This window comes from Streptomyces sp. NPDC111516, from assembly GCF_055635345.1.
The window spans coordinates 455,151-506,769 of record NZ_JBVKBV010000003.1; the positions used below are offsets into that span (position 1 = coordinate 455,151).

Sequence of the window (51,619 nt, forward strand, 5' to 3'; positions counted from 1 at the left end):
CGGCCGCGCTCAGGGTGTGTCCGTCCGGGCCCCGACCGGCCACAGGCCCTGTACTGCCCGATCTGCCGGGCACCCTACGGGCCTCGCCCACCATTGTCAGCGGCGTCGCGGCCAATCGTGGGCGAGGTCGTTAGGCTCCTGGACCATGCCGCCGTCCCAGAAACGAGCCCGCCGCTACGACCCGGTCAGGACCCGAGCCGCGGTCCTGGCGCAGTTCGCCCATGTCCGGGAGGCCGTCCGCACGCTGACGCCCGAACAGCTTGCGTTGCCGACCCGGCTCGGCGACTGGACCGTGCGCGAACTGGCCGTACACCTGACCATGGGGCTCTTGCACGTCACCCGGAGCCTGGAGCTGCCCGAACCCGCCGCGCCGAAGCCCGAGCTGACGCTCCTCGAATGGCCGTTCTCGACCGCGGACCGGGCCGCGCGCATCGCCGACGACACCAGGGCGCTCGCCGCGGACCGGCCGGATCTGGACGCGCTGTACGGGGAAGTCGCCGCGCGGTTCGAGGAGCTGGTGCCCGGCGACCCCGGGAGCCGGCTGCTGCCGACCCGGGTCGGCACGATGCGACTGGCCGACTTCCTGGTCACCCGTACCGTCGAACTCGTCGTGCACACCGACGATCTGAACGAGGCGGCCGGCCTCGGCATCCCGTACGACCGGCAGGCCCTCGCCGTATGCACCCGGCTGCTCGCCGACGCCCTCGCGGAGAAGGCACCGGGCGGCTCGGTCGAGGTGCGCGTACCGCCGTTCGCCGTCGTCCAGTGTGTCCAGGGCCCCAAGCACACCCGGGGTACGCCGCCCAATGTCGTCGAGACCGATCCGCTGACCTGGATCCGGCTCGCCACCGGGCGTACGGAGTGGGCGTCGGCGCTCGACGCGGCGAAGGTCGGCGCCAGCGGCGAGCGCGCCGATCTCGCCACTCTGCTGCCCCTGATGGGCTGAGTACGGTCGCCCGTCCACGGCCCTCCGAGAAGCCGCATACCGGGCTCCCCGGTGTGAGGCTCACCACGAAACGGGCGTTCGGCCGGACTCCGCGTCGAGGTGCCGATCGGTTCACCGAGCGCCACCACCGGGCCCCGGCGGCCGCCGCGCCCCGAGTGGCCGGAACCAATCGGTAACCGGCCGCTGGTCAGGGCGCCGACCGCCCTGTGGCCGTTCCGCACCCCGTGCCGTACCTCGTCCCGTACCTCACCGCACCCCGGACGCGATCACTCCCAGTGATCATCCGAAGCCGCCCCCGAACCACCCCTGGGAGTGCTTCCCCGGTGCTCGGGCCCGGTATCCCGAATTCGGACCAGTGGTCGATCTCGCCTACACTCGGTGGCGTGCCCCGTGGTGATGGACGACTCAACCACGACCTGCTCCCCGGAGAGAAAGGCCCCCAGGACGCTTGCGGCGTCTTCGGTGTCTGGGCTCCGGGCGAAGAGGTCGCCAAGCTCACCTATTTCGGCCTGTATGCCCTGCAGCACCGTGGACAGGAGTCCGCGGGTATCGCAGTGAGCAACGGGTCCCAGATCCTGGTATTCAAGGACATGGGACTGGTCTCGCAGGTCTTCGACGAAACGTCTCTGGGATCTCTCCAGGGCCATATCGCGGTCGGTCATGCCCGCTACTCCACCACCGGTGCCTCGGTGTGGGAGAACGCGCAGCCGACGTTCCGTGCGACCGCGCACGGCTCGATCGCCCTGGGCCACAACGGCAACCTGGTCAATACGGCCCAGCTCGCCGGGATGGTCGCCGACCTGCCCCGCCAGGACGGACGCGCCACCCAGGTCGCCGCGACGAACGACACCGATCTGGTGACCGCGCTGCTCGCCGGCCAGACCGACGACGACGGCAAGCCGCTCACCATCGAGGAGGCCGCCGCCAAGGTGCTTCCCGATGTGAAGGGCGCCTTCTCGCTCGTCTTCATGGACGAGCACACCCTCTACGCCGCCCGTGATCCGCAGGGCATCCGCCCGCTGGTTCTCGGCCGGCTGGAGCGCGGCTGGGTGGTGGCCTCCGAGTCCGCCGCCCTCGACATCTGCGGTGCCAGCTTCGTCCGCGAGATCGAGCCGGGCGAACTCGTCGCCATCGACGAGAACGGCCTGCGCACCTCGCGCTTCGCGGAAGCGAAGCCCAAGGGATGTGTCTTCGAGTACGTCTACCTGGCCCGCCCCGACACCGACATCGCCGGGCGCAATGTCTACCTCTCCCGGGTGGAGATGGGCCGCAAGCTGGCCGCCGAGGCTCCCGTCGAGGCCGATCTGGTCATAGCGACACCGGAATCCGGCACCCCCGCTGCCATTGGATACGCGGAGGCCAGTGGCATCCCGTTCGGCGCCGGACTGGTGAAGAACGCCTACGTCGGCCGGACCTTCATCCAGCCGTCCCAAACCATCCGCCAGCTGGGCATCCGGCTGAAGCTGAACCCGCTCAAGGAAGTCATCAAGGGCAAGCGCCTGGTGGTCGTCGACGACTCGATCGTCCGCGGCAACACCCAGCGCGCGCTGGTCCGGATGCTCCGCGAGGCCGGCGCCGCCGAGATCCACATCCGGATCTCGTCCCCGCCGGTGAAGTGGCCCTGCTTCTTCGGGATCGACTTCGCGACCCGCGCCGAGCTGATCGCCAACGGCATGACGGTCGACGAGATCTGCACGTCGATGGGTGCCGACTCGCTCGCGTACATCTCGCTCGACGCGATGATCGAGGCGACGACGATCGCCAAGCCGAACCTGTGCCGCGCCTGCTTCGACGGTGAGTACCCGATGGAGCTGCCGGACCCGGAGCTGCTCGGCAAGCAGCTGCTGGAGACCGAGCTGGCGGCAGGCCCCGCGGCGACCGCGGCGGCCGACGCACTGCGTCGTCCGTGACGGTCCAGCCGTACCCCCTGGCCACCAGCCCCGTATTTCCACACGAAAGATCCCAGGCAATGTCTGAGACAACAGGTGCTTCCTACGCGGCAGCGGGCGTCGACATCGAGGCCGGCGACCGTGCCGTCGAGCTGATGAAGGAGTGGGTGAAGAAGACGCGCCGTCCCGAGGTCCTCGGCGGCCTCGGCGGTTTCGCCGGACTCTTCGACGCCTCGGCCCTCAAGCGTTACGAACGTCCGCTGCTCGCCTCCGCCACCGACGGCGTCGGCACGAAGGTCGACCTCGCCCGGAAGATGGGCGTGTACGACACGATCGGCCACGACCTCGTCGGCATGGTCGTCGACGACCTGGTCGTCTGCGGGGCCGAGCCGCTCTTCATGACCGACTACATCTGCGTCGGCAAGGTGCACCCCGAGCGTGTCGCGGCCATCGTGAAGGGCATCGCCGAAGGCTGTGTCCTCGCGGGCTGCGCCCTCGTCGGCGGCGAGACCGCCGAGCACCCGGGCCTCCTCGGTCCGGACGACTTCGATGTCGCGGGCGCCGGTACGGGCGTGGTCGAGGCCGACCACCTGCTCGGCCCGGAACGTATCCGTAAGGGTGACGCGGTGATCGCCATGGCGTCGTCCGGTCTTCACTCCAACGGGTACTCGCTCGTCCGGCACGTGGTCTTCGACCGGGCCGGCTGGGCGCTGGACCGCGAGGTCGAGGAGTTCGGTCGGACGCTCGGCGAGGAGCTCCTGGAGCCCACCAAGATCTACTCGCTGGACTGCCTGGCCCTGACCCGCACGACCGAGGTGCACGGCCTCAGCCATGTCACCGGCGGCGGCCTGGCCAACAACCTGGCCCGGGTCATCCCGGACAGGCTGCACGCCCGGGTCGACCGTTCCACCTGGACGCCCGGCGCGGTCTTCGACCTGGTCGGCAAGGCCGGTCAGGTCGAGCAGCTGGAGCTGGAGAAGACGCTCAACATGGGCGTCGGCATGATCGCGATCGTTCCGGCCGAGTCCGTGGACGTGGCATTGACGACGCTGGCCGACCGCGGGGTCGACTCCTGGGTCGCGGGCGAGATCACGGAGCGCGGGACACACACCTCGGGCGCGGAGCTCGTGGGCGGGTACGCGCGATAGGCACGGGGCCACCGGGGACGCCCGGTGGCCGCTGCGTAATCTCCGTACCCGAGAGATGTCCTCATGTCCTCAATCGCCGACCGGCCCGGGTTCAGCCGCTCGGCATGCGACGGAACCCCGTTCCGGCCCGTGGTCGGAGCGGACCGGAGCAGCCCGGATCTGCCGGATCGCAGCAGCACGGAAGAACCGGAGCGGGGTAGCACAGAACCCGGTCCGGGGCGGGCCCGGACCGGGTTGATGTGTCAGCGCGAGGTCAAGCGCCGCGGCGCTTGGACGACGGACCGGACTTGTCGTCCTCGTCCTCGTCCTCGTCGTCGTTGTACAGATCCGCGTACTGTGCGTACGGGTCATCTTCCTCGTCGTCGTCCTCGAACGGCTCTGCGTTCGGTGGCTGACTCGAAGGCGATGCGCCCAGCTCATTGGCCAGACGCGACAGGTCAGTCCCGCCGCTGCTGTACTTCAGCTGGCGGGCGACCTTGGTCTGCTTGGCCTTTGCCCGGCCGCGCCCCATGGCTCGACCCCCTCGGTGACGGGGCTCGACGGCCCCAGAGTCTTGACACGCGTTCATGTTTCAGGACGGACTCTCGGTAGAGAGACCGTGCCCGTAGGGCTTTAACGGTACCTGCTTCCGCGGCCATACGGTACGCCGCCCGCATCACGCACCCCGGAAGAGGACCGGCGAGAAGCCCTGTCCTCGCTGGTCAACTGCGATTTTAACCTCTTCTCGGCATGCGACCCGCCGACCGACGTGAGTCTTGTCTCGCCGGCCGGCGGGCGGGCGAGACGCCGACCGGCGAGGACGCCGGGTGAGGAACCGCGACCGTCGGTTACGAAGCGGTGCGGCGCGCCTCGGCCATGCGCTGCTCGGCAATCCGGTCGGCTGCGGCGGCCGGCGGAATGCCGTCTGCCTTCGCACGTGCGAATATGGCCAGCGTTGTGTCGAAGATCTTCGACGCCTTGGCCTTGCACCGGTCGAAGTCGAAGCCGTGCAGCTCGTCGGCGACCTGGATGACACCGCCCGCGTTCACCACGTAGTCGGGTGCGTACAGGATCGACCGGTCGGCGAGATCCTTCTCGACGCCGGTGTGCGCGAGCTGGTTGTTGGCCGCGCCGCACACCACCTTGGCGGTGAGTGCCGGAACGGAGTCGTCGTTCAGGGCGCCGCCGAGCGCGCACGGGGCGTAGATGTCGAGGCCCTCGGTACGGATCAGTGCGTCGGTGTCCGCGGCGACGGCGACCTCGGGGTGCAGCCCGGTGACGCGGCGCACGGACTCGTCCCGCACATCCGTGATCACGACCTCGGCACCGTCCGAGAGCAGATGCTCGACCAGGTGGTGACCGACCTTGCCGACTCCGGCGACCCCCACTTTTCGGCCACGCAGCGTCGGGTCGCCCCAGAGGTGCTGGGCGGAGGCCCGCATGCCCTGGAAGACACCGAACGCGGTGAGGACCGAGGAGTCGCCGGCGCCGCCGTTCTCGGGGGAGCGGCCGGTGGTCCAGCGGCACTCGCGGGCGATGACATCCATGTCGGCGACATAGGTGCCGACGTCGCAGGCCGTGACATAGCGGCCGCCGAGCGAGGCCACGCACCGGCCGTAGGCCAGCAGCAGTTCCGTCCGTCGGGCCCCCTCGATCTGCGCCGAGTCGCCGATGATCACTGCCTTGCCGCCGCCGTGGTCGAGACCGGCCATGGCGTTCTTGTACGACATACCGCGCGACAGGTTCAGCGCATCCGCGACGGCCTCCTCCTCGGAGGCGTACGGGTAGAAGCGGGTACCGCCGAGGGCCGGGCCCAGAGCGGTGGAGTGGATGGCGATGACGGCCTTGAGTCCGCTGGCACGGTCCTGGCAGAGCACGACTTGTTCGTGGCCCCCCTGATCCGAGTGGAACAGGGTGTGCAGTACATCGAAAGGCGCGCCGGTCACATCGGTCACTGTGGTGACTCCCAAGTACGAAGCGGCGGAGGACCCTCCTGAAGGTGGGGAGGGCCGCGGACCGGCCGGCACGGCCGGTCCGACTGGGCAAGAGCGTAAGTCCTACGCGGAGGTAGATCTGTTCCAGTGCCGAGGATCACCCCCGGCGGAGTACGGGCATGACACGATTTGCTGCATGTCGGTGGTGTCTTCGGTGCTCGTCCCTTACGCGTCCTACCTCCGGGTGTACGAGCCGCTGGCCGCCTTCCCGGAGCCCGAACGCGCCCACTGGGCCCGCTACGCCGGACGCTCGCACATACCCACGGCCCAGGACGAACTGCGCCGCTCGCTGGCCGACTTGGTGGCCACGCCGCCGGTCGGCGTGCCGGTGCACGAGAGCGGGGACGCGTTCGTCGCCGAGGTCGACGGTGTGGTGTGCGTCTGTCCGTGGCGGACCAGACTGCGCGGCTGGCTGGCGCTGGACGAGCTGATGGAGATGTTCCCGGGGCCGGTGCTGGACGCGGTGCTGCCGCCGGTGGTGCGCGGGCAGGCGGTGGCGGACCACGAGCGGTGGGCGGAGCGCAATCCGGACGCCAGGCCCTGGATCCTCACCTCCGTGTGGCAGGTCCCGGTGCGCTGGTTCGTGCTCTTCTCCGACGAGGAGCGGGAGTACACGGCGACGAGTGAGGACGGTGAGCCGCCCGTGCTGCGTTATCGGACGCCGATGGTCCAGGCCCGGCGCCGGCTGGCCAGGACGCTGAAGACGCTGCGCGAGACCGTGGACGAAGGTCCGCTGACCGAGGGGCTCGTGGACGTGGGGCGCTGGCTGGAGGAGTTCCATCCGCGCGCACTGGTCGAACTGGACTACGGCGGTCTGGTGCACGCGCTGCCGGCGGAGCAGCTCGCCGGGGACCGGTCGGCCGCCGATGTGGCCGAGGGCCTCGCGGCGCTGCGGGCCGGCGATACCGAGGGGGCGAGTGAGGCGTACGGACGGTTGGCGGAGCGCTGGCGGGCAGTGAAAGACCGTCAATTCGCGAACTGACAGGGGCTCGTCCGCGTCTGAACCTGTGACCTGAGTGACACGTGAGGCTGAAGAGGCGGAAGCCTACCTCAGTGGTCCTAGGACCTACGTCCTGAACCGGGCCTTTGCCTCAAGCGTGATGGATAGCACTAACGGGGCTCTTGCGCCCTTCCCTACTCCTCGTGCCAAAATAGGACAAGGAGTCCGGGGAGGGCTCCATCCGTCCAACTGTGGGCGGATCGCTCAGCATTGCACGCTATGGGGGGTCTGATGGCTCCTGATCGCTCTGTGACTGATCGTCACAGTGGTGTGACTGTCCGCTATGGCATGGTCCATCGGCTTCCGTCGCTGATGAACACCTGGGAGGGCAATTCCATCGGTTTGGCCGACGTGGCTGGACGGATGGTGTAGTTGTAGTGCCGAGGACAAGCCGTTCGTCCTATAACCGACTCGGCCTGCGTCCGCCATTTCGGGCAACGCGGGTCAAGGTGCAGAATTTAGAGGAAAGAACCGAGATGGTTCGGTTCTCCCGAGGAGGCCGCTCATGACCGCTCGCACCCCTGATGCCGAGCCGCTGCTGACCCCGGCTGAGGTTGCCACGATGTTCCGCGTGGACCCGAAGACGGTTACCCGCTGGGCCAAGGCGGGCAAGCTCACGTCCATCCGCACGCTCGGTGGACATCGCCGGTACCGCGAGGCAGAGGTCCGCGCACTGCTTGCGGGTATTCCGCAGCAGCGCAGCGAGGCCTGACACACCCCCTGTCGCCGCGTCACAACTGGGCTTTCGGGTCCCCCAACCCGTACATGCCCACCCATAGCTCCAAATGACGGGCGCCCGCCCCAACGGGCGCCATACCTGTGCCGTGGGTACGTCATTCGATCGCGCTGGACTCCGCCGGGTCCAGCGCGATCTTTTTTGTGCGCTCGAAGTCCTGGATCCCCGTGATCGCCCCGGGGCCTTCCGGCGGTCCTGCGGCCCTCACCGTCCGTGCCCTCCGGGGCGGTTCCGGGCGGCTCCTGCGCCGTTGAAAACCGGGCGTCCGGTTGGCTCCGGCCGGGAGTCGGTCACGATGCCGTGCGAGCTTGCGCGGGTCTGTGCGGGAGTGTTGCCGGCTGCCCGGGGAAGCCGGGCCGTGACGGTCCGGAAGGTCCCGCAGCGCTTCCGTCCGAGGGTGCAATTGCACATATTAAATTCACCAGTTGTAGGAAGGGCGTAAAGTCCCCCCTTCTCAAAACTCATTCGGTGACTCCCGTCACACTGCATGAGTCTTGCCAAGTGCGAGCCCGGCACCTCCGGGAGGCGGGTCGCCTCGCCATTGGTCGCCCGATCGAGGGGCTTTCGTCCCGGGCCGCCGAGACCGCTTCCTGGCGCCGCGCGCCGGACCGGCGACCCTCGGGACGGGGGAGTGGTCCGGGAGGCCGTCACGGGCCCCATGGCGGGCCGCAGGGGCCGATGGTGGATCGGACGGTGGCGAGTGAGGTGGCGTAAGGCCGACCGGATGGGCGCGCAGGGGCGCGCGGATCTCATGCCCGGCGGACGCCGTCATACGCCCCACCTCCCGGTGGACCGCCGCCCCGCGCGGAGGAACGCGGAGGAACAGGGGCGGTCCTGCTGTCTGAGTACTCGCCGGCAGTTGCCGGAGTCAAGACGCGCGAAAGCCCGGATCCAGAAGGATCCGGGCTTTCGATACTGCGGTCCTGACGGGATTTGAACCCGCGGCCTCCACCTTGACAGGGTGGCGAGCACTCCAAACTGCTCCACAGGACCAGGTTTTCGCGGCTGCCTTGCGGCTGGCTGCGAAGACAGACTGTACAGCAGGTCAGAGGGTCCGGTCGACCTCACCGAAGGTGGTGACTCCGTTACGGCTCCGGCCCCGGTCCGTACGCCTGCGGACCAGGCCGGTCCGTACGGCTTTCCCACCGCTGCGGTCCGGGCCGTCTCAGGGAGCCGCCGCGTCGATCGCCTTCACGATCCGCTTGTCGGAGACGGGGTAGGCCGTCCCCAGGGCGTGCGCGAAATAGCTGACCCGGAGCTCCTCGATCATCCAGCGGATGTCCAGGACCTCCTGAGGCACGGGCCTGCCCTGCGGCATCTGTTCGAGCAGCCAGGCGTACTCGTCCTGCATCTCGTGGACCTTCTCCATGCGCGTGGTGTCGCGCTGGACGGCCGTCGGCATCTGCTGGAGTCGACGGTCCGCAGCGACCAGATAGCGCATGAGGTCGGGCAGCCTGCGCAGCCCGGTCGCGGTGACGAAGCCCGGTGGCACGAGGGCCGCGAGCTGGGTTCGTACATCGGTGACGTTGTCGACCAGGACCAGGCTGTTGGTGGCCTTCAGGCGCCGCTCGCAGGACTGCCAGGCGGCCAGCACCTGCTGGACCTGCTTGACCGCGTGCTCGGTCAGGGCGACGAGGTCGGCGCGCACCTTGTCGTACAGCTTCCGGAACGACTCCTCGTCCCACGCCGGGCCGCCGTGCGCGCCGATCAGCCGGTCGGCGGCCGCCGTCGCGCAGTCCTCGAAGAGCGCCTGGATGGAGCCGTGCGGATTGCGGGACAGGGCCAGCTTCTGCTGGTTCGTCAGCTTGTCCGAGGCGAACTTCGCAGGGTTCACCGGGACGTTCAGCAGGATCAGCTTCCGGGTGCCGCGCCACATCGCCTGCTGCTGCTCGGCCTCGGTGTCGAAGAGCCGTACGGCCACGGTCCCGCCCTGGTCCACGAGCGCCGGGTACGCCTTGACCGGCTGCCCGGCCCGGCGGGTTTCGAAGATCCGGTTCAGCGTGCCGATCGTCCAGTCCGTGAGGCCCGAACGCTCGATGGACTCGCCCGAGGGCCCCGCGGTTGCCGCGGCGGCCTTGGAGAGGGCCTGACGGGCCTTGGGGCGCAGCTGGAGCCTCAGCGCCTCCAGATCCTTGTCCTCGGCCACCTTGCGGCGCCGCTCGTCGACGATCCGGAACGTGATCTTGAGGTGGTCCGGGATCCGGGAGAGGTCGAAGTCGTCGGCGGAGACCGGGACCCCGACCATCTGCTGGAGCTCACGCGCGAGGGTGACCGGCAGCGGCTCCTGCAGCGGCACCGCCCGGTCCAGGAACTTGCCCGCGTAGTTCGGCGCGGGGACGTAGTGCCGGCGGATCGGCTTGGGCAGCGAGCGGATCAGCTCGGTGACCACTTCCTCGCGCAGGCCCGGGATCTGCCAGTCGAAGCCCTCGGCGGTGACCTGGTTGAGCACCTGGAGCGGGATGTGGACGGTCACACCGTCGGCGTCCGCGCCGGGCTCGAACTGGTACGTGACGCGGAACTTGAGCTTCCCCTGCCGCCAGGAGTCCGGGTAGTCGTCCTTGGTGACGGCCCCGGCCTTCTCGTTGATGAGCATCGAGCGCTCGAAGTCCAGCGCGTCCGGCTCGTCGCGGCGCTTGTGCTTCCACCAGGAGTCGAAGTGCGCCCCGGAGACCACGTGCTCGGGGATGCGCTGGTCGTAGAAGTCGAAGAGCGTCTCGTCGTCCACGAGGATGTCGCGGCGTCGGGCGCGGTGCTCCAGCTCCTCGACCTCGCCGAGGAGTTTGCGGTTGTCGTGGAAGAACTGGTGGTGCGTCCGCCAGTCGCCCTCGACCAGGGCGTTGCGGATGAACAGATCGCGAGACGTCTCGGCGTCGATACGGCCGAAATTGATCTTGCGCTGGGCGACGATCGGCACCCCGTACAGCGTGACCCGCTCGTACGCCATCACCGCCGCCTGGTCCTTCTCCCAGTGCGGCTCGCTGTAGGTGCGCTTCAGCAGATGCTGGGCCAGCGGCTCGATCCACTCCGGCTCGACCCTGGCGTTTACCCGCGCCCACAGCCGGGACGTCTCGACCAGCTCGGCCGACATCACGAACCGTGGCTGCTTCTTGAAGAGCGCCGACCCGGGGAAGACCGCGAACTTGGCGCTGCGGGCACCCAGGTACTCGTTCTTCTCGGTGTCCTTCAGACCGATGTGCGAGAGCAGCCCGGCCAGCAGCGAGGTGTGCACCGACTGCTCGGGCGCGTCCTCCTGGTTGAGTTCGATGCCCATCTGCTTCGCGACCGTACGCAGCTGCGCGTAGATGTCCTGCCATTCGCGGATGCGCAGGAAGTTCAGGTACTCCTGCTTGCACATCCGGCGGAAGCTGGACGAGCCGCGCTCCTTCTGCTGCTCGCGGATGTACCGCCACAGATTCAGGAACGCCAGGAAGTCGGACGTCTCGTCCTTGAAGCGGGCGTGCTGCTGATCGGCCTGCGTCTGCTTCTCCGAGGGCCGCTCGCGCGGGTCCTGGATGGAGAGCGCCGCCGCGATCACCATGACCTCGCGGACACAGCCGTTGCGCTCGGCCTCGATGACCATGCGGGCCAGACGCGGGTCGACGGGCAGCTGCGAGAGCTTCCGGCCGAGCTGGGTGAGCCGCTGCCCCTTCTTCCCCTCCCGGGGGGACTTCTCCTCCGGATCCAGTGCGCCGAGCTCCTGGAGGAGCTGGATGCCGTCGCGGATGTTGCGGTGGTCCGGCGGGTCGATGAAGGGGAACTTCTCGATGTCGCCGAGGCCGGCTGCGGTCATCTGGAGGATGACGGAGGCGAGGTTCGTACGCAGGATCTCGGGGTCGGTGAACTCCGGACGGGTCAGGAAGTCGTCCTCGGAGTACAGCCGGATGCAGATGCCGTCCGACGTACGGCCGCAGCGGCCCTTGCGCTGGTTGGCGCTGGCCTGCGAGATCCGCTCGATCGGCAGCCGCTGGACCTTGGTGCGGTGGCTGTAGCGGGAGATCCGGGCGTTGCCCGGGTCGATCACGTACTTGATGCCGGGAACGGTCAGCGACGTCTCGGCGACGTTGGTCGCCAGCACGATCCTGCGGACGATGCCGTTGGGGGTCCGCTGGAAGACCCGGTGCTGCTCGGCGTGCGAGAGGCGGGCGTAGAGGGGGAGGACCTCGGTGTGGCGGAGATTCTTCTTGTTCAGCGCGTCCGCGGTGTCACGGATCTCGCGCTCGCCGGAGAGGAAGACCAGGACGTCGCCCGGACCCGCCGACTGCAGCTCGTCGACGGCGTCGCAGATCGCGGTGATCTGGTCGCGGTCGGAGTCTTCACCCTCTTCTTCGAGCAGGGGGCGATAACGGACCTCCACGGGGTACGTACGCCCGCTGACCTCGACGATCGGCGCCTCGCCGAAGTGGCGCGCGAACCGCTCCGGGTCGATTGTCGCCGACGTGATGACGACCTTCAGATCCGGGCGCTCGGGCAGCAGCCTGGCCAGATAACCGAGCAGGAAGTCGATGTTCAGCGACCGCTCGTGGGCCTCGTCGATGATGATCGTGTCGTACGCGCGGAGCTCGCGGTCCGTCTGGATCTCGGCGAGCAGGATGCCGTCCGTCATCAGCTTGACGAACGTCGCGTCGGGGTTCACCTGGTCGGTGAAGCGGACCTTCCAGCCGACCGTCTCGCCCAGCGGAGCCTTCAGCTCGTCGGCGATGCGCTCGGCGACCGTACGGGCCGCGATCCGGCGCGGCTGGGTGTGCCCGATCATGCCCCGGACACCACGCCCCAGCTCCATACAGATCTTCGGGATCTGCGTGGTCTTGCCCGAGCCGGTCTCCCCGGCGACGATCACGACCTGGTGGTCGCGTATCGCCTCCAGGATCTCGTCCTTCTTCTGACTGACCGGGAGCTGTTCCGGGTAGGACACGACGGGCATCCGCTCGGCGCGCAGCGCGAGCCGCCCGGCTGCCTTTCCGGCCTCGGTGGCGATCTCGTCCAGCACGGACTGGCGGGCCTCGGGCTTACGGATACGGCGCGCCCCTTCGAGACGGCGGCCGAGCCGGTGCGCATCGCGGAGCGAGAGCTGCCCGAGCTGTGACTGGAGATCAGCGAAGGAAGTAGACATACGGGTCCCAGGATCGCACCCGGGCCCGATGAACGGCGAACGCATTTTGTGCGGTCCTGGTCACCGGACCGGCACTGCGCGGAGGCGCGGGATCACAGCACGTACCATTTCGGGCAGCTGATCAACCGTTGCCTCTGTCCGGAAAGGCCGGTCGCCGTGTCCGTGTCCGTGTCCCGTACGCAGTGGTGCTGCCTGGTGGCGGTGCTCGCGGTCGTGCTGGGGCTGTTCTGCGGACCCGCGACAGCCGTCACGGGTGTCGCGGCCGGCGGCGGAAGGCCGGTGGCTTCGGACGGCCCCGTCGAGGATGCCGTTTCGGATGCCCCCGGGGCGGTCGTCGCGTCGGCCATGGACGGGCACCGGACTCCGGGGTGCGGCAAGAGCCGGAAGCACGAGGACGGCGAGCCGGCTCTGCCGGGCCGGGTCCGCGCGGCGCACGACCAGGCGCCCGGACTCGCCCAGTGGGGTCTGCCCGCCGCCACCGGACAGGGACCGGTGCACCCGCCCGTACGGATAGGGCTGCGCGGCCCCGTTTCCGCCGCCCCCACTCCGGTCGAGCTCTCCGTACTGAGGGTGTAGACGGCGCCTCCCGCCCGGCCGTTTCTCATCCCTCCCGCATCGCCAGCACGGAGTCCCGCATGTCCAAGCCCAAGCCCACATCCTCGTCCTCACGTACGAAGGCGTCGTCGTCCAAGAAGCCGCTGATCTACGGCGCCGGAGTCGTCCTCGCCGCTTCGCTGCTCGGCCTCGTGTCCTACTGGGCCACCGCCCCCGACCACTCCTCTCCCTCCTCCTCGTCGGTCGCCGATGCCACCACCGACCCGGACACCGGCGTCTACCCGGAGCTGGCCGGGCTCGCCCGGCGTGACGCCGGTGACAAGCTCGCGCAGGGCCGGGTGGACGCACCCGTCGTCCTCATCGAGTACGCCGACTTCAAGTGCGGCTACTGCGGCAAGTTCGCCCGCGACACCGAACCCGCCCTGGTGAAGAAGTACGTCGACAACGGCACCCTGCGCATCGAGTGGCGGAACTTCCCGATCTTCGGCGCCGAGTCCGAGGCCGCCGCCCGGGCCGCCTGGGCCGCCGGACAGCAGGACCGCTTCTGGCAGTTCCACCGTGCCGCGTACGCCGAGGGGGCCAAGGAGAAGGGATTCGGCAAGGACCGGCTGAAGGTGCTGGCCCAGCAGGCGGGCGTGCCGGACCTCGACCGGTTCGCGCGCGACACGGACAGCTCCGCCGCCTCCGCCGCGGTGGGCAAGGACCAGGAACAGGGGTACGGGATCGGAGCGACCTCCACCCCTTCGTTCCTGATCAACGGCCGCCCGATCGCCGGAGCCCAGCCGACGGAGACCTTCACCCGGGCCATCGAGGCGGCCGCCGAGAAGGCCCGCGGCACCGAGGACGCCAAGACCGGTGGCCACACCCAAGGCGCCGAGGACGGCGCGAAATGACGGCTGACATCGGCTACTTCGCGGCCTTCCTCGGCGGACTGCTCGCCCTGGTCAGCCCGTGCAGCGCTCTGCTGCTGCCCGCCTTCTTCGCGTACTCCATCGACTCCACCTCACGGCTCCTGGCCCGCACCGGCATCTTCTACGCCGGTCTGGCCACCACCCTGGTCCCGCTCGGCGCCGCGGGTTCGTACGCCGGACGGCTCTTCTACAGCCACCGCGACGCGCTCGTCCTCGGCGCCGGGTGGCTGATCATCGTGCTCGGCGTCGCGCAGATCGTGGGTCTGGGCTTCGCCTCGCGCCGGATCGCCGCGCTGAGCGGCCGGATCCGCCCGACCACGGCCGTATCCGTCTACGCGCTGGGGGCCGTATACGGACTGGCCGGTTTCTGCGCGGGACCGATCCTCGGCAGCGTCCTCACCGTCGCGGCGGTCAGCGGCAGCCCGGTCTACGGCGGACTGCTGCTCGCCGTCTACGCCCTGGGCATGGCGGTACCGCTCTTTCTGCTCGCCCTGCTCTGGGAACGCTTCGACCTGGGCCGCCGGGCCTGGCTGCGCGGCCGCACTTTCCGGATCGGCCGCTTCGAGCTGCACACCACGACGCTGCTGTCGGGGCTCTTCTTCGTCGGGCTCGGCGCGCTGTTCCTCGCGTACGACGGGACGACCGCGCTGCCCGGGCTGCTGAATGTGGACGACTCGTTCGCCGTCGAGCAGTGGGCCCAGCGCATCGGCGAGCACGTGCCGGACGTCATGGTGCTGGTGGCCGTGGTCGTGGTGGTGCTGCTGGTGCTGGCGGTACGGGCGTGGCGCGGCCGGGGCGTGAACTCGGCGGATCGGGAAGAGGCCTGACACGGCGAAGGCCCCGTCCATCGGACGGGGCCTTCGGGTGGTGGCTGGGGCCGGGATCGAACCGGCGACCTATCGCTTTTCAGGCGATCGCTCGTACCAACTGAGCTACCCAGCCACGCAGCTCAAAAGGGCTGCAGCGGTCCTGACGGGATTTGAACCCGCGGCCTCCACCTTGACAGGGTGGCGAGCACTCCAAACTGCTCCACAGGACCAAGCTGTTGTGCGACTAAGTGTCGCACAAGGTGGTGCGTGCCCCCAACGGGATTCGAACCCGTGCTACCGCCTTGAAAGGGCGGCGTCCTGGGCCACTAGACGATGAGGGCAGAACTGCTTGTACTGCTGCTTCTGTGTCTGTCGCCCCGGAGGGCGTCAGAAGCATGTGACTGCGCTTCCCCTCAAGAGGTTCCACTTTTCCTTCAACCTCTGGGGTCTCAGAACGGTCAAGCCCTGACCGGCGCCCTTGGGCACGTCGGAGACTGTACTACGGCGTTTCGACGTCAGCCAAACCGAATAGGCGAAGGGGTCGCTCCGGTCGGCTTCTCCCCCTGTGGATGGCGGCTGACCTGGGCCGCCGCCCGTGCGGGGCCGGGCGGCACGCCGGGCGGCACACGGTGTGCGGTGCGGTCCGGGGCTCGCCGATCCGGCGTACGGGACAATGGCGGGGTGCTGGAGATGACGCGCGAAGAGTTCGAAGAACTGGTCGCCGAGGCGCTGGACCGCATCCCGCCGGAGCTGACGCGGCTGATGGACAACGTCGCGGTGTTCGTCGAGGACGAACCGGACCCGGGCGATCCGCAGCTGCTCGGGCTGTACGAGGGCACGCCGCTGACCGATCGCGGCGAGTGGTACGCGGGGGTGCTGCCGGACCGGATCACCATCTACCGCGGGCCGACGCTGCGGATGTGCGAGTCGCGCGAGGACGTAGTGGTCGAGACCGAGATCACGGTCGTTCATGAGATCGCCCACCACTTCGGCATCGATGACGAGAGGCTGCACGCGCTCGGCTACGGATGAGCGCGCGGGCGCCGCGCGGGCAGGGTGTGGGTGGCGCAGGACCCGCGGGCGCCGTGCGGGTGGTACGCGGGAGGTGTGCGGGGCGTGTCCCCGGCGGGGCTACGGGAGTTGGGCACAGCGTCCCCACTCGTTCCCGTACTGCCCCGCCCCCTCTTCGTCCCCCGGAGGTGCCTCCCGTGCGTCAGTTCTCCGCCCCCGTCCGATGGGCGTCCGTCATCGCAATGACGGTCGCCGCGTCCACAGGCTGCATGAGCGTCGGCGGCGACGAAGGGAAACCGTCGCCGTCGCCGTCCTCCGAATCGAAGGGCGGCGGGGCCGAGCCGGACGGCGGCACCGTGGCGGGCACGGGCAGCGCCCGCACCGGTGGTGGCCGTGCCGAGGCGCACTCCGAGCGGGAGGCGGCCGAGTCCCCGGAGCCGAGAGGCTCTGCCGAACCGTCGGGCGCCCCCGGCGGCGTGCGCCCCGGCGCGAAGCCCGGTGAACCGGGTGATTCGGGGGCGGCGCCGGGTGGTGGGTTGCCCGCGCCCTCGGCCTCGCAGTCGGGCCCCGGCGTGCCGCCGCGGCCCGAATCCCCGCCGCCGTCCGGGCCTGCCACCCCCGAGCCGCCCGCTTCCCCGGACCCGGAGCCCTCGGAACCGTCGCCGCAGCCGTCCGCCTCGTCGGGGGCTCAGCTCCGCGACGACGTGATGAGTGCGCCGGTGGAGCCGTGGCCGCTGCGGACGCCGGACGTATCACCGCAGGTGGAGCCGGTGTAGCAGGGGACGAAGGAGGGCGGTTTGCGCGATGTGGGGGGGAGTGCGTATGGTGGTAGATCGTTTGATCCCATTGCCCGGCGCCGAAACAGAAGCGCGCCGTGTGGCGCGTACTCTCCCTTGCCGTGGCTGGACCGCATTGAGGCGGTCGAAATTGCGAATCACGGAGTTACGGGCGCGTGCCGAGACTCCGGAAGGTTTCGCATTTCGCATGTCAATTTCCAGTTCTGACCACACCGTCATGCCCGAGAACGTCGACGACATCAAGAACGACGAGCTCATCGAGGCCGCGGAGGCCGTCGTCGCCGAGGCCGTTGCCTCTGTCGAGGCCGACGCACCCCGGGCCGAGCAGGCCGGTACCGACTCCGCCGTCGACGCGGATGCCGAGCCGACCGTCACCTTCGGCGACCTGGGCCTGCCCGAGGGCATCGTCCGCAAGCTCGCGCAGAACGGTGTGACCGCGCCCTTCCCGATCCAGGCCGCGACCATCCCGGACGCCCTGGCCGGCAAGGACATCCTGGGCCGCGGCCGTACCGGCTCCGGCAAGACGCTCTCCTTCGGTCTGCCGACCCTGGCCACGCTGGCCGGCGGCCACACCGAGAAGAAGAAGCCCCGCGCGGTCATCCTCACCCCGACCCGCGAGCTCGCGATGCAGGTCGCGGACGCGCTGCAGCCGTACGGCGATGTGCTCGGCCTGAAGATGAAGGTCGTCTGCGGCGGTACGTCGATGGGCAACCAGATCTACGCGCTGGAGCGCGGTGTCGACATCCTCGTCGCCACCCCGGGCCGCCTGCGCGACATCATCAACCGGGGCGCCTGCTCCCTGGAGAACGTCCAGGTCGCCGTCCTCGACGAGGCCGACCAGATGTCCGACCTGGGCTTCCTGCCCGAGGTCACCGAGCTGCTCGACCAGGTTCCGGTCGGCGGTCAGCGCATGCTCTTCTCCGCCACGATGGAGAACGAGATCGGCACGCTGGTCAAGCGCTACCTGAACAACCCGGTGAGCCACGAGGTCGACAGCGCCCAGGGCAACGTCACGACCATGACGCACCACGTCCTCGTCGTGAAGCCGAAGGACAAGGCGCCGGTCACCTCCGCCATCGCCGCCCGCAAGGGCCGCACCATCATCTTCGTCCGCACCCAGCTGGGCGCCGACCGCATCGCCGAGCAGCTCGTCGAGGCGGGCGTCAAGGCGGACGCGCTCCACGGCGGCATGACGCAGGGCGCCCGTACCCGGGTCCTCGCCGACTTCAAGGACGGTTACGTCAACGCGCTCGTCGCGACCGACGTCGCCGCCCGCGGTATCCACGTCGACGGCATCGACCTGGTGCTGAACGTGGACCCGGCCGGTGACCACAAGGACTACCTGCACCGCTCGGGCCGTACCGCCCGGGCCGGCAAGTCCGGTGTCGTCGTCTCGCTGGCGCTGCCGCACCAGCGCCGGCAGATCTTCCGCCTCATGGAGGACGCGGGCGTCGACGCCTCGCGTCACATCGTGGGCGGCGCGGGTGCCTTCGACCCGGAGGTCGCCGAGATCACCGGCGCCCGTTCGCTGACCGAGGTCCAGGCCGACTCCGCGAACAACGCGGCGAAGCAGGCCGAGCGCGAGGTCGCCGACCTGACCAAGCAGCTGGAGCGCGTCCAGCGCCGCGCCGGTGAGCTGCGCGAGGAGGCCGACCGCCTCGTCGCCCGTGCCGCGCGCGAGCGGGGCGACGACCCGGAGACGGCGGTGGCCGAGGCCGCCGCCGAGGCGGAGGCCGCGATCGAGGCCGCCGTCTCCGTACCGGAGCAGCCCTCCGCGCGTGACGACCGTCGTGACGACCGCGGCAACTTCGACCGCCGGGACAGCCGTGGCGGCGACCGCGGCGGCTACCGCGGTGGCAACGACCGTCGGGACGACCGCGGTGGCGACCGTGGTTTCCAGCGTCGTGACGACCGTTCGTCGGGTGGCTTCCGCCGCGACAACGACCGTCCGTCGTTCAACCGCGACCGTCGTGACGACCGCGGTGGCGACCGTGGATTCCAGCGTCGTGACGACCGTTCGTCGGGTGGCTTCCGCCGCGACAACGACCGTCCGTCGTTCAACCGCGACCGTCGTGACGACCGTCCGTCGGGCGGCTTCCGCTCCAACGACCGCCGGGACGACCGTGGTGGCCGTTCCTTCGACCGCCGCGACAACGACCGCCCGTCGTTCAACCGCGACCGTCGCGACGACCGCCCCTCGGGCGGCTTCCGCTCCGGTGGCAGCGACCGTCCGTTCAACCGTGACCGTCGTGACGACCGTCCGTCGGGCGGCTTCCGCTCCGGTGGCAGCGACCGTCCGACCGGCCGCCGCGACGACCACCGTGGCACCGGCACCAACACCGGTTCCTTCGGCCGCCGCGACGACAAGCCGCGCTGGAAGCGCAACGGCTGAGCGCAGTGACCATGACCTGCTGAAAGTCTGCTGAGAGCGGGCCCGTCCTTCACGGACGGGCCCGCTCTTCTTTTTTCCATGCCTCCGGTGAGGGAATCGCTGGGGGCGGGACAACCAACCCCCCGGAACCGTCCCCGAGTTCGTACGGATCCGACGAGGCGAGGCTCGCCGAACTCGGTTACACCCAGGTCCTCGCCCGCCGGATGTTGGCAGGCGCTACCACCGCAAGCTCCTGCTGCTGGTCGTGATCGGTGCCCAGCCATCGCCCCCATAGCGGTCCTGGTGGTCCTCGGCTTCGCGACGACGTGGCGGCCGGCGTCGGCCCGGAACTGGTTCCGCGCTCCGGATCACAAACGCACAACCACCCCCGAGGCCCCCGCCCGTACCCCTTGATCCTCCGCAGATCCCACCGTGACAGGGCCCGGTAACCGATACCCGATCGGCGGCCGGTCCCCGGCGGGCTATGCTCAGGGGTGATTCGCCGGGGGCCGTTAGCTCAATTGGCAGAGCAGCGGACTTTTAATCCGTTGGTTGTGGGTTCGAGTCCCACACGGCCTACCGATGGCGGGGGAGGGGAAACTCTCTGACCTGCGGCGGAGTGCCCCGACCGGCTTCGACCGGTCGGGGCACTCCGTTGTTCAGGGTCCTGTGCGTGAGCGATGCGTGAGCGCCAGCCACCAGTCCGCCTGCTGTGGGGCGGTCGGTTGTCGGTAACGACTAACTGGGGATGGGCGGACCGATTGTCATCCATCCGCCGCGTATGCCGTCGAGCCCCCGCAGGATGAGTGCGGGGTCGTGGGTCGGCCCGCCGAGATTCCGGACAAGGATGTCGCGGCACAGGCGCTGGAGGACGCCGGTCATGTCGTGTGGATGTCGCCGCCGGCCCTGTGGGTGAGCGTCGCCGCCACGTGGCGGAGGTCCCGCAGAGTGATGGGCGGGAGATCGGTGGTGGCGAGGAGGCGGCGGAAGGTCTCCGAGACCGTTTCCGGGTGAAGCCAGGAGCCGTCCTCCTTGGTGAAGATCTTCCCGGTCTCCTGCCAGGCGGCACCCGCCTTCTTCCGCTCCCGTCCCTGGCGCTTCTTGTGCGCGCGCAGGACGGCCACGTTCACGCTGTCGAGGGGCGATCGTGCCGGCGCTGGCGTCGGTCTTCGGCTCGGACTCGTACGGGTCCCAGCCGTCGACGATGCCGCCGGCGTGGACGTGCTGGCCGGTACCGATGTCTCCATGCCCGAGACGTTCTTCGGGGGCCTGGCACATGGAGCGAGCCTGCACCACGAACTGCAGCACCTGGTGGCTGCCGGCCTCACACCCGAACGCGCCCTGCGTGCGGCCACCGCGACCACAGCCCGCCGCTTCCGCCTCAGCGACCGGGGACGGATCGCCGAAGGACTCCGCGCCGACCTCCTGCTGGTGGAAGGCGACCCGACCCGCAACATCAGCGACACCCTCACCACCCGTGCCATCTGGCGCCGCGGCACCCGCCTCGCGGCATGACCGCAGTCCTTCCCTTTGACGGAAGGACTCAACTGTCCGGTTCTTGCTCGCCGCGGTACGGCGACCTTCTACGATCCGCCGCATGCTGGATCCCGAGCTGCTACCAGCGGATCATCGTTGCCGTGCGGCAGGCCGCTGGACCGGTCATGGCCCGCGAGGTGGTGGGGGCGCCTGATCTGGATATCGGCCCCCAGCCCGGCCGTACCCACGACAACACCGCCGCCCGTCACGACCACATCCTGGCTCACTGGCAGGGCGGTGGCAGGGACTTCTCCCGTGGAGCCGGCGCGGATCCATCACCTTCGGAACCCTCGTTGACCTGTGTCGACGAGGCTTCTGCCGGTTCCGGCGCCTGCTCGATGGTGGAATCATGAGCGCCGACGCGCGGTCGGCTGCGTCCGCGTTCGGACATGACAACCACGGCGTCGGGCTCGGCTGGGTTCTATGAGCGACTCGCCTCGTAGTCGGGGAGTGCGGCCGGGGTGGTCCGGGTCGCCGGGCGCATGGTCAGGATCAGTACGGCCATCCCGGCGAAGACGACCGCGGCGACGACACCGGTGACGTGCAGGCCGGCGGTGAATGCCTCCCGCGCGGTGTGCAGCAGTTCTGCGCCCTGGCCGGCGGGAAGGTGCCGGCTGGCGGCGACCGCGCCGGCCAGCGAGTCGGACGTGCCGTCCATCCGGCTGCGGTAGACCACTGCGGCCAACACGCCGAGCAGTGCGAAGCCGAGCGAACCGCCGAAGTAGTTGCCGGTCTCCGACATTGACGCCGCCGAGCCGGTGCGCTCCGGCGGTACGGACCCGACGACCAGCCCGGTGCCCAGCGCGAACAGCGGGCCGGTGCCCAGCGCCAGTACGGCGATGCCGGTCATCACCAGCGGCAGGGCGCTCGCACCGTCGGCGCCGACCAGCAGCAGGCTGCCCAGTGCCGACCCCACCAGCCCGCCTGCGATCGCGGTCGTCTGCTTCATCCGCCGGGCCAGCGCCGGCGCGGTCATGGTGCCGACCGCCACGCCCAGGCCCATGGGTGCGAACAGCACTGCCGACGCGACCGGCGAGAAGCCCAGCACGCTCTGCAGGTACTGGGTCACCAGCAGGCCCGTACCAGCCATGGCGATGCCGGCGAAGGCCAGCGCGACGAGTACGGCCGTGAACGGGCGGTTGCGCAGCAGCCGCAGGTCCAGCAGCGGCGTCTGCAGCCGCAGTTGCCGACGTACGAACAGGAATCCGATGGCTGCGCCGACGACGAGGGCCGCCGTCGGCACGACCGGTACGCTCTCGACGGTCAGCTGCTTGATGCCGTAGACCATCAGAAGCACCGCCACGAGCGACAGCGCGACGCTGGCCGGGTCCAGCCGGCCGGCCTGCTCGCTGCGGAACTCCGGCAGCAGGACCGGCCCGGCCAGCAGCAGCAGCGCCATCGCCGGCACGGCGACCAGGAACACCGATCCCCACCAGAAGTGCTGGAGCAGGAACCCGGCGAGTACGGGTCCGAGCGCGCCGCCGGTGAACTGGCAGGTCGCCCAGATCGCGATGGCCTTCCCGCGCTGCCGTTCGTCGCGGAACATGTTGGTGATCAAGGCAAGTGTGGACGGCGCCAGGGTCGCGCCGGCGACGCCCAGCAGCGCACGCGCGACGATCAGCATCAGCGGGCCGGCCGCGAAGGCGGCCACGACCGACAGCACCGCGAACGCCGCTCCGCCGATCATCAGCAGCCGTCGGCGTCCGATCCGGTCGCCGAGCGTACCCATCGTGATGACCAGGCCGGCCACCATGAATCCGTAGCTGTCGCTGATCCACAGCTGTTCGACGTTGGTGGCACCCAGGTCGGCGCTCAGCTGTGGGAGCGCGAGGAGCAACGCCGTCGCGTCCATCGCGACGAGCAATGTCGGCAGCATGAGGACGACCAGTCCCAGCCACGCCCGGTTGGCTCGCATATCCGAAACTCCCTGTTCTTTCGACGATTCGCCGGTTGGTCGGAGCGGCGAAACGCTTCTTGACATCGGTACGGACGGACATCTCTCGCATCTGCCACGGTGGGGTGTCACCAGAAATGACGACCTCGTGGTCCGGGCGATTCGACGGCGAAAATCTCATGCGAAAGTTCTGGCGGGGATGTCAAGACGGCGGCGGCGGCTCCGACCAACTGGTCGAAGGGCCCGACGGGGGCTCGCGAACCACGAGGAGTACGAGATGCAGTTCCTGATCAGCATGCATATCAACCCGGCAGTGCTGGACGCGCTGACCGACGAGGAGAAGGCGGCGATCGGCGAAGGCCACGGCAGGTTCATCGAGGCGCTGAAGGCGTCCGGCGAGCTGATCACCACGCAGGCGCTGGTCGACCCGTCACAGGCCGCTGTGGTGTCCGTACGCAACGGCCAGCCGGTGGTGACCGACGGACCCTTCCTGGAGGCCAAGGAGTACCTGGGCGGCTTCTACCTGATCGACTGCGAGAACAAGGAGCGGGCGATCGAGCTGGCAGCGCAGATCCCGGACACCGCGATCGAGGGCCTGGGTGTCGAGGTGCGGCAGGTGATGTTCGCTGACGGACAATTGGAGGCATGACAGCACCGGCCATCGAGGACCTGCTGCGTGAGCTCACGCCGCAGGTCCTCGGCGCGTTGGTACGCCGACACGGCCGGTTCGAAGGGTGTGAGGACGCCGTGCAGGAGGCCGTCCTAGCCGCCACCGTGCAGTGGCCGGCCGAGGGGGTACCGAACAACCCGCGCGGTTGGCTGGTGACTGTCGCGTCCCGGCGGCTCATCGACCAGATGCGCAGCGACCACGCGCGCCGCGAGCGGGAGTCGGCGACGGCCGCCGAGGTGGTGCCCGAGGACGTACCGGACACCGACGACACGCTCGTCCTGCTGTTCCTGTGCTGCCATCCGACGCTGACCGCGGCCTCCCAGACCGCCCTGACGCTGCGGGCGGTCGGCGGCCTGACCACTGCCGAGATCGCCCGCGCGTTCCTGGTGCCGGAGGCCACGATGGCGGCCAGGATCAGCCGGGCCAAGCAGCACATCAAGGCCGCCGGCAGCTCGTTCACCCTGCCGGACGGCGCGGAGCGCGAGGAGCGGCTACGGGTCGTCCTGCACGTGCTCTACCTGATCTTCAACGAGGGCTACACCGCCTCCTCGGGCAGCGAGCTGCACCGCGCCGACCTTGCGCACGAGGCGATCCGGCTGGCCAGGACGGTGCACGCGCAGCTGCCCGAGGACGGCGAGGTGACCGGGCTGCTCGCACTGATGCTGCTGACCCACGCCCGCCGGGAGGCACGCACGACGGCGGTCGGCGACCTGGTGCCGCTGGACGAGCAGGACCGTACGAAGTGGGACCGCGGGCTGATCGACGAGGGCATCGAGCTGGTCAGGGCGTCGCTGGCCGGCCCGACGCTGGGGCCTTACCAGCTGCAGGCCGCCATCGCCGCCACACACGCCGACGCGGCCACGGCCGAGGAGACCAACTGGCCGCAGGTGCACGCCCTTTACCTGATCCTGGAACGGATCGCGCCCAACCCGATGGTCACCCTCAACCGGGCGATCGCGCTTGCCGAGACCGCGGGCCCGGCGGCCGGGCTGGCCCTGCTGTCCACATTGGACGGTGACGAGCGGATGGCCGGGCATCACCGGCTGCTGTCCGTACGGGCGCACCTGCTGGAGGAGACCGGCGACACAGCCGGGGCGTACGAGCACTACCGGCGCGCCGCGAGGTCCACCGCCAGCATCGCCGAGCAGCGCTACCTGGAGTCCCGGGCCGGCCGGGTGACACGCCTTGCACCACAGGCGTCGCGATCAGTACACGCGTGAAGACGCGGGGCGCGGGCTCGGGCCCAGGCGTGACCAGCGGCGGAATCGGGCAAGCGTGCGCGGTTCTGGCCCGGCCGGCCCGACGGACACGTTTGGTGACGGGCGCACACGCGACGTGGTTACGACGGCTGGGCGTCGCGCCCGTCCCGGTGGAGGGTGTTCTTGCGCTCCTGCGCGTTGGCGTAGGCCATGAGGCCGAGGAGGACGACCAGGAGTACGGCCGAAGAGCCCGGTGTGCCGAGATCGAGGCCGCCCTTGGCGGCAGGCTTCGTGAGGAAGTCACCGGCGGTGGCACCCAGGGGGCGGGTGAGGACGAAGGCGATCCAGAACAGCGCGACGTTCGGGACGGCCGGCACCCGCATCAGGGCGGCCAGCACGGCCAGCAGCGCTGTGACGAGGAGGGCGCCGCCGGCGTAGCCGAGGCCGGAGCTGTCGGAGAGGAAGTCGCCCATGGACGTGCCCAGTGTGTTCGACACCAGGATCGCGGACCAGAAGAGGGCCTCGCCGCGGAAGGTGACGATGTCGCGGATGGCGAAGGTCTGCCCGGTGAGCTTCCAGATGATGAAGATGGCGATCAGCAGGGAGATGAGAATGGCGGCGCCCGCCGGGTATCCCAGGCCCAGGCCCTGCGGGCCCCAGCCCAGCGAGGTCGTGCCCGGCGTGAGGTAATCGGTACTGGCGTCGCGGTTCATGAAGTCCGACATGGTCGTGCCGGCCATGCTCGTGGACAGGATGACCGTCCAGTAGAAGAACGGGTTGTAGCGCATGGACCGCAGCTGCACGACCAGCGTCACCACGAACACCAGGAACAGCGCGATCGTGGTGAGGAAGTAGCCCAGTTGCAGCGTCTGGGAGAACAGATCTCCGGCCGTCTCACCGAGGGTGGTAGCGGCGATCTTCATGATCCAGAAGGCCAGGGTGACTTCAGGGAGTTTCTTCATCACGTACTGGCGCTCACTGGTGACATCCGTCGCGGTGAGGAATTCCGACTGTCCCAAAGCGCACTCCTGGTTGACCGTTCGGCGCTTCACCGCGTGGGCAGCAAGCGATCCGTTGTTGTGTGACAGTGGTGAACGGCGTCAGGCGCCCGGCGCGCACCCGACCGCACCTGCGGGCGGCCTTTCGCCGCATCCCTGTGCCTTCGCAACGTAGACCGTCTACACCGACGTAGACGCGACGACACCCCCGTCCGCATCGGCGCCGTGAAGCGGAAAGCGGGCGGACCGGGGTCGTCGACGGGCTTCAGGGCGGCTTCGAGGAGGTCGGGGTCGCCCCTCCAGCACCACACGACGCCGCACATCCTCTGCCCCTGGATCTCCTCCGGGAACGGGGGACCGGGCGGCACGGTGAGCGCGGCATACGCGTCGCGGCTGGGGGCGGATGTGGAGCCGGGCGGGCTCAGACGAGGAGCTTGGTCTTCGCCCGCTGGTACTCCTCCTCGGTGATGGCACCCCGGTCCTTGAGCTCGGCGAGTTTCGCCAGGTCGTCGACGTGCTTGCCCTCGCTCGGGACGTTCGCGTCGGATCTGCCGGCGGCCTCCCGTACGTACGCCTTGAAAGCGGCGTCGCGTTCCTGCGCTTCCTTGATCTCCCGCTGTCCCATGGATTTGCCGCGCACGATCACGTACACCAGGACGCCGACGTACGGCAGCAGCAGCGCCACGATGAGCCAGCCGGCCTTGCCCCAGCCGCCGAGGTCGTCGCTGCGGAAGATGTCCCCGATGACCTTGAAGAGCAGGAACAGCCACATGATCCAGAGGAAGAACCAGAGCATGGTCCAGAAAAGGTCGAGCAGGGGGTACGGGTCCACGGTCGGCTCCCTGATCAGCGCGAGATTCATCGCGTCGACTGACTGAAGAACAAATCAGTCATATCACCACATATAGCGCCTTGCCTCCGGGGGTTCTCCGGGCTGTCCTTCGGGCCGACCTCCGTCGCTGTGCGGAGTACCGTGGAAACGTCGAGGGAGGCTTGGGGCGCTCAGGCCTCCAGGAGGCGGGGTCGCCTCGTGTTCATGAAGCGGCGTGAGAAGCGGCGTGAGCGGCGGTGTGAGCAGGCGTACGCATGGACGCTCGCGAGGGCGCATGCACACGGCTGATGAGTCCGCCCGGAGCCCGGTCGGGGCGATCGGCCGCGTCACCGTGCCGATTCCGCCCGGTGGCCCGGGCGAAGTACTGGTGGCCGTACGGGGTGGGTCGGAGGCGTACACCGCGTGGTCGGCGACGTCGATCGAGAGGGACGTGCGCGTCGTTGTCGTCGACTCGGTCTCGGCGCGCGGCGTGATCGTGGAACCCCTGCCGCCCTGAGCCGAAGCAGCGGTGCACCTACGTCGAGCAGAGACGCATGACAGGAGTCTTCCGATGTTCTTCTGGCACGTTCCCGCCCCCAACGAGGCGATGCTCATATCCGGTTCCAAGGGGCAGACGCTGGACACCCAGTTCCGGATCGTCACCGGCCACGGCAGTTTCGTGCTCCCGGTGAAACAGAAGGCGCGCATGCTCTCCCTGGCGCTGCGCGAGGCGGAGATCACCGAGGACTGCGTGACGCAGCAGGGCATCCGCCTCAACGTCCGGGCCGTCGCCGTCTTCAAGGTCGGCGACGATGCCATATCCATCGCCAACGCGGCGCGTCGCTTCCTGACCGAACAGGAGCAGATGGAGGAGCTCGTCGGCCGGATCTTCGCGGGCCACCTGCGTTCCATCGTCGGCGGCCTGACCGTGGAGCAGATCATCCGCGAGCGCAACCGGGTCTCCCAGGAGGTCATCGCGGGCAGCCACGGCGAGATGGAGAAGCTCGGCATCGTGGTGGACGCCCTCCAGATCCAGGAGATCGAGGACGCCACCGGCTACATCAACAACCTCGCCGCCCCGCATGCCGCCGCGGTCGCCAGCCAGGCCCGGATCGCCGAGGCCAAGGCCGACCAGGAGGCCAGCCAGCGTGAACAGCAGGCCGCCGCGCTCAAGGCGGAGTACGAACGTGACACCGCGATCAAGCGGGCCGGCTTCCGCGCCGAGACCGAGCAGTACAACGCCCGTGCCGCGCAGGCCGGACCGCTCGCCCAGGCCAGGGCTTCACACGAGGTCATCGAGGAGCAGACCGCGCTGGCCGAGCGGCAGGCCGCGCTCGCCGCGCAACGGCTCGAAGGGGAGGTACGGCGCCCGGCGGACGCCGAGGCCTACCGGCAGCGCACCCTCGCGGAGGCGGCCCGGGACCGGGTGAGGTTCGAGGCCGACGGCAACGCGTACGCCGAGCGGACCATCGCCCAGGCGCAGGCGGACGCCAACAGCGCGCGCGCCGCTTCGCTGCGCGACGGCAACCAGGAGCTCATCGCGGCCAACCGCATCATCGAGAACCTGCCCGCCCTGGCCGACGCGGCCGCCCGAGGCATGTCGGGGGCGGACCTGACCGTTCTGAACGGCACCGACGGCGTCAACGAGATGGCGGCGGGCGTGGTCGGTCAGGGGCTGGCGATTCTCCGCTCCCTGCAGCGCGGTGCGAATCCCATGAAGCCCCCGGCGGTCAACGGGAAGAACGCTCCCCGTATCACCGAGACGAATTGAGGCGGCGAGGCGGCGGGGGCGCATGGCCGGAGTACCGAGCGAGCGCAAAGCGGTCGGTGATTCGCTCAGTGATTCGCTCAGTGGTCATGAGCCCGCCGCGGATGCCGTACAGTTGTGTTCACCGACGCGGGGTGGAGCAGCTCGGTAGCTCGCTGGGCTCATAACCCAGAGGTCGCAGGTTCAAATCCTGTCCCCGCTACTGAAGACCCGGGCCCGGCACGCATGCAGCGTGCCGGGCCCGGGTCGTTCCAGCTGTGGGCCCCCGAGGGAGCAGGTCGGGCCGGTGTGTGAGCTACGCCACGTACATACCCCCATTGGCCGACGAGGAGTCGCCGCGCGACTCCGCTCCGGCGAGCCTGGGGGTGGGGCGCGGTACCGTCCGCAGCCGCGCGCGTACCGGGCAGGAGACCACAGGTGTGGAAGCGGCTGAAGGGGCGCGGCAGACATGCCGGGGACGGCACGCGTACCCGGCGGTTCGTCCGCGCGCTGCCCGCCCTGATGATCCTCGGCGGGCTGGCGTTCGATTTGTTCACCCCGCCGACGTTCACCGCCATTCCGCTGTTCGTGGCGGCGCCGCTGATCGCCGCGCCGTTCTTCTCGCTGTACAGGACCGTCTGCACCGCCATCGCCTCGATGCTGGCCGTGGTCGCGCTGCGGCTGTACAGCCACACGCTGCCGGACATCGTGCCGCTGATCGAGCTGCTCACCCTGGCCACCGTCTCGGTCCTCGCGGTCGTGATCAACGGCGTCGTGCGGCGCAGCAATGAGCAGCTGGCGTCCGCGCGGGTCATCGCGGAGACCGCCATGCGGGCGGTGCTGCCGAAGCCGTCCGACCGGATCGGCGGGCTGCATGTGGCGGCGCGGTACGAGGCGGCGCAGGCCGAGGAGTTCGTCGGCGGTGACCTGTTCGCCGTGACGGATTCCCCGTACGGGGTGCGGTTGGTGGTCGGGGACGTACGGGGGAAGGGGCTCGACGCCGTGGAGTCGGTGGCGGTGATCATCGGGGCGTTCCGGGAGGCAGCCGAGCAGGAGCGTTCGCTGGAGGGCGTGGCGCATCGGCTGGAGCGGGCGCTGGCGCGGGAGGGGACGCGGCGGGGCGGGCTCGACGCGGTCGAGGGCTTCGTCACCGCCGTGCTGGCCGAGATCCCGGCCGGGCTGCCCCGGGTGCGGATCGTCAACCGCGGCCACCCCGAGCCGATCCTGCTGCATCCGGACGGGGCGCTGGAGGTGCTGGGGCCCACGGTGCCTGCGCTGCCGCTCGGGATGGACCTGGGGGCGTGGCCCGACCGGTCGGACGAGTGGGATCTGCCGGCGGGGACGACCCTGCTCCTGTACACGGACGGCCTCTCCGAGGCGCGGAACGCCGACGGGGTCTTCTACGACCCGGCGGCCCGGCTGCGGGGGCGGATCTTCCCGGGGCCCGAGGAGCTGCTGTCCGCGCTGACCGATGACGTGCGGCTGTACACGGAGGGTGAGACGACCGACGACATGGCGCTGCTCGCGGTCCTACGTCCCGGGGAGGGGCAGCCGGGCCGGCGCAGGACTGTGAAGATCGTGGGTCTGAAAGGGGCGTGACGGATGAGGCGGGGGCTTCGTGCGAGCCGGGCGCGGACTTGAGCGAGGGATGCCACCGTACGTAACCGAAGCGCGCCGCTCCGCATAACATTTGACGCAACGTCAGAAACCGGGTGGTGGCTGAAGGTCGATCAACTCGTCCCATTCCACCCGGTTGTGCACCGTAAAGTCCAGGCCAAAGACGTGAACGATCACTGGGAACAGCTTGGAATCAGGCCCCGGTGTCTATTAACGTTCGATAACGCAGCGCGGTCGTCCCAGCCGCCGTCAGTGGCGGCACCGTGCGCGAGCGCCGAATTCCGCAAGGGAACCGGGGAACCACCTACATGGGGTGAATCGGACACCTGTGTCTCGTGAGAGGCGAAGGGGCCCGTAGGAGACCTTCCTGCTCCGAACCCGTCAGCTAACCCGGTAGGCGAGAAGGAAGGAAAGGAGTGCGCCCCCGTGGCGTCCAACAAGCCTGCCCCCGAGGCCCCCTCTCGGTTCAACCCCGACTTCGGTTCCGGTTACGGCGCTGACTTCGGATCCGGTTCCAATTCCGGCTTCGCTTCCGACTCCGGCTTCAACGCCGACTTCGGTTCCGGCTCCGACTACGGGACCGGTGGGACGGGAACGGCGTACGGCACCGAGCCGGGCGGCGACTTCGCCGGTGACTTCGGTGGCGAATTCCGCGCCGACGGCAACGGTGAGCCCGAACGCGGCTGGGACGAGTGGAACCCCACCGAGGAGTCCGTCCGCCCCGTACGCGGCAAGCACCGCGTCGCCAAGCAGCGCAACGGCCTTGCCCGTAGCTCCACGGTGCTCGGGGTCGGCGTCATCGCGGCGGTCGGCGCGGGCGGCATGGCCTCCGCGCAGAGCAAGCCGCCGGTGTCCATCTCCCTTCCCGATTCCATCGCGAACAACCTTCCCGACGCCAAGTCCCTTCCGGGCGTGGGTTCTCTGTTCTCCGGAGAGTCCGAAGCCGACAAGGCCGCTGTCGCCGCCGCTGCCGCACCGCTCACCACCGCCGGCCTCACCACCGCCGAGGCCGAGCAGGGCACCGCGGACGCGGGCGAGGCGCTCCGCGCGCGCATCCTCCAGCAGGCGGAGCAGCAGCAGGACGCCGCCGCCGCCGAGGCCAAGGCCGCCCAGGAGAAGGAGGCCGCGGAGAAGGCCGCTGCCGAGGCCAAGAAGCAGCAGGACGCGGCCAAGAAGCAGCAGGAAGCGGCCGAGGCCAAGGCCGCCGCCGAAAAGAAGAAGGCGGAGGAAGAGGCCAAGAAGAAGGCCGAGGCCCTGCGGCTCGCCAAGCTCGCCGCCAGCTACGCCATCCCGACCTCCTCGTACACGATCACCTCGACCTTCGGCCAAGCCGGCACGATGTGGTCCTCCGGCTACCACACCGGCCTCGACTTCGCGGCGCCGACGGGTACGCCGATCAAGGCCATACACGGCGGCACCATCAAGTCGGCCGGCTGGTCCGGTTCGTACGGCTACCGCACGGTGCTGGAGCTCGACGACGGTACGGAGCTGTGGTTCTGCCACCAGTCCTCGATCGGCGTGAGCGTCGGGCAGAAGGTCACCACAGGTGAGACCATCGGCCGGGTCGGCGCGACCGGCAACGTGACGGGCCCGCACCTCCACCTGGAGGTCCACACCCCCTCCGGTACGGGCATCGACCCGATGGCCTGGCTGCACGGCAAGGGCCTCAACCCCTGATCCGCAGACCGCCCTCCCGGTTCTCCAGGCCCGGGTGATCCGAGCGGTCCGCGTGATCCGGCGATCCCCGCGATCCGAGCCGGTTCGCCGGCCAGAACCCAGAACTCCGACAGCCCTGACGCTCACCCCCCGACGTCAGGGCTGCCGGTCTGTCGGAATAGCGGGCGTGCTGGAATCCGTTGATCCATTTATGACTTCTCTTCGTAAGCTGGGCCCTTCCGACCTCCAGGTCTTCCCGCTCGCCCTCGGCGGCAACGTCTTCGGCTGGACCGCCGACGAGGAGCATTCGTTCGCCGTGCTGGACGCCTACGCTGCGGCGGGCGGCAACTTCATCGACACCGCCGACGCCTACTCCGCCTGGATCCCGGGCAACGAGGGCGGCGAGTCGGAGACCGTCATCGGAAAGTGGCTCGCGGCCCGCTCCAACCGCTCCGACATGGTCGTCGCCACCAAGGTCGGCGCCCACCCCTCGTACAAGGGGCTCTCCGCCACGAACATCAAGGCCGCGGCCGAGGAGTCGCTGCGCCGGCTCGGCACCGACCACATCGATCTGTACTACACGCACTTCGATGACGAGACCGTCCCGGTCGAGGAGATCATCACTGCCCTCGACGAACTCGTGAAGGAGGGCAAGGTCCGGGAGATCGCCGCCTCCAACATCGGCCCCGAGCGGCTCCAGGCGTCCCTGGACTTCTCGGAGCGCGAGGGGCTGGCCCGGTACGTCGCCCTTCAGCCGCACTACAACCTGGTCTCGCGGGACACGTACGAGGGCGAGCTCCAGGACACGGCCGCCCGGGCCGGGCTCGCCGCCGTCCCGTACTTCGCTCTGGCCTCCGGCTTCCTCACCGGCAAGTACCGTCCGGGGGCTTCGGTGGAGAGCGCCCGCGCCGAGAAGGCCGGCGGGTACCTGGAGTCGGAGCGGGGGCAGAAGGTCCTGGACGCACTCGACAAGGTCGCCAAGGAGCACGACGCCGAGGTCGCGACCGTCGCACTGGCCTGGCTCGCGTCCCGACCGACGGTCGCCGCGCCGATCGCCTCGGCCCGTACGGTCGAGCAGCTGCCCGCGCTGGTGGCCGTCGCCGACCTCCGGCTGACCGAGCAGGAACTGGCGGAACTCACCGAGGCATCCGCCTGATCCAAGGACGCGGTGCGCCGGAGCCCTGACTGCTGAACCAGCCCGTCCGGGGACCGGCTACTGCGGCGGTAGCAGGTACGGATTGTGGCCCCTGTCGTACGGCTGGTACAGCGGTGGAATCCCCGGGACCGGGGACATGTACGGGGCGCGCAGGCGGCCCGTCGCCTGCGCGGCGTACGTCAGGGCGGGGGCGGCCACGTCCCTGCGTTGCCAGAGGTGGTGCAGCAGCTCCAGCTCGCGTTCGGCGAAGTCCGGGCCCGCGGCACCGCGGCGGGCCTGCCGGCGCAGCGAGGCCAGTGAGGTCGCGAACGATTCGTACTCGGCGACGGTGCGGGCGGCAGCCCTGCCGTGGGCCTTGGCCTGTGCTGTGGCATGGGCTCTGACCTGTGCCGACGGCCCGCGCCTCGGGGTATGCGCCGACGTGTATCCGGGCGCGTATCCCGGCCCGGGGCCTGGCCCGGGCCGGTATCCGGGGCCGTACGTCGGCCCGTATCCCGGCCCGTATGGCGGTGGCCAGGGTGCCGGTCCGTACGGGCTGCTCCAGCTTCCCCCGGCCGCGGCGGTGTGTCGTTGGCGTGCGGCGTCGCGGGCCATGCCGCGGGCCCGCATCGAGGAGAGGGCCAGCGGTTCGGCGGGGGTCAGCCAGCCGGCCGCCGCATAGGCGGGCAGCTCGGCGGAGAGCGTACGCAGCTCCCGCTGGCGCGACCAGATCGCCAGCCAGGTGACCAGGCCGAAGACCGGGACCATGAACACCCCGTACACGGCGTAGAAGCTGTACGGGCCGAAGGACGCCGACCCGTTCCACAGGGCGTGCATGCCCATGGCGAGGACGAGACCGAGCAACGGCAGCACGACGCGGCGGAACCGGCGGCGCCGCGCACTGACCGCGGCGAGCCCGAAGCCTATTCCGGTCAGCACCGTGAAGAGCGGATGCGCGAACGGCGACATCACCGCCCGCACGAAGAACGTCGCGGCGGTCACCGAGACGACGCCCGAAGTACCGATCTGCTGGTCCTCACCGAAGGCGTTGCCCAGGTACAGGATGTTCTCGGTGAACGCGAAGCCGCTCGCGGTGAAGCCGGCCACGACGATGCCGTCGACGATCCCGTTGAACTCCCGTTTTCGGAACAGGAAGATGAGCAGGACGGCCGCGGCCTTGGCGCTCTCCTCGATGACCGGTGCTATGACCGTGGCTCCGAGCGTGTCGGCGTTCGACGGGTCGGCGGTGGCCGTGGCTATCCAGCGGGTCGCGAACGAATTCGCCAGGATCGCGACCAGGGCAGCCGCGAACGCGCCCCAGGCGAAGGCGAACAACAGATTCCGCCACGACGCCGGTTCGACCCGGTCCAGCCAGCGGAACGCCGCCATGAGGAGCGGTACGGGCAGCACGGCGAGACCCAGACCGACGAGAAACCCCTCGGTGCCCGTCTGATCGCGGACCAGGGCCAGGATCGCCAGTCCGCACAGCGTGAGCACCGTGCACACGACCGCGATGCGGAACGTCCTGCTGCGCCACACCATGCCGACGCGGCGCGGCCGGTAACGCCAGTGCCTGCGCTCCGGCACGGCAGCCAGGATCTCGCCGACCCGCTGCTCCTCCAGAAGCGGGACGGCCGGCTGTGACTGCCGCTGCTGGACAGACCCGTCGGAGACCACCCACTGACCCTAACGAGCAGCACTGACACCTGGCCATGGGGCGCCGGGTCCGGAAGGTTCCGTCTCCGGCTCAATACGCGGGTCTCAGCGGCGGGCGAAGAGCAGGTCGTGCACGACGTGGCCCTTGTCGAGGCCCTGTCCCTCGAACCGGGTCAGCGGCCGGAACGCCGGTCGCGGCGCGTAGCCGCCGTCCGACTGGGTGTTCTCGAACAGCGGGTGCGCGGTCAGCACCTCCAGCATCTGCTCGGCGTACGGCTCCCAGTCGGTCGCGCAGTGGATCACGGCCCCCGGCTTCAGCCGTTGCGCCGCCAGATCGAGGAACTCGGGCTGGATCAGCCGCCGCTTGTGATGGCGCTTCTTGGGCCAGGGATCGGGGAAGTACACCCGCAGCCCGTCCAGCGAGTCCGGCTTCAGCATCTCGCGCAGCAGGATGATCGCGTCACCATTGGCGACCCGGATGTTGGACAGTCCGTTCCGGTCCGCGAGTCCGAGCAGATTGCCCTGGCCGGGAGTGTGCACATCCACGGCGAGAATGCCCGTGCCCGGGTCGTCGGCCGCCATCTGCGCGGTCGCCTCACCCATGCCGAAACCGATCTCCAGCACGACCGGGAGCCCGTCGAACAGCTCGGGCAGATCGAGGACGCGCTGTCCGTCGATGTCCAGGCCCCACTGCGGCCAGAGCCGCAGCAGCGCGTCCTCCTGGCCGGGCGTGACGCGGCTGCGGCGCGGCTGGAAGCTGCGGATCCGGCGCTCGTGGTGCGATCCGGCCGGATCGATGGCGGGTCCGCCGGGGAAGCGCGGCTCCTGGCGCAGCCTGCGCTGCCGCTCGAAGGAGGCGGCGCGCAGATCGTCCGGAATCCCGGCAGCCGGGGCGGAGGGGCTCTGGGCCGAGGACACGGCGCCCGTCCCGGCTGCGGCGCTGTTCGGCTCGGCCACGGCCTCGCCGACTGCCGGGGCGGAAGGGTTCGCGGAGTGATCTGCGGAGGGGTTCAAGGGCTCAGACACAATGCCCCGATTCTACGGCGGGCGGCTTCCACCCCGTCCCCCCTGCCCGGAGCAGCGCCCTGCGTGCCACCTCCCGCCCGATGGGCAGGGAGGCCGTCGCGGCGGGCGACGGAGCATTCAGCACATGGACGGTGTGCGGTGCCTCGCGGATCAGGAAGTCGTCGACCAGGGTGCCGTCCCGGAGCACGGCCTGGGCCCTGACCCCGGCCGGGGCCGGCCGCAGATCGGCCTCCGTGACCTCGGGCAGCAGCCGCTGCACGGCTGTCGTGAACGCGCGCTTCGACAGCGAACGGTGCACCTCGCCCGCCCCGTACCGCCAGTGACTGCGCGCGATCCGCCAGGTGCCCGGCCAGGTCAGGGTGTCCGCCAGCTCACGGGGGTGTACGACGGGCCAGCCGTACCCCTCACGGGCCAGCGCCGGCACCGCGTTCGGCCCGACGTGGACGCTGCCGTCGTGGCCCCGGGTCAGATGCACGCCGAGGAACGGGAACGCCGGATCGGGCACCGGATAGACCAGGCCGTGCACCAGCTCCGGCCGCGCCAGCTCGTAGTACTCCCCACGGAAGGGCACGATCCGCACCCCCGGGTCGTCGCCCGCGAGCCGCGCCACCCGGTCGCAGTGCAGCCCCGCGCAGTTGACCAGGACCCGGGCCCGCACCACCGGGCCGTCCGCCGTACGCACCGCCACACCCCAGGGGCGGCGGTCGATCGCGGTGACCTCCGCCCCGTAACGGATCACCCCGCCCGCCCCGCTCACCTCGGCGGCGAACCGCGCCGCGACCGCCCCGAAGTCGCACACCCCGGTCGTCCCGACGCGGATCGCGGCGAGCCCGCGCACCTGTGGCTCGTACTCCGCGATCTGGGCGGGCCCCAGCTCACGCACCGGCAGCCCGTGCTGCCGGCCGCGCTGGACCAGGGCGTGCAGCCGGGGCAGCTCGGACCGCTCGGTCGCGACGATCAGCTTGCCGGTCACCGCGTGCGCGATGCCGTGCTCGGCGCAGAAGTCGACCATCTCCGCGGCGCCGCGCACGGCGTAGCGGGCCTTGAGCGAACCCGGGCGGTAGTAGATGCCGCTGTGGATCACTCCGCTGTTGCGCCCGGTCTGGTGACGGGCGGGGCCCGACTCCTTCTCCAGGACCGTCACCCGCGTGCCCGGAGCGGTGCGCGTGATCGCATACGCCGTCGACAGGCCGACGATCCCGCCGCCGATCACCAGCACATCGCAGTCGTACGCCGCGTGCGTCATCATCACGCCACCTCCCACCCCGATAGTGCACTGACCCACTGACAACGCACTCAAACCAGCGCGGCCCAGCGTGGCGCCGGATCTTTACGCCCGGCGGCGACCGGGTGGCGCACCGGATGCCGCCCGGACACTGTTCGGATGCCGCAAGGACGTCGTGGCGATGCCGCGCGGAGGTATGCGGGGGAGGTGTGGGGGCCGCTCGTCCGGGTCGGTACGGCTATGCGGGTGCCACCAGCAGCGGTCGGGCCCGCTCGCGCAGCTCGGCGACGCGGGGCTCGTGGCCGTACGGTTCGAGCCGGTGCAGCAGGTCCCGTACGTACTCCGTGGTCCGCGCCGAAGAGATGCGGCCCGCCACCTCCACCGCCCGGGTGCCCGCCGCGCAGGCCGCGTCCAGATTCCCGGACTCCAGCTCGGCCACCGCCGACACGACGAGCCGCAGCCCGTGCGAGCGGACGAACTCCTCGGTGGGTCTGGACAGGGCCTGCTCGGTGAAGCGCCGCACCTGCCGGGGCGCCTTGAGGTCGAGGTGGCACTCCGCGGCATCCGCCGCGAATCTGTCGTACGAGTAGAAACCCAGCCACGACGGGTCCGCGTCGCCGTCCCGGGAACGCTCCAGCCAGCCCTCGGCGGCCTTCAGCGCGGCCCCCGCGGCCGGTGCGTCGCTCGCCTTCGCATGGGCGCGCGCCTCCACCAGGCGGAAGAAGCTCATGGTGCGGGCCGTGGCGAGCCCCCGGTTGCGTTCGACGGCGGCCTGCGCGAGGTCGACCCCCTCGTCGGCGAAACCGCGGTAGGTCGCCTGCAGCGACATCGAGGCGAGGACGTAGCCGCCGAGGGGTACGTCGGCCGCGGCCCGCGCGAGTCTCAGTGCCTGGATGTAGTAGCGCTGTGCGGCCTCCTGCTGGCCGGTGTCGAAGGCCATCCAGCCGGCGAGTCTGGTCAGCTCGGCGGCCGCGCCGAAGAGCGCCCGGCCCACCTCGTCGCTGTACGAGCCGAGCAGCAGGGGTGCGGCGTCGACCCGTAAGCACTCCGGAACCATGGAGGAACGCCAGTCCCCGCCGCCGTACTTGGAGTCCCAGCGGCGGGCGTCCTGGGCCGCCTCGCGCAGTTTGGAGACGTCGCTGTGGCCGACCCGCAGCGGGGAGATGTCGCTCGTGACCGGGGTGACCGGTGCGGAGGGGGAGGCGGCGGGGGACGTGAAGGAGGGCGCGGACGTGGCTTCCGGGCCCGGCTGGGCGGGGATGGACGGTGTCTGCTGTGTCCCCATTGCTCCCAGGGTTCCCAGCGCCGCTTGAGCCGCCCGCGCATTCAGCGCTGTCTGCGTGACGGGGGCCCCCGCCACGCCGGGAGGGCCCGGAGTACCGGGCTCCGCCGCCGTGCTCGTTCCGGCCGTGACCGGTGTCCTCCGAGCCCCTGCGCCGGTACGTGCGCCCCTTGCGCCTTGGCGGCCGAGGATGGCTGCCTCGGCGGCTGTCGAGTCGCGTTCCACCGACGGGTCGGCGGGGGATATCAGCCAGCGGGAGGCGGGCGTCGCGTACGCGCTCACCGAGAACGAGCCCGCCAGCGACTGCCAGATTCCGCCGCTGCCGGCCCGCCGCCCGGCCAGATCCAGCCGGTACAGCTCGGTCGCCGAGCGGACCGCCTCGGCCACATCGCGCGGAAACGCCAGCCCGACCTCCGGTGCCGGATCGGCGTCCGCGAGCCCGATCTCGTGCAGCGGGACCGGCCGGCCGAGCTTGGCGCCGATCGCCGCCGCGATGAGATGGGGCGCGGCGCCCTGCGGCACCATGCCCTTGGAGACCCATCGGGCCACCGAGGTCTTGTCGTACCTAAGTGTCAGTCCGCGCTGCGCCCCGAGGTCGTTGACCCGCCGGGCGAGCCCGGCGTTGCTGATTCCCGCGAGGGCGAGAACGGTTCCGAGCTTCTCGTTCGGTCCGCGTTGCTCCCTGGACATGCGCCACCCCTCGACACACAGACGGCCGCCGCGTCACCGTTGCGGCGCGCGGCATTCGTACCGTGTCCTCCCCAGGGACGAGCCCCGGCACTCCGCCGCACACGCATATGGCCGAGCCCCGAGGAATATGCCTCCTGCCGAGAACCTCAGTAAACACAGGGTAGTTCGCCGCATCCCTACCGTTAAGGGGCAGACGTCCGTATGGCGGGATTGTTTTCCGTGCGTACGCAGTCGGCTGTGGGGCGTCGCTCCGGTTGCCGGCGCGGTGCCCCCGTCGTCGCGCGGAGCGGCCCGGACCCGGCGCGGCCCCGGCCCGGAAACCCGGCTCGGAACCCCGCGTGACGTACCGTTCGGACGGGGGTGGCGGCGCCCGCCCGCCGGGCTTTGTACGTGCTCCTGGTGTGTGGCCGTGCGCCCGGCCGTGCGCTCTCGTCCGGCCGTTTCGGAAGCGCTTCCATGGTTGCTGCGTGGGTCGGCCCACTGCATTGGACTCAGTGGGCTGGGGGACACTGCCGCCTCATTCCCCGCAGGCGGCGGACCGGTCCGGGAGGTGAACTGCGCCTCCCGGACTGTGCATCGGACCCTGCGCCGGGCGGTGCGTCGAGACCGGCACGCGACCCGCGCGCGACCGGCGCCGGGCCGACATGGGTCGGTGCGAGTCGACGAAGCGGGGAGCCGAGCAGGGTTGAAGCAGGGCGAAATCGGACTTCTGGTGCGGTGAGGTCCCTGCTGTCGCGTTGCCGCACACTCGGAGAATGGCCGAATGTCATCGGTCGACCGAGGTTGGGGCAACCGATTCGTGGACATCTCGTCGACCGTCCGGTGATCGTCCGTCATCGGTCCGTCGCCGACGGCATCGGTCCGTGGGTGTTTCGGGGCGTGGCCGGATTTCGGCCGGTGGATCTCGTCCTTGCGGGGTACGCAACACATCCGACCCGTAAGCGCGTTGGCGCTTGAGCCGCCTCGCGCGCGCCAGGCGCCGGTCGTCCTCGCGGGAAAACCCGGCGCAGGCTGCCGCCCGACGTGCACCCGTACGGACCCGGTCGGTTCGGTCTTTGCCGGAGGCGCATGCCCTTCCGACGTGCGCCGTCCGTAGACCCTCCTGCGCGCGTCTGTCGTGGCAGCATGTTCGCAACGGCGCCGCGCGCTAGCGGAGTTCTCCCGATAATGTTCTGCTGCGCCGATTTGTCCACAGCCTGTGGAGGCGGCGATGCGTTGGTTGGTGGGGTGGAGCAGTATCGCCGCGCGCTTCGGCACGGCCGGTGCCGTCGGCGACGCCGACGAGGGGCGCACGATGCACCCCGTCGGATCCCAACTCCTGTGGGGCGACCCGGATCCGCTCTGGGCCGTCGGCGACTGGCGCTCCGACGAGATCCGTACGAGCAAGGTCGAGACCGCCGAAGGCGCGCCCACCGCCCGGCTCGCCGTCCTCGGCTGCTGCAGCGCCACCGACGAACAGCTGCGCGTCGGCCTCCTCGCCGCCCGCGGCGGCGCCCTGCGCCACCTCACCTCCTGGCCCGGCAGCTACACGGCCGTCGTCCAGGTCGGCCGACGCATCACCGTCATCGGGGACCTCGCCGGAGCCCGCCCGGTCTTCTACACCCCCTGGGCCGGCGGCACGGCTTACGCCACCGCCGCACTCCCGCTCGCCGACCTCATCGAAGCCCAGCTCGACATCGGTCACCTGGCCGCCCTGCTCGCCTGCCCCGAAACCCCGGAGGCGCTGCGCGACGGCACCCCGTACGCGGGAGTGAAGCGCATCCCGCCGGGGCACGCACTCATCCTCCGAGAGGGCTCGCGCGAGATCACCGGGTACGAGCCGGTGGCCTCCCTCGCCGTCGCCGCGCCCCAGCTCGACCCGGTCAGCGCCGTCGACGGGGTACGCGATGCGCTGGTCGAGGCCGTACGCGCCAGACTCACGGCCCCGCGCCACGCCCCCGAGACCCTGCCGCCCGACCCCGGACCGGTCCCCGGCATGGGACCCGCCGAACGACGCGCCGCCCGCGGCGCCCCCGTACCCGGCATCGGTGCCGACCTCTCCGGAGGCAGCGCCTCCGCCACCCTCGCCCTCCTGGCCGCCGGACTGCCGGGCCTGCCCGGCACCCTCCTGGGCCACGGCACGGGAGCGGGGGAGCGGCTGATCGCCGTCACCTTCAACGACCTCACCGCACGCGGACACGAGGACGAACTCGAACGCGCCCGCGTCATCGCCGCCAACCCGCGCCTGCACCATGTCGTCGTCGCCGCCGGGGAAGAGGCCCTGCCCTACGCCGACCTGGGCGGCGGACAGCTCACCGATGAACCCGCCCCGTCTCTCGTCGTTGCCGAGCGCCACCGCCGCCGCCTCGCCTCGGGGAGCGCCGACCACTTCGTCGGCGGCGGCGCCCGGCAGGTGCTCGACGCCCACCCGGCCCGCCTCGCCGACCTGCTGATGGACCGGCGCCGACGGCATCTGCTGCGCCCGGTCGCCGCACTCGCCAAGGCCGAGGGCCCGACCGCGCACTCCCTCTTCGTCCCGCTGACCGTCTATCGGGCGGCCCGCCGCCTGTCCCGTACGTCGTACCGCACCGGCCTCGAAACGGCGGCCGACCGGCTGCCGGACGCCAACCGCCATGCCCCCGACCTCGACACGCCCGCCGATGCGTCGCTCGCCGCCCTCACCTGGTCACGGCCGGGACCCGCCTCCCGCTGGCTGACCGGGGAGGCGCTCGCCGAGGTGGCGTTCCGTCTGCAGGAGGCGGCGATCCGTCCCGCGTCCGTCCCGCGCCCGGGCGAGGCCCGCGCCCGGGCGGCCCTTTCCCGGTTCGCCGCCGACCACCGGATCCTGGAGCAGGCCGCGGAGAACCGCAGCCAGCGGCTGCACGCCCCGTTCCTCGACAATCAGGTCGTACGCGCCGCCCGTGCGCTCCCCGAATCGCTGCGCGTCCAGCCGGGCGCCCGCGCCGCGATCCTGCGCCGGGTGCTCGCGGGCGCGGGCATCCACGAGCTGCCGCCCGGCTGGGGCACCCCCTCCCTCGCCACTGCGAACGCCACCGCCCGCACCGGCCTGCGCGCCGCACTCCCCGGCCTGATCGCCCTCTTCGACGCACCCCTGCTCGCCGACGCGGGCCTGGTCGAGGCCCGTGTCGTACGGAAGGCCCTGCGCGCGGCCTCGGAGGGCGAACCGCTCCCGCTGGAAGGCCTGGCGCATCTGGCGTCCATGGAACTGTGGCTCCGCCGACTTGTGTCACGGCGCGGCACCTGCTGGACGGGCACGGCGGCGCCGCGCCAGCGCGCGGTCGCGGGCGGAATCGTTCCGGCGAGGCGGACGCTGCAGCCGTAGGCGCGGGCCGGGTGGGGCGGGGGCGTCGTGTCTGCTGATGGGTGCGCGCGCCGGTACTTCGCGAGGGGCGGGACGCCCAGTGCGCCGAACTCGGTACCGGACATCCGGCGGGCGGCGTCGGGCGGTGCTGCCGAAGGTGGGACTCCATGGCGAAGCCGTACGGATACCGGCGGCGGCCGACGGCCGGCGCCTCACCAGCCCGGCCGTCTGACCGCCCGTCGGCTCACCGACAACTGATGGTCGAATCCGCCCAGTCGGCAAGTGTCGCGCCGCCGCCCCGACGTCCCCGCTCGACGACGAGCCGGATCTTTTCCTGACCGGCGATGCCGACCCCGACGGGAACGGCCCGGTCGTTGCCGTTCATCACCGGGGACTGCCACAGCCGCGTCCCGTCGCCGTTGAAGACGGAGAAGCGCACGGAGCCCAGCCCCGTGGTCATGTCGTCGACCCCGACCATGGCCTCGTAACGCGTGCACTGCCGGTTCAGCTGGATGGTGACCGAGGACTTGCCGTGGACGGTGACCCCGTGCGCGTACTGCGTGCCGCCGATCGACAGACCGGAACGCTGCCAGACCCAGTTGCTCTCGTTGATCACCACCTCCGGCGCGGTGTGGTCACCCAGCATCGAGTAGCTCAGCTCGCTGAGCCGATAGGCGGTCGGTGCGGGCGGCGGAGGTGGCGGTGGAGGAGGGGTCGGCTTCGGAGGAGAGGGCTTCGGCGCGGGTGTCGTCGGCTCAGGAGTGGGTTTCGGAGTCGGCGTCGGTGTGGGCGTTGGTTTCGGTTCGGGTTTCGGTGCGGGCGGCGGCGCGGGCGCCGGTGGTGCCGGTGGCGGGGGCGGAGTGGGTTTCGGCGGCGGTGTCGGCTTCGGGGGCGTCGGCGTCGGCGTCGGCGTGGGCGCGGCGGGCGCCACGACAGCGGGCTTGGCGGGCTGTCCGGCGTCGGGCTTCGGTTGGGTGTCGCCGACCAGCGCCCAAGCCAGTCCGGCCGCCACCGTCACGGCAACCGCCGCCGCGATGCCTGCCTTCGCCGGGGCGCCGAGCCCTTCCGAGACCGCGGCACCACCGGCGGCGCCCCCGGAAGAGCTCCCGCCGGTCGCCGCCGCGGCGGCACCCGCACCCGCGGCTCCCGCCGCGCCACCGGCGACGATTCCGGCAGCCTTGAGCGCGTACCCGGCGGCGAACCAGCCGATGACCGCGACCGGAAGCAGCGCAGGAATCCCGGCGTTGACGTGGGCCAGTTCGCCCGCGGCGAGCCGGCACTTCGCGCACTCGTCCAGATGCCCCCGCAGCCCGCGCTCGGCCCGCATCCGGAGCCCACCCCGGGCATACGCGCCGAGGCGGTCGGCGTACCGCGCACAGTTGCCGCCCGAGGTGAGCGCCTGACTCACATGCGCCTGCAGGTAGGCCTGCTTGAGCCCTTCGCGGGCCCGGCCGGCCAGGACCGCCGTGGCATTGGCGGTCAGCCCGAACAGCGGGGCGATCTCGCTGGGCGACTCCTCCTCGACGGTGGTGTGCCACAGCACCGCCTGCCAGCGCTCCGGCAGACTGCGGAACGCCTGCATCGCCATCGACTGCTCGGCCTCGTGCATCGCCAGCACATCCGCACCGAGGTCGAGCGTGTCCGCGTCCGACACCTGGGAGGCCTGGGATGCCTGCGCGGCGAACACCGCGAAGTCATCGACCAGTTGCTCCCGCCTCACGGTCTTGGTCCAGGCGGCTCCGACATGCCGGACAGCCGTCATGAGGTAGGCCCGTACCGCATGCTCGGGCCCCTTGCCCCTGCGTACCGCCTGCAGCGTGCGGGCGAAGACCTCGGCCGTCAGGTCGTCGGCGGTGTGCGCGTCCCGGCAGCAGGTCCGCGCGTAGCGGCGCACCGCGTCCGAGTGCCGCCGGAACAGCTCCTCGTACGCGAGATCGTCGCCGTCCCGCATCTGTGTGATCAGCTCGGCGTCGGAGAACGCGGAGTCGGAGGCGTCGGCGGCGCTGGTGCTGCCGCCGTCCCGCTGCATCGGCACCGCGGCGTCGGGCTCGACACCGGCGTCGAATCCGGCGTCGACGGGTGTCGGCCACGGACCGGGCAGGACGGTGCCACCCGCGACGTCACCAACCGACCGCTCGGGCCCGGCCTGGCTCGGTACCTGCCGGGAGGACGGCCCACCGGCCTCCGCCACACCGCCCGTGGCGGAGACGTCGTCGAACGACTCTTCCTGCTGCCCGTCACCGCTCATCGCGGAAGCCCCCGTATGCGTGTCGGACCCCAACACCGGGCAAGAGTGCCACATGGCGCAATCACGCCGACTCTTCAGTCCCTGCAACCACTCATCCGGGGCGGTTTCCCGAATATGAGCACTAGTGATCACCTATTCGGGGTAGCGGCATTGGGCTCTTCTGTACGGGTGGGCCGCAGGCAGCGGGCGGCAGCTCCACCGACGAGGGCCACAGGGAGTCGACGAGGGCCACAGGCAGCAACCTATTCACGCCAACCATTTGCGTCGGTCATTCACGTCAGCCGATTCGCACAGGCCATCCGGCCATTCGCGCCGACCGCGCACCCCGGCAACCGGGCCCGACCGCACCACACCCCGGCCAACCTCCCCGGAGAGGCAGTGCGCGCACGCAACGCGTCCGCGCACCACCACACCCACGCGCCACCGCCCTTACCGCGCCGACGCGACCGTGCTCAGAGGCCCCCACGCTCAGAGGTCGACCCGCTCACGCGCCGACCCACCCGCGCACGCCCCGCGGAAGCACTCCGCTCACGGCTCACGCAACGCCCCGCGAACGCAGCCCCTCCAGCAGGATGTCCAGCAACCGGCTCGAAGCTGCGGCCTGCTGAGCCGCGTCGGGGAGCGAAGGCGCCGCCGTCGCGATGACCAGCAGCACATCCGCCACCGTCACGTCACGGCGGAGCTCACCGGCTGCCCGCGCCCGCTCCACCAGGCGGCCGACGACCTCCAGCAGCTCACCGGCTCCCGTGCCGTCGTCATCGAGGCCGGTCTCCGCGGCGGAACGCCCGTCAGCCGACCGGGGGCTGGTGTGACCCGCGCCCTGCCTCTGCTGAGGCACCCGCGTCTCGTCCCGAACGCTGCCCGATCCCGATCCCGATACGGAGGGCGCCATGTCCCCCGACTCCCCGACCACAGCCGAGGCCTCGGCGGAGGCGGAGGCGGAGACGGCGGCAGCGGCCGTGGAGTCGGCGGCGGAGTCGACATCCACTCCCACCCGCAGCACCTGAGGCGGCAGCAGCCGCCCCGCGCCCGAGGCCACGGACGTCCGCAGGAAGCGCGACAGCGCCGACCACGGCTCGTCCTCCTGGCCCAGCGCGGTCCGCGCCTGGTCCGTCAGCCGGGAGGTCTCCTCCTCGGCTATCCGCCGCACCAGCACGTCCTTGCTCGGGAACCGCCGGTACACCGTGCCGACTCCGACTCTGGCGCGACGCGCCACGTCCTCCATCGGAGCCCCGTATCCCAGCTCGCCGAACACTTCGCGTGCGGCTCGCAGCACATGTTCCAGATTGCGCTGTGCGTCCACGCGGAGCGGAGCCGGGCGGCCGTTGGCCGCAGCCGTTCCGACCGACGTGCCCGACCCACCCGCCGCGCCTGTTCCGGCCGTCGCGACCGCGCCGACCGGATCTACCGTGTCCACTGTCCCCACTGCACCGTTTCGCCCGTTTCCATCGGACGAATGGGACGTGACCGCAGCAGCAGTCTGCCAATGAGAATCCTGAATGTGCATAACTGTTCCCCCGGTTATGACGTCTCCCCCCGGAGACTTCCCGCCGTTTGAGCCGGAGCGCGGATCATGGTCTCCACCCAGCACCCCGACGACATACGAACATAGTTGAGCCCGAGTCAATTCAGAAGGGGGTAGTTCCGCACGGAGCGCCCCCCGATCGGAGCAAGGACCGCTTGGTCACTGATTCGACCCCGGTCAAGCGCCCCCACCCCAACCCCTGACCTGCGCAGCTTCCGTATCCGCAGGGCGATCACCAGCAGAGGCCTGTCCGGAACCTCCGGTCACACAATTTGCCGGGGCTGTGGACAAACCCTTGAGCACGTTGCGTCATGGGGTGGTGATGGCTTCAGATTCCGGGGGAACACCCCCCGGCCCCCCGCCGGGTGTGCGCATTCTCGTCGTCGGCGGCGGCTACGTCGGGATGTACACCGCGCTGCGTCTCCAGCGGAAGCTGAAGCACAGACTCAGAAGCGGTGCGGCCGAGATCGTCGTCGTCACCCCCGAGCCTTATATGACGTATCAGCCGTTCCTGCCCGAAGCGGCCGCCGGTTCGATCTCGCCGCGCCATGTCGTCGTGCCGCTCCGCCGGGTCCTGGCGGACTGCACGATCGTGATCGGTGAGGCAGAACGTATCGACCACGCCAAACGCACGGCGACCGTCATCACCCTCGCCACCGGGGAGGACGGCACCGGCGCCGTCGAGATCCCGTACGACGAACTCGTCCTCGCACCCGGCTCCGTCTCGCGCACCCTCCCGATCCCCGGCCTCGCCGAGCACGGCATCGGCTTCAAGACGATCGAGGAGGCCATCGGCCTGCGCAACCACGTCATCGAGCAGATGGACATCGCCTCCGCCACCCGCGACCCGGCCATCCGCGACGCCGCCCTCACCTTCGTCTTCGTCGGCGGCGGCTACGCGGGCGTAGAGGCCCTCGCCGAGCTGGAGGACATGGCCCGCTACACCTCGCGGTACTACCACAACATCAAGGCGGACGACCTGAAGTGGATCCTCGTCGAGGCGTCGGACCGCATCCTTCCCGAGGTCGGTCAGGCGATGGGCGTCTACGCGATCCGTGAGCTGCGCGGCCGCAATATCGACGTACGCCTCGACGCCAGGCTGGAGTCCTGCGAGGACCGGATCGCCGTCCTGAGCGACGGTTCCCGCTTCCCGACCCGCACCGTCGTGTGGACCGCGGGCGTCAAACCCGCGCCGATCCTCGCCGCCACCGATCTGCCGCTCAACGAGCGCGGCAGGCTCAGATGCACCGCAGAACTCACCGTGGCAGGGGTCGAACACGCCTGGGCCGCCGGGGACGCCGCAGCCGTACCCGATCTGACCGCCGCGGAAACGGGCAAGGAGACCGCGCCCAACGCCCAGCACGCCGTGCGTCAGGCCAAGGTCCTCGCCGACAACGTCCTCGCGTCGATCAGCGGCGAACCCCTCACGGAGTACCGGCACAGCTACGCGGGCTCCGTCGCCTCACTCGGCCTCCACAAGGGCGTCGCCCACGTCTACGGTCGCAAACTCAAGGGCTATCCGGCCTGGCTGATGCACCGTACGTATCACCTCAGCCGGGTTCCGACGTTCAACCGGAAGGCCCGCGTCCTTGCCGAATGGACCCTCGCCGGGCTCTTCAAGCGAGAGATCGTCTCCCTCGGCTCGCTGGAACACCCGCGCGCCGAATTCGAACTCGCCGCGGGAGGCGAACGCCCCGGGCCGGACCACCCGCCGGCCACCGACGGCCCGCCCGGCAACGGCGGCTGACTGCCCGTCGGCCCCCCACGTCACCCGACCGGGGCCGGATCGTACCGACGACTGTCAGTACGGTCCGTCACACTGGACGTGTGACCATAGGTGGGCCCACATCTGCACAGAGTGACCCGGCCGGCAGTGACCGACAGCGAGCAGCCCGCCCCAGCGGACCAGACCGACACACGAGGCCAGAGATTCCGTGAACTTCACGCGTTGGAGCGCCCGCCTACCCGGAACGCAGCGTCGCGCCGCCGCACGGGACGACCACAGTTCCGTGCCCTCGGCCCGCGCCGAGTACGCACGGCCCGGGACCGGCCCCTGCCCACCGGACGGCGACACGCGCGGCGACACGCACGGTGCGACTTCCGGGGACCGCGGCCCTGCCCTGGAGGATCTCTCGGCCCAGGACATCCTCGGCCAGCTGCCCGCCCTGGTGGCCCTGGTGTACGGCCCCGACCACCGGATCGCGTACGTCAACGACGCCTACGCCGCCGCGTTCGGACCGCGCCCGGCCGGCGCCCCCGCCGTCGAGGCCATGCCCGAGCTCGCCGAGCTCAGTCTGCTGCCCCTCATGGACCAGGTCCTGCGCAGCGGCACACCCCGTACGGTCAAGTCCCGCAAAGTCCGCAGCGGCAATTCGTACACCGTGACCTGCACCCCGGTACGCCGGGACAGCGACGCCGAAACCGACGGCGAAGGGGCCAGGGGCGGCAAGCAGACCAAGAACAAGGACAAGGACAAGAGCAGGAGAGGCGCCGAAGGCGGGGTGCTCGTGTACGCCGTCGACGTCACCGACCACGCCGAAGCGGCCGAGCGGCTCCGCGCCAGCGAGCGCCGCCACCGCGAAACGGCCGTCACCCTCCAGCGCTCCCTGCTCCCGCAAGAGCTGGAGCAGCCCGACGACCTGCGGATCGCCGCCACCTACCAGCCAGGCGGCACGGATGCCGCGGTCGGCGGCGACTGGTACGACGTCATCACCCTCGGCGCGGGCCGCACCGCCCTGGTCATCGGCGACGTGATGGGACGTGGGGTACGGGCCGCCGCCGTCATGGGCCAGCTCCGCACGGCCGTGCGCGCCTATGCCCGCCTCGACCTCCCGCCCCACGAGGTGCTCCAGCTCCTCGACGGTCTCGCCGCCGAGATCGATGCCAGTCAGATCGCCACCTGCGCCTACGCGGTCCACGATCCGAACGACGGCCGGCTCGTCTACGCCTCCGCCGGGCACCTACCGATCCTGGTGTGCCATGAGGACGGTACGGTCCACCGCGCCGAGGACCCGACAGGACCGCCGCTCGGCACCGGCGGCTGGATCCACACATCAGGCACGATCGCGCTGCCGCCCGGTTCCACCGCGGTCCTCTATACGGACGGCCTGGTGGAGCGCCGCAGCGAGGACATCGACGAGGGTGTCGCCGCCCTGGAGCGCGCTCTTTCCGGGGCGAAGGGTTCACCCCAGGTGGTCTGCGACCGGCTGATCCGCTCCCTCGGCGTCACCGCGGAGCACGACGACGACGTGGCGGTGCTGGTGGTCCAGCACCCCGCCCGTACCGGGGCGGACGCGGAGCTGTTCCACAACGCCTCGCTCGAACTCCTCGGCGGCGTCGAGGCGGCCCCGCGCGCCCGCGCGTTCGCGACCGGCGTCCTGGCGTCGTGGCGATTCCCGGTCGAGCTCTGCGACCTGGGCGTCCTGGCCGCGGGCGAACTCGTGGCGAACTCCCTCAAGCACGGCACCCCGCCGATGCGCCTGGGCCTGCGCCGCACCGACCGCCGCCTGATCATCGAGGTCACCGACGGCGACGACCACCTGCCGCGCCGCCGCCGCGCCGATCCGGCGGACGAAGCGGGCCGCGGCATCTCCATCGTCGCGACGATCGCCACGTCCTGGGGCAGCCGCCGCACACCGGGCGGCGGCAAGGCGGTCTGGTGCGAATTCGCCCTGCCACGGTAGGGGCCCTGTCACAGCAGGACCCCACCGGCCCGGACTCAGCGAGTGGCGACGGCGGAGGCGGCGGTCACCGGCTCGGCCTCCGGCAGTGACACGGCCACCACCCTGGACGGCGCCGCCTCGATCGAAGGCTGATCCTGTACGGGAGTGAGCCGTCGGCCGAGCCGCAGCGCCAGCACCGTGATGCCCAGCGAGAACAGCACGAACGTCACGATGTACGGCCCGTGCAGCGTCGCCCCCATCGGCCCGCCCACGGCCGGACCGACCGCGAGCGCGAGCTGCTTGCACAGGGCGAAGGCGGAGTTGTACTGCCCGACCATCGACTCCGGCGCCAGATCGGCGACCAGCGGCGCCACGGTCGGCGACAGCATCGACTCACCGAGCCCGAACAGCGCGTACGTGGAAATCATCGCGGCCGTCGCCATGGTCTGGCTGCCGTGCCCGAGCCCCGCGTACCCGGCCACGATCCAGGCGAACGCCCAGATCAGACCGACTGAGGCGATGACCCGGCTGCGCCTGCGCCGCTCCACCAGACGCAGCACGACGAACTGCGCCACGACGATGACGGCGGTGTTGGCTGCCAGTGCGATACCGAGCGTCGAGGGCTGGATCCCGGCGGCCTCGGTGCCGTACGCCGCGAGCCCGGACTCGAACTGTCCGTAGCAGGCGAAGAACAGCACGAAGCCCAGCACGCACAACTGCACCATGGCCCGATGCGACAGCAGCGCCCGCAGCCCGCCCGGCGCCTTGGACCCGTCGGAGCGCCTGGCGTCGGAGAAGGACGGCGTACGGGACAGCCGCACCGTGGCGGCGACGACACCGAGCACGATGAACATCGCGGCCTCGATGAGGAACAGCAGGGTGAAGGTCTCCGGCCGGCTCGTGTCGACGATCTGCCCGCCGACCAGCCCACCGATGCCGAGCCCGAGGTTCTGCAGGAAGAACTGCATGGCGAAGGCGCGCGTACGAGTGGCGGTGCTGGAGCACCACACGAGCATGGTGGCGAGCGCCGGCTGCATGACCGCCGTACCGGCCCCGAGGACCGCGGCCGACAGCACGGCGGCGGTCACACCCGACGACAGGCCGAGGGCGGTCGCGCCCAGCGAAGCGACGACCGAGGCGACGACGAGCACGGGCAGCGGCCCGCGCCGGTCGATGACCCGCCCGGTGAACGGCAGAACGGCCAGCGCCGCCATGGCGAAGACCGCCAGCACGACTCCCGCGGTGCCGGCACCCAGATCCCGTACCTGTGCCACATAGACGTACAGATACGGAACGGTGAACCCCAGCCCGAACGCGCTCAGCGCGCTCCCCAGCTGGATCCGCCGCAGTGCTGCACCCATCTCCCTGGTCACACTCACCTACCTCAAGGTCTCGAAGCGACTTGCCGAGCCACCCGAACGACTCGAACCCGAAGACTTTAGCACTAAAGTTAGAAGCTCAACAATTCAATTCGAAGGACTTCGACGGGTTTGGAGGGCATGCCATACTGCCCGCCATGTCCGACACCACCGAGCAGCCCGGCCCGCAGGAGCCGAGCCTCGACGAGCAGATCGCCGCCTATCAGCGCGAGTTCCGGGACCTGGACCCCCAGGTCGAGCAGGTCGTCTCGGCCCTGGGCCGGCTGAACCGCCGGATGAACGTGGCGTACGGCCGCCAGGTCGCCGCCCTCGGCATCAGCAATGCCGAGTGGGAGGTCCTCAAGACCCTGGTCCTGGCCGGCTCCCCGTACCGCCTGGGCCCGGGAGAGCTGGCCAAGCGCCTCGGCCTCACCCCGGCCGCGATGACCCACCGCATCGACCGCATGGCGGGCGAGGGCCTGGTCACCCGCGACCGGGACGAGAGCAACCGGGTGCGGGTGATCGTCGAGCTGACCGATGAGGGCCGTACGAAGTGGCTGGAGGCGATGCGCATGGCCACCGCCTTCGAGGAGGACCTGCTCCAGGACCTCACCGGCGACGAACGCGGAGTCCTCGGAGACATGCTGATCCGCCTCCTGCGCCGCGTGGAGCACGCTCAGCCGGACGCCGGCGGCCGCCTCACCGACCTGGACTGAACCCGTGCCGGACACGCACGAAAACGACTTGACCTGGCCGGGTTGACACGCCCCTCCACGATCCGTAAGGTACTTCGAGTTGCCACCGAGCCGGAACGGTTCTGCGGCAACCGATCCCGCCGCGAATGCGGCAACCAATACTCAGTACGATCTCCCACTCGGGACAATTTCGGCATGCCGGAATTAATTTCGAAGACTCGATTATGAGTCGCCGGGAAAATCCGCTAGAGTTTGGACGTCGGAACGGCCCAACGGCCGGGAAGACAAACCCCGCTGACTGGGAATCAGGCCCGAAAGGATCTGATAGAGTCGGACTCGCCGGAAAGGGAAACGCGAAAGCGAAGAACTGGAAAGCGACCCCGCTTCGACCGGGAATCGGACACGAAAGAGTCTGATAGAGTCGGAAACGCA

The 51,619-nt window shown here is 70.4% G+C and carries 35 protein-coding genes, 6 tRNA genes, 2 pseudogenes and 1 riboswitch; of the genes and pseudogenes, 25 read left to right on the forward strand and 18 right to left on the reverse strand.

All coding sequences use genetic code 11. The features are described from left to right. Positions 1–145: 145 nt before the first annotated feature. The 3 genes from ACZ7L9_RS10030 (at position 146) to purM (ending at position 3,983) form a co-directional block, all read left to right on the forward strand. Complete coding sequence (locus ACZ7L9_RS10030; protein ID WP_471414059.1) at positions 146–946, forward strand: maleylpyruvate isomerase family mycothiol-dependent enzyme; 801 nt, start codon at positions 146–148, stop codon at positions 944–946. A 383-nt stretch (positions 947–1,329) separates the two neighbouring features. Beyond that, on the forward strand, positions 1,330–2,856 hold the full coding sequence (purF, locus tag ACZ7L9_RS10035; protein WP_471414060.1) for an amidophosphoribosyltransferase: 1,527 nt from the start codon (positions 1,330–1,332) through the stop codon (positions 2,854–2,856). A 59-nt stretch (positions 2,857–2,915) separates the two neighbouring features. Continuing rightward, the gene (gene purM / locus ACZ7L9_RS10040; RefSeq protein ID WP_471414061.1) at positions 2,916–3,983 is read left to right on the forward strand and encodes a phosphoribosylformylglycinamidine cyclo-ligase; all 1,068 of its coding nucleotides are present in this window, start codon (positions 2,916–2,918) and stop codon (positions 3,981–3,983) included. Between the two features lie 253 nt (positions 3,984–4,236). Here the strand turns inward: purM and ACZ7L9_RS10045 are convergent, their stop codons facing one another. Both ACZ7L9_RS10045 and ACZ7L9_RS10050 read right to left on the reverse strand, forming a co-directional pair. After that, positions 4,237–4,494 (reverse strand): DUF3073 domain-containing protein, encoded by a 258-nt coding sequence (locus tag ACZ7L9_RS10045; protein ID WP_266747478.1) that lies wholly within the window; start codon positions 4,492–4,494, stop codon positions 4,237–4,239. A gap of 316 nt (positions 4,495–4,810) precedes the next feature. Beyond that, on the reverse strand, positions 4,811–5,917 hold the full coding sequence (locus ACZ7L9_RS10050) for a Leu/Phe/Val dehydrogenase (protein ID WP_471414063.1): 1,107 nt from the start codon (positions 5,915–5,917) through the stop codon (positions 4,811–4,813). 175 nt (positions 5,918–6,092) lie between these two features. On the opposite strand from ACZ7L9_RS10050, the gene ACZ7L9_RS10055 reads away from it, so the two are divergent. Both ACZ7L9_RS10055 and bldC read left to right on the forward strand, forming a co-directional pair. Next, positions 6,093–6,938 carry a DUF8083 family protein gene (locus ACZ7L9_RS10055; RefSeq protein WP_471414065.1) on the forward strand — a complete coding sequence of 282 codons (846 nt, stop codon included), beginning with the start codon at positions 6,093–6,095 and terminating at the stop codon, positions 6,936–6,938. A gap of 523 nt (positions 6,939–7,461) precedes the next feature. Further along, positions 7,462–7,668, forward strand: a complete 207-nt coding sequence (gene bldC / locus ACZ7L9_RS10060) for a developmental transcriptional regulator BldC (protein WP_003949541.1) — start codon at positions 7,462–7,464, stop codon at positions 7,666–7,668. Positions 7,669–8,610: 942 nt separating this feature from the next. Here the strand turns inward: bldC and ACZ7L9_RS10065 are convergent. Then, positions 8,611–8,685: transfer RNA gene (locus ACZ7L9_RS10065), tRNA-Asp, on the reverse strand. A gap of 172 nt (positions 8,686–8,857) precedes the next feature. Further along, a complete protein-coding gene (gene hrpA / locus ACZ7L9_RS10070) occupies positions 8,858–12,802 on the reverse strand; it encodes an ATP-dependent RNA helicase HrpA (protein ID WP_471414067.1) in 3,945 nt (1,314 codons plus the stop codon). Positions 12,803–12,958: 156 nt separating this feature from the next. Here hrpA and ACZ7L9_RS10075 point away from each other — a divergent pair, with 156 nt between their 5' ends. From ACZ7L9_RS10075 to ACZ7L9_RS10085, 3 genes are read left to right on the forward strand one after another with little or no spacing between them, the layout of a single operon-like run. Then, positions 12,959–13,378, forward strand: a complete 420-nt coding sequence (locus tag ACZ7L9_RS10075) for a hypothetical protein (protein ID WP_471414068.1) — start codon at positions 12,959–12,961, stop codon at positions 13,376–13,378. A gap of 59 nt (positions 13,379–13,437) precedes the next feature. Continuing rightward, the gene (locus ACZ7L9_RS10080) at positions 13,438–14,250 is read left to right on the forward strand and encodes a DsbA family protein (RefSeq protein ID WP_471414069.1); all 813 of its coding nucleotides are present in this window, start codon (positions 13,438–13,440) and stop codon (positions 14,248–14,250) included. Continuing rightward, positions 14,247–15,095, forward strand: coding sequence for a cytochrome c biogenesis CcdA family protein (locus ACZ7L9_RS10085; RefSeq protein ID WP_471414071.1), 849 nt, complete (start codon positions 14,247–14,249; stop codon positions 15,093–15,095). Before ACZ7L9_RS10080 ends, ACZ7L9_RS10085 begins: the two co-directional genes overlap by 4 nt. A 38-nt stretch (positions 15,096–15,133) precedes the next feature. Here the strand turns inward: ACZ7L9_RS10085 and ACZ7L9_RS10090 are convergent. From ACZ7L9_RS10090 to ACZ7L9_RS10100, 3 genes are all read right to left on the reverse strand, one after another. Continuing rightward, positions 15,134–15,210, reverse strand: a tRNA-Phe gene (locus tag ACZ7L9_RS10090). Positions 15,211–15,232: 22 nt separating this feature from the next. Continuing rightward, positions 15,233–15,307 (reverse strand) — tRNA-Asp (locus ACZ7L9_RS10095). A 38-nt stretch (positions 15,308–15,345) separates the two neighbouring features. Beyond that, a tRNA-Glu gene (locus ACZ7L9_RS10100) sits at positions 15,346–15,418 on the reverse strand. A 340-nt stretch (positions 15,419–15,758) separates the two neighbouring features. Here ACZ7L9_RS10100 and ACZ7L9_RS10105 point away from each other — a divergent pair. The 4 genes from ACZ7L9_RS10105 to ACZ7L9_RS10120 all read left to right on the forward strand — a co-directional run bounded on the left by ACZ7L9_RS10105 (position 15,759) and on the right by ACZ7L9_RS10120 (position 19,835). After that, entirely contained in the window at positions 15,759–16,109 is a 351-nt protein-coding gene (locus ACZ7L9_RS10105) for a metallopeptidase family protein (protein ID WP_471414072.1), read from the forward strand. A 176-nt stretch (positions 16,110–16,285) separates the two neighbouring features. After that, positions 16,286–16,864 (forward strand): hypothetical protein, encoded by a 579-nt coding sequence (locus ACZ7L9_RS10110; RefSeq protein ID WP_471414074.1) that lies wholly within the window; start codon positions 16,286–16,288, stop codon positions 16,862–16,864. Between the two features lie 238 nt (positions 16,865–17,102). Next, positions 17,103–19,277, forward strand: a complete 2,175-nt coding sequence (locus tag ACZ7L9_RS10115; protein WP_471414075.1) for a DEAD/DEAH box helicase — start codon at positions 17,103–17,105, stop codon at positions 19,275–19,277. Positions 19,278–19,762: 485 nt separating this feature from the next. Further along, a tRNA-Lys gene (locus ACZ7L9_RS10120) sits at positions 19,763–19,835 on the forward strand. A gap of 305 nt (positions 19,836–20,140) precedes the next feature. On the opposite strand, the pseudogene ACZ7L9_RS10125 reads toward ACZ7L9_RS10120, so the two are convergent. After that, positions 20,141–20,462 (reverse strand): annotated as a pseudogene (locus ACZ7L9_RS10125) (site-specific integrase); the annotation flags it as partial. Between ACZ7L9_RS10125 and ACZ7L9_RS10130 the strand changes: the two are divergent. Next, positions 20,460–20,771, forward strand: a pseudogene (locus ACZ7L9_RS10130) (amidohydrolase family protein); the annotation flags it as partial. The pseudogenes ACZ7L9_RS10125 and ACZ7L9_RS10130 overlap by 3 nt on opposite strands. A gap of 442 nt (positions 20,772–21,213) precedes the next feature. Here ACZ7L9_RS10130 and ACZ7L9_RS10135 read toward each other — a convergent pair. Then, the gene (locus ACZ7L9_RS10135) at positions 21,214–22,707 is read right to left on the reverse strand and encodes an MFS transporter (RefSeq protein WP_471414076.1); all 1,494 of its coding nucleotides are present in this window, start codon (positions 22,705–22,707) and stop codon (positions 21,214–21,216) included. A gap of 256 nt (positions 22,708–22,963) precedes the next feature. On the opposite strand from ACZ7L9_RS10135, the gene ACZ7L9_RS10140 reads away from it, so the two are divergent. Beyond that, the gene (locus tag ACZ7L9_RS10140; RefSeq protein ID WP_471414077.1) at positions 22,964–23,335 is read left to right on the forward strand and encodes a YciI family protein; all 372 of its coding nucleotides are present in this window, start codon (positions 22,964–22,966) and stop codon (positions 23,333–23,335) included. Further along, positions 23,332–24,576, forward strand: coding sequence for an RNA polymerase sigma factor (locus tag ACZ7L9_RS10145; RefSeq protein ID WP_471414079.1), 1,245 nt, complete (start codon positions 23,332–23,334; stop codon positions 24,574–24,576). Before ACZ7L9_RS10140 ends, ACZ7L9_RS10145 begins: the two co-directional genes overlap by 4 nt. 119 nt (positions 24,577–24,695) lie before the next feature. On the opposite strand, the gene ACZ7L9_RS10150 is transcribed toward ACZ7L9_RS10145, so the two are convergent. Both ACZ7L9_RS10150 and ACZ7L9_RS10155 read right to left on the reverse strand, forming a co-directional pair. After that, the gene (locus ACZ7L9_RS10150) at positions 24,696–25,574 is read right to left on the reverse strand and encodes a COG4705 family protein (RefSeq protein WP_471414080.1); all 879 of its coding nucleotides are present in this window, start codon (positions 25,572–25,574) and stop codon (positions 24,696–24,698) included. A 400-nt stretch (positions 25,575–25,974) separates the two neighbouring features. Then, entirely contained in the window at positions 25,975–26,385 is a 411-nt protein-coding gene (locus ACZ7L9_RS10155; RefSeq protein WP_471414081.1) for an SHOCT domain-containing protein, read from the reverse strand. Between the two features lie 274 nt (positions 26,386–26,659). Here ACZ7L9_RS10155 and ACZ7L9_RS10160 point away from each other — a divergent pair, with 274 nt between their 5' ends. The 6 genes from ACZ7L9_RS10160 to ACZ7L9_RS10185 all read left to right on the forward strand — a co-directional run bounded on the left by ACZ7L9_RS10160 (position 26,660) and on the right by ACZ7L9_RS10185 (position 32,540). Continuing rightward, the gene (locus tag ACZ7L9_RS10160; RefSeq protein ID WP_471414084.1) at positions 26,660–26,881 is read left to right on the forward strand and encodes a hypothetical protein; all 222 of its coding nucleotides are present in this window, start codon (positions 26,660–26,662) and stop codon (positions 26,879–26,881) included. A 54-nt stretch (positions 26,882–26,935) separates the two neighbouring features. Continuing rightward, positions 26,936–28,135, forward strand: a complete 1,200-nt coding sequence (locus ACZ7L9_RS10165; protein ID WP_471414086.1) for an SPFH domain-containing protein — start codon at positions 26,936–26,938, stop codon at positions 28,133–28,135. Between the two features lie 125 nt (positions 28,136–28,260). Further along, positions 28,261–28,334, forward strand: a tRNA-Met gene (locus ACZ7L9_RS10170). A gap of 215 nt (positions 28,335–28,549) precedes the next feature. Further along, complete coding sequence (locus tag ACZ7L9_RS10175) at positions 28,550–29,710, forward strand: PP2C family protein-serine/threonine phosphatase (protein ID WP_471414087.1); 1,161 nt, start codon at positions 28,550–28,552, stop codon at positions 29,708–29,710. 280 nt (positions 29,711–29,990) lie between these two features. Beyond that, positions 29,991–30,143, forward strand: a riboswitch (cyclic di-AMP (ydaO/yuaA leader). Between the two features lie 11 nt (positions 30,144–30,154). After that, complete coding sequence (locus tag ACZ7L9_RS10180; RefSeq protein WP_471414088.1) at positions 30,155–31,405, forward strand: M23 family metallopeptidase; 1,251 nt, start codon at positions 30,155–30,157, stop codon at positions 31,403–31,405. Positions 31,406–31,595: 190 nt separating this feature from the next. Next, complete coding sequence (locus tag ACZ7L9_RS10185; protein ID WP_471414090.1) at positions 31,596–32,540, forward strand: aldo/keto reductase; 945 nt, start codon at positions 31,596–31,598, stop codon at positions 32,538–32,540. 57 nt (positions 32,541–32,597) lie between these two features. Here ACZ7L9_RS10185 and ACZ7L9_RS10190 read toward each other — a convergent pair whose 3' ends face one another. The 4 genes from ACZ7L9_RS10190 to ACZ7L9_RS10205 all read right to left on the reverse strand — a co-directional run bounded on the left by ACZ7L9_RS10190 (position 32,598) and on the right by ACZ7L9_RS10205 (position 38,398). Beyond that, entirely contained in the window at positions 32,598–34,196 is a 1,599-nt protein-coding gene (locus ACZ7L9_RS10190; protein ID WP_471414091.1) for a PrsW family intramembrane metalloprotease, read from the reverse strand. A gap of 84 nt (positions 34,197–34,280) precedes the next feature. Next, complete coding sequence (trmB, locus tag ACZ7L9_RS10195) at positions 34,281–35,201, reverse strand: tRNA (guanosine(46)-N7)-methyltransferase TrmB (RefSeq protein ID WP_471414092.1); 921 nt, start codon at positions 35,199–35,201, stop codon at positions 34,281–34,283. Next, positions 35,194–36,450 (reverse strand): L-2-hydroxyglutarate oxidase, encoded by a 1,257-nt coding sequence (gene lhgO, locus ACZ7L9_RS10200; RefSeq protein WP_471414093.1) that lies wholly within the window; start codon positions 36,448–36,450, stop codon positions 35,194–35,196. Before lhgO ends, trmB begins: the two co-directional genes overlap by 8 nt. Before the next feature lie 214 nt (positions 36,451–36,664). After that, positions 36,665–38,398 (reverse strand): sporulation protein, encoded by a 1,734-nt coding sequence (locus ACZ7L9_RS10205; protein WP_471414095.1) that lies wholly within the window; start codon positions 38,396–38,398, stop codon positions 36,665–36,667. Between the two features lie 1,210 nt (positions 38,399–39,608). Here ACZ7L9_RS10205 and ACZ7L9_RS10210 point away from each other — a divergent pair. Continuing rightward, positions 39,609–41,720, forward strand: a complete 2,112-nt coding sequence (locus ACZ7L9_RS10210; RefSeq protein ID WP_471414097.1) for an asparagine synthase-related protein — start codon at positions 39,609–39,611, stop codon at positions 41,718–41,720. 223 nt (positions 41,721–41,943) lie between these two features. On the opposite strand, the gene ACZ7L9_RS10215 is transcribed toward ACZ7L9_RS10210, so the two are convergent. Then, positions 41,944–43,947, reverse strand: a complete 2,004-nt coding sequence (locus tag ACZ7L9_RS10215; RefSeq protein ID WP_471414099.1) for a sigma-70 family RNA polymerase sigma factor — start codon at positions 43,945–43,947, stop codon at positions 41,944–41,946. A 535-nt stretch (positions 43,948–44,482) separates the two neighbouring features. Further along, positions 44,483–45,454 (reverse strand): TetR/AcrR family transcriptional regulator, encoded by a 972-nt coding sequence (locus ACZ7L9_RS10220; RefSeq protein ID WP_471414101.1) that lies wholly within the window; start codon positions 45,452–45,454, stop codon positions 44,483–44,485. Between the two features lie 385 nt (positions 45,455–45,839). Here ACZ7L9_RS10220 and ACZ7L9_RS10225 point away from each other — a divergent pair, with 385 nt between their 5' ends. Continuing rightward, positions 45,840–47,219, forward strand: coding sequence for an NAD(P)/FAD-dependent oxidoreductase (locus ACZ7L9_RS10225; RefSeq protein ID WP_471414103.1), 1,380 nt, complete (start codon positions 45,840–45,842; stop codon positions 47,217–47,219). Between the two features lie 187 nt (positions 47,220–47,406). Next, positions 47,407–49,155 carry an ATP-binding SpoIIE family protein phosphatase gene (locus ACZ7L9_RS10230; RefSeq protein WP_471414104.1) on the forward strand — a complete coding sequence of 583 codons (1,749 nt, stop codon included), beginning with the start codon at positions 47,407–47,409 and terminating at the stop codon, positions 49,153–49,155. A gap of 35 nt (positions 49,156–49,190) precedes the next feature. Here the strand turns inward: ACZ7L9_RS10230 and ACZ7L9_RS10235 are convergent, their stop codons facing one another. Then, on the reverse strand, positions 49,191–50,495 hold the full coding sequence (locus tag ACZ7L9_RS10235) for an MFS transporter (protein ID WP_471414145.1): 1,305 nt from the start codon (positions 50,493–50,495) through the stop codon (positions 49,191–49,193). Between the two features lie 155 nt (positions 50,496–50,650). Between ACZ7L9_RS10235 and ACZ7L9_RS10240 the strand changes: the two genes are divergently transcribed. Continuing rightward, positions 50,651–51,208 (forward strand): MarR family winged helix-turn-helix transcriptional regulator, encoded by a 558-nt coding sequence (locus tag ACZ7L9_RS10240; protein ID WP_471414106.1) that lies wholly within the window; start codon positions 50,651–50,653, stop codon positions 51,206–51,208. Positions 51,209–51,619: the final 411 nt, after the last annotated feature.

Bases quoted from the DNA above. Each gene is read 5' to 3' on its own strand.
- ACZ7L9_RS10185 (WP_471414090.1), top strand. From the start codon at position 31,596: ATGACTTCTCTTCGTAAGCTGGGCCCTTCCGACCTCCAGGTCTTCCCG.
- ACZ7L9_RS10220 (WP_471414101.1), bottom strand. From the start codon at position 45,454: ATGCACATTCAGGATTCTCATTGGCAGACTGCTGCTGCGGTCACGTCC.
- ACZ7L9_RS10115 (WP_471414075.1), top strand. From the start codon at position 17,103: ATGCCCGAGAACGTCGACGACATCAAGAACGACGAGCTCATCGAGGCC.
- ACZ7L9_RS10030 (WP_471414059.1), top strand. From the start codon at position 146: ATGCCGCCGTCCCAGAAACGAGCCCGCCGCTACGACCCGGTCAGGACC.
- ACZ7L9_RS10055 (WP_471414065.1), top strand. From the start codon at position 6,093: ATGTCGGTGGTGTCTTCGGTGCTCGTCCCTTACGCGTCCTACCTCCGG.
- ACZ7L9_RS10045 (WP_266747478.1), bottom strand. From the start codon at position 4,494: ATGGGGCGCGGCCGGGCAAAGGCCAAGCAGACCAAGGTCGCCCGCCAG.
- hrpA (WP_471414067.1), bottom strand. From the start codon at position 12,802: ATGTCTACTTCCTTCGCTGATCTCCAGTCACAGCTCGGGCAGCTCTCG.
- ACZ7L9_RS10210 (WP_471414097.1), top strand. From the start codon at position 39,609: ATGCGTTGGTTGGTGGGGTGGAGCAGTATCGCCGCGCGCTTCGGCACG.
- ACZ7L9_RS10215 (WP_471414099.1), bottom strand. From the start codon at position 43,947: ATGAGCGGTGACGGGCAGCAGGAAGAGTCGTTCGACGACGTCTCCGCC.
- lhgO (WP_471414093.1), bottom strand. From the start codon at position 36,450: ATGATGACGCACGCGGCGTACGACTGCGATGTGCTGGTGATCGGCGGC.
- ACZ7L9_RS10235 (WP_471414145.1), bottom strand. From the start codon at position 50,495: ATGGGTGCAGCACTGCGGCGGATCCAGCTGGGGAGCGCGCTGAGCGCG.
- ACZ7L9_RS10135 (WP_471414076.1), bottom strand. From the start codon at position 22,707: ATGCGAGCCAACCGGGCGTGGCTGGGACTGGTCGTCCTCATGCTGCCG.
- ACZ7L9_RS10145 (WP_471414079.1), top strand. From the start codon at position 23,332: ATGACAGCACCGGCCATCGAGGACCTGCTGCGTGAGCTCACGCCGCAG.
- ACZ7L9_RS10240 (WP_471414106.1), top strand. From the start codon at position 50,651: ATGTCCGACACCACCGAGCAGCCCGGCCCGCAGGAGCCGAGCCTCGAC.
- ACZ7L9_RS10165 (WP_471414086.1), top strand. From the start codon at position 26,936: ATGTTCTTCTGGCACGTTCCCGCCCCCAACGAGGCGATGCTCATATCC.
- ACZ7L9_RS10140 (WP_471414077.1), top strand. From the start codon at position 22,964: ATGCAGTTCCTGATCAGCATGCATATCAACCCGGCAGTGCTGGACGCG.
- ACZ7L9_RS10160 (WP_471414084.1), top strand. From the start codon at position 26,660: ATGCACACGGCTGATGAGTCCGCCCGGAGCCCGGTCGGGGCGATCGGC.
- ACZ7L9_RS10205 (WP_471414095.1), bottom strand. From the start codon at position 38,398: ATGTCCAGGGAGCAACGCGGACCGAACGAGAAGCTCGGAACCGTTCTC.
- ACZ7L9_RS10080 (WP_471414069.1), top strand. From the start codon at position 13,438: ATGTCCAAGCCCAAGCCCACATCCTCGTCCTCACGTACGAAGGCGTCG.
- purM (WP_471414061.1), top strand. From the start codon at position 2,916: ATGTCTGAGACAACAGGTGCTTCCTACGCGGCAGCGGGCGTCGACATC.
- bldC (WP_003949541.1), top strand. From the start codon at position 7,462: ATGACCGCTCGCACCCCTGATGCCGAGCCGCTGCTGACCCCGGCTGAG.
- ACZ7L9_RS10085 (WP_471414071.1), top strand. From the start codon at position 14,247: ATGACGGCTGACATCGGCTACTTCGCGGCCTTCCTCGGCGGACTGCTC.